The sequence below is a fragment of the uncultured Ruminococcus sp. genome, from assembly GCF_946415235.1.
Taxonomy (GTDB): domain Bacteria; phylum Bacillota; class Clostridia; order Oscillospirales; family Ruminococcaceae; genus Ruminococcus.
The window spans coordinates 1-57,671 of sequence record NZ_CAMKRR010000007.1 but is presented as its reverse complement, the minus strand read 5'-3'; the positions used below and the strand labels follow the sequence as shown (position 1 = coordinate 57,671).

Below are 57,671 nucleotides of genomic sequence, written 5' to 3'. Positions count from 1 at the left end.
TTCTTGCTCATTTTATGTTCCTCTTGTCAGAATTGGTAATAAAGGAATGGGGAAGTCGTGGCATCAACAAGTATGATGCTCGTTATGACAAGCAGCAGCGCGGAAACCACAGCAGCTGCCGAGGACATTGTCGCCTTTGCGGCAAAGCGTCTGTCCGTAATGTCTTTAATGCTTCGTATAAGCGGGAAGCAGCATATCACAGCCGCAGCTATAAGAAAGATATTGTTTACGAAGGATATCTTGTCCTGCACTGCGATAAAGCCATTTTTGCCGAAGCCGAAGGCGGTTTTGAAGAAAGTGCCAAGCTTCCCGAGGTCCTCAAAGTAAAAGATGGCAAAGCCTATTATTATAATAAACTTGCTGTAGATATGACGAATGAAAACGGGGATGACTTTCATCTTTTTCTTTCCGATAAGGAGCTCGATGAATATGAAAAGCCCGTAGTAAAGCCCCCATATTATGTAGTTCCAGTTTGCGCCGTGCCAGATACCGGTGCAGAGCCATACGAGGAAGAGCCCGCCGTATTTCCTGCGCTTTCCGAATATAGGTACATAAAGGAGATAATCGCGGAAAAATGTACCCAGTGAGATATGCCAGCGCTGCCAGAACTCCGTGATGTCCCTGCACATAAAGGGATGATCGAAGTTTTCATCAAAGTGGAAGCCGAATACTCTGCCGAGACCGATGGCTATATCGGAATATCCCGAAAAATCGAAATATATCTGCATCGCATAGGCTATTGCACCGTACCATGCACCAAGCATAGTCGAACCGCCTATGTTGCCGAGGAAGCTTTCGGCGATAAGGCTGAGCTGATCGGCAAGAAGTACCTTTTTTGCAAGACCGAGGGCGACACGGTTCAGACCGTATGAAACGTCGCTCATGCTGATGGTGCGTTCGTTTATTTCCTTTTCAATGGAGCTGTACCTTACGATAGGACCTGCGATGAGCTGGGGAAAGAGCGTGAGAAACAGCAGGAAATCCTTGAAGCTCCTCTGAGGCTTTACCTTTTCCCAGTGACAGTCGATAATGTAGGAGATAGTCTGGAAGGTATAAAAGCTTATACCTATGGGCAGCCGTATATCGGGTACAGGCAGCGAAGATGAAAAAAGGGCGTTGATATTTTCCAAGATAAAGCCGCTGTATTTGAATACGCCGAGCATGAGAAGGTCGTACACCACAGCGGTAATCGTCGCGGCAGTATCTCCGACCTTGCCCTGATATTTCCCTATGAAAAGAGCGGCTGTATAGTTCACCGCAGCTGTTGCAAGCATCAGGAAAATATAAACGGGCTCACCCCAGGCATAAAAAATCAGCGAGAAAATGATCAACACCGTATTTTTATGTTTAGTCCCTCTTGCCAGTGCATAGCACAACAGGCAGACAGGGAGGAATATATATATAAAGAATAGTCTCGAAAATACCATTTTGTTCTACCGCCTTGCTGCAATTGTTTGTATATATCTTTTTTACCGCGTAAAAGCAGTCGCAGCAATAAAAATCATATTAAATATATCTGTTTTTCTGATTTTTATATCAGCACATAAATATGCTATATTATCAATTATACAACAATATCCGAATAATTGCAATAGGAAAAGACACAGATTTTTATTTTTTCAAGTTTTTTATGAGGTATCGGGCTGAGAAAGTGTATGACAAAATATCCCCTTACCGAAAAAGGTAAGGGGACGATGCTTTTTTATATTGCTTCTTTTTCCTGCCATTCCCTGCGGAATTCCGTAGGCGTCATACCAAGTCCGTTCTTGAACTGTCTGTTGAAGTACGAAGCGTTCGGGTATCCGACAAGCTCGGCTATCTTATTTATTGAGTACTCGGGCATTTTGAGAAGCTCGGCAGCCTTGTCGAGACGGCTGTTGATTATATCCTTTGATATACTTATGCCGAAGGTCTCGGTGTAGAGATGCTGAAGCCTTGAACGGCTGAGCGATATTTCCGCAGCCATTTCGTCGATAGTCCATGTTTTTGACGGCCAGCGGTATATACTCTCACGTAGCCACAGGAGCTTTTCAACGTAAAGCCCCTCATGAACGGTGTTGAATCTTCTCAGGTCGGAAACGCTTTCGTTGAGTTTGCGGAGCAGCAGCCTGAAATAGAGGTCGATGGACTCGTCTCTGTTTTTGTTGGAGGAGTAGTATTCAAGGCTCATGCTCTGTATCATTGCCGACATCTGCGAGAGCTCCGCGGCAGGGACCACCTTGTTCAGCGGTATATTGAGCTCATTTATGAGCTGTATCTCATCGGCGGTAGGAATAAAGCTGATGCTGTCCTCAACGAAGCTAACGTCATCACTGCGGTAGCTGAAGGGCTGCTCGGGAGTGAGCAGTATAAAGGAATGTTCGGGTGAAGGTATTTCCTTGTCACCGATAGTAAATATCGTTTTTGCTTTCACAACGAGAAGAAGCCATAAACCTGCGCCGTCTCTGCGCTCAAAGCAGAAATTCCGCTCTCTTTTATGACCTGAAGCTATATTTTCGATCCTCATAAAACCGTCCTCCTGTTACTGCTTCTGTTTTTTACAGTAATATCCTCTATTGCTATTTTAACACTATAGTACAAAGGTGTCAAATCGGTGTTGGTAATATCATGACATTTCAAACAATTTAATGACATATTTATTATAGTATCATGATAAGCTGTCAGGAGCTTTCAGCACGATACTTCTATTCTTATTGACAATATTGCCTGTTTGTTGTATAATTAATACTTGATAAACATTATTTTTGAAAGAATGATGATAATGAAAAGAATTGTAACGATACAGGACATATCATGCTTCGGCAAATGCTCGCTGACCGTGGCTCTGCCTATTATTTCGGCTATGGGGATAGAGACAGCGGTGATACCAACTGCGGTGCTCTCGACACATACGGGCGAGGGCTTCAGGAACTATACCTTCCGCGACCTCACAAGCGATATCCCTGATATTGCCGCACACTGGAAAAGCATGGATCTGAAATTCGACGCTTTGTACACGGGTTACCTCGGGTCTCCCGAGCAGGTTGAGATAGTTTCCGATTTTTTCAATGATTTCGGCAGAGAGGACAATGTAATAATCGTCGATCCCGTACTCGGTGACGCAGGAAAGCTTTACGCGGGATTTACGGCAGATTTTGTGGAGAAAATGAAAAAGCTCTGTGCAAAGGCGGATTTTATCATCCCGAATATGACCGAGGTCTCGTTTCTGCTCGGTATCCCTTATACCGACACCTACGATGAAGCTTATGTCATGGACGCTTTACGCAGGCTTGCGGAGCTTGGCTGCAAGATACCCGTTATAACGGGTATCCATTATGACGACAGGAAACAGGGCGCAGCTGCTTATGACTCTGAAAAGGACGAGTTTTACTTCTCATTTGACAAAAATGTGAATTACCGCTTTCACGGAACGGGTGACATATTCAGCAGTGTATTTACGGGAGCCTGTGCTCTCGGAATGGATATACGTCAGTGCCTTGATATAGCTGTGAGGTTTACTCTTGACTGTATCGAAGCCACTGTCCCCGAACTCAGGGAAATGTGGTACGGAAGCTGCTTTGAGCTGTGTCTCGGCAAGCTCATCGGCTATGTAAAGGAGAAATAAAGGCTATGACAGGTCTTATAAAGATCACGGCTGTATTTATCAGGGCAAATGTGGATTCCGGGGAAGCTCTGAAAGCTGCCGATACACTTGCTGATCTGACAGATGGCAGAATATCTGCTGAAGATGCTGTTTCGATCATATCATCTTTGCTGAAAAGTCAGCTTGAAATAAGGGAATGTGTTCCGAATGAAGCAACAGCTTTTGCAGTCACTTCCATAAGGGAGCTCGGAAAAGCCCTGCATGAACGCGATCTCGGGCTTGCATATGATATCGCCGACATTTTGCAGGCTCTTCCCGAAAAGAAGTTTATCAGCGATAAAAGATCGGTCTCTGACTTCAATAAAGTTTATATAAAGCAGTTCAACAAAAAACACGGGATAAAGCTCCCGTTTATAGCGTGAAAGGGCAGCATGGAGCTGCTCTTTTTTATGCCATTTATTCCCTGTGATTACCTTGCGGCTGAGCGTCAATAATATCCTTGCAATAAAAAACGGAGGATATTTCATGGCATATAATAAAGTCGTTATCGCGGGGATAAATACATCTGAACTGGAAGTGCTCAGGGAAGAAGAAAAAATAGCATTATTAAAGGAAATACGCGCAACAGGGAGCAAGGCTGCCAGAGATAAGCTGATAAACGGCAACCTTCGGCTGGTCCTGAGCGTTATACAGCGGTTTACGGGCAGGGGAGAGGATATTGACGACCTTTTCCAGATAGGAGTCATCGGACTTATAAAGGCAATAAACAATTTTGACCTTTCAAAGGAGGTGCGCTTTTCCACATACTGCGTCCCCATGATAAGCGGCGAGCTGAGGCGTTATCTCCGTGACAACAGTCACGTAAAGGTGAGCCGTTCACTGCGTGACCTTGCCTATAAAGCCATACAGGCAAAGGAAAGGCTTACCATATCATTATGCCGTGAACCGAATACGGACGAGATAGCAAAGGAAATAAACGAAAAGCGCTCAGATGTTGTCATCGCACTTGAGAGCATAAGCGATCCGATCTCGTTGTATGAGCCTGTTTACTCCGACTCTGAGGATACGCTTTATATCATGGATCAGGTCAGCGATATGAACGACGTGGAAAGCCACATGGACGAGCTTGCCATACGCGATGCCATACGGGCGCTGGACGAACGTGAGAGGAACATTCTTTACCTACGCTTTTTCCGCGGAAAAACACAGATGGAAGTGGCAGGGGAGATAGGGATATCACAGGCACAGGTGTCGCGGCTCGAAAAGGGAGCGATAAAAAGGATAAAAAACAGTATTTGAAATATGATTTTTATTTACAAATTGTTAATACACCACGGATTATCAACTTTTCGTATATAAATTTTGTCGAAATATTGCCGCCCGTACTTGAAAAGTTCATACTTTGGTGATATAATGTTCTTATGTAGGGATTACTACAAATATTGCAGAAAGGGGGTCTCGCCATGGAGATACTGTTCTGGGCATTGGCAGTCATAGCTTTTGTTATCGCAGAGGTGCTTACGATACAGCTCGTATCAATATGGTTCGCAGCGGGCGCTTTTGTAACGCTGTTTGCGACATACTTCTTTGAGCTGTCGTGGATACAGCAGCTGGGAGTATTTATCGTTGCTTCTGCTGTATTCCTGGTAATGAGCCTGCCGCTCATAAGAAAGCGGAAGAAAAACAGGGCAGTTGCCACCAACGCCGATCTTGACGTCGGCAGACACGCCACGGTCATCGAAGAGATAAACTGTGACAAGGGTACAGGACGAGTCACTTTAAGCGGGGTAAACTGGAGTGCTGTTCCTGAAAACGAAAACGAGGTCATATCAGAGGGTACTGTCGTTATCGTGAAAAAGGTCATGGGTGCAAAATTACTTGTAGCACCCGAGAAATAGCTACATATCTGACAAATCATTTATTTTATCTGGAGGTACTTAAAAATGTTTAACAAATTAAGCTTGTTTATGGCAATGGATAATCCCGGTGTATTTATCGTATTTTTAGTAATAATCTTCCTGCTTTTCATCATTATCAGATGTTTCAGGATCGTTCCTCAGGCTCATGTTTTTGTTATCGAGCGTCTTGGTTCGTTCCATGCTGAATGGGAAACAGGACTTCATATCCTCGTTCCTTTCATCGACAGGATCGCCGGCAAGGTATCACTCAAGGAAAAGGTGGTAGACTTCAAGCCGCAGCCTGTTATCACAAAGGATAACGTAACCATGCAGATAGATACAGTAGTATTCTATCAGGTAACAGACGCAAAGCAGTACATCTACGGTGTTGAAAGACCTCTCGCAGCTATCGAGAACCTTTCAGCCACAACTCTCCGTAACATCATCGGTGAAATGGAACTCGATGCAACTCTTACTTCAAGAGACGTTATCAATACAAAGATCACTTCTATCCTCGATCAGGCTACAGACCGCTGGGGTATCAAGGTAAACCGCGTTGAGCTCAAGAACATTCTCCCGCCTCGTGAGATTCAGGACGCTATGGAGAAGCAGATGAAGGCTGAGCGTGAGCGCCGTGAGAAGATACTTCAGGCAGAGGGTGACAAGAAGTCACAGATCCTCGTTGCAGAAGGTGAGAAGGAGTCTCAGATACTCCGTGCACAGGCTAAGAAGGAAGCTCAGATCCTCGAAGCTGAGGCTGAGAAGCAGGCAATGGTACTCAAGGCTGACGCTGTAAGAGAGCAGAAGATACTTGAGGCTACCGGTGAAGCGAGAGCTATTGAAATGGTACAGGAGGCACTTGCCGAGAGTATCGTAAAGCTGAACAATGCTAATCCTAACGAGAGAGTTATACAGCTCAAATCTCTTGAGTCATTTGCAAAAGCTGCTGACGGAAAGGCAACAAAGATCATCATTCCCAGCGAGATACAGGGACTTGCAGGACTTGCAACAGGCCTCAAGGCTCTTGTCGAGAATGACGGACACAGCACAAAGTAATAAAGAATATCCATTGACCGAAACAGCCATAAAGGAGCGCACGTTCCTTTATGGCTGTTTTTTAATATATCCACCAGTGCGGTCTGCAGGAGGCTGTGAGTTTTTCGTATTCCGCTCTGTCAAAGCACCAGTTGCAGCTGAATAAACAATCAATATTCTCGTCCCTCTGATAGCAGGGATAGGTATAGTTTATATGTCTGCGGTAGAGCTCCTCAGACCAGTTTTCGGATATCCATTCGCGTCATTCATAGCTGTCAACTTCTAAAAGGGCTGCGTCTCTGTACTTTATCCAGTCCTCGTCCGAATAGGTGTCAACAAAGACTATACCGTGCTCTTTTTGCTCCTTCCTGTCCTCAACGGAGTGATTTACTCTGCCGATTCGTTTCCATAAGACGGTATTTTCAGTCTTTTCCGTATCTGCCACTATTACCGTACAGGTAAAATCCATGTCCTCGGGGCAGGAAAGTATAGGCAGGTTGAGCTTGTCTTTTTCGAGAAGAAAGCGCATGAACCGCGCGTCGCCGTCGTTTTCAAATTCTCCGTTCCAAGTTATGGCAAGATCGTCGGTAAGTTCCGTATCTGTTTCTTGCAGGTACTCATGGAGCAGCTTGTTATCTATGAGGAAAACCTCGTTTTTATAGCCCTTTGAAGTCATGATAGATGTAATTTCAAGAGTATTCATACTTTACCTCCTGTCGGTATATCTTAAAGCTATTATAGCTCCTGTAGGTGAAAAAGTAAATGCATAACCGTTTCGGAGGTGAAATAGTTTACAAAAAATTCATAATTCTCATGTCCAAAATCATATGTATCGTGCGTTATAATAAACAAATGAGGATAATATTGAAGGGAGTGATAGGGTGTCTGCATGGAAAAGGGCTACAGATGAAGAAATATCGGACGATAAAAGCAGTAATATATCTTTTGAAGAAATGTATGTGACGAACCGAAGACTAATGATGTATACGGCAATGAATATACTCAATAACTTTGCAGATGCCGAGGACTGTGTTTCGGAAGCTTTTTTGAAGGCAGTAAAAATATTTCCGAAAATTTCCGGGCTCGAGCGTCCAAAACTGACGTCTCTGCTCGTTATAATAGTCAGAAACGCAGCTCTTGACAGATACAGGAAAAATCAGAAGGTAACTGCCAGTGAATCTCCCGATGAGGAAGCAGGCGCCGTTCACTTTGACAGTTATCCTTTTGAGTCGGTCTACAGCGGCATTAAGCAGCTGAAGGACGAATACAGGGATATCCTGATACTTAAATATGTCTATGGATATTCCGTAGCAGAGATCGTTGAGATGCTTGGTATTTCGGCTGATAATGCATATAAGCGCATTCAGCGCGCAAAGGCTGAGCTTGGCAGAATACTTGAAGGAGAGGAGGTCGGTCATGAGTAAGGATATTCTGGACAAGGCTCTTGAAAAAGCGCTTACAGAGTCTTATGATGAGCTTATTGAAAGTGATATGCCCGATTATGATTTCTCCGACAGCTTTGAGGACAAAATGTCAGCTCTCATAAAAGAGCAGGACAGAGCTCCCGTGAAAAAGCGCAGCAGGATATTTGTGATAGCGTCTGCGGCAGCTGCAATAGCTGTCCTCAGCGTTTCTGTATCTGCACTGCACTATTTCAGGCCGAAGCTTAATGGCATTGACAGCGGAGATATCATTGAGGAAACAACAGACAACGGCTCGGATAATGCTCCGACCAATGAAAACGACGCAGAAAATATGGCAGCAACTGCAACAAATACCGCCAACGGAAATACAACCACGGCGAAATACACCAACACAACAAATACTAAAACTACAGGAACGTCCGCAGCTGAGGGCAAAAACTCATCATCAGGCAAGGGTAATGCGTTTCAAACGGCAACCATAGCCAGAAACGGTCAGGAGACCACTGAAACAACTACCATAGTTGTAGAAAGGAGTTTTAGTATGAATAAACTCGGACCTATGTCAGCATCATTATTGGTGCTTGCGAGCCTTAGCGCAGAAAATGTAAAGGCTGCCATTGATGAAATACCGTTAACCAAGGCTTCTGCATGGCAGTACATTGCATTTGAGGAAATGGACAAGGGAAATATCAGAACAGACATAAATATGGACGGCAAATTTGATATCATGGATTGCTTTGATATTATAGCCTATGAGTACGGATATGAGACCGACGAAGCTGTAGCCGCAAAGATAAAGGAAAACTATGACTTCAACGGTGACGGTCATATTTATGCTCCCGAACCCGAATGCCTGCTCGCGTACTATGTTGTAAACAATAAAATAACTCTTAAAGATGTTGATCCCGATACCTACAGTCAGTGGGACAAGATCGCCACAGATGAACAGGCGGAAAGCTTCGTATGGCTTGATCCTGTAGCTCCGAACAGTTCAAACGACATTGCAACTGATCGTACCAGTTTAATAGACCGTGACAATTATAATCGCTTTGCTACCTATGATTACAGGGAAATCCCCGGATATCAGCCTGAAAGATTTGACGAATATGAAGCGGATTTCAGAAATTATCTGAAAGGCAGAAAGCTTTCCGAAATATTTACGGGAAAACTGAAAGGCATGATGAAGGATAAAAAAGCAGGTTATTACGCATTCTGCGAGTTTATTGAAAACGGCACTGTCGATATGGATATAGATAAAAACGGTATAATAAGCATAAGAGATTATGAAAGGCTTATGAATCTGTATCCTGATGTTCCAGCGGGATTTAAGGAAGCTGCACATCAGATCGGCGGTATGTTCTATAACGATTATCCCCTTTGGTACTGCATTGAGCAGTCCGAGCTCCTGACAGATCAGGAGGAAATGCAGCATTACATTGACTGTATCAAGGGAAGGCTTCAGGGCTCGATTTACGTACAGATAAAGTATACATATGATCTGCTTCACCCTGCCGAGGCTGCTTTGACTTATAGTTTCCCTCTATTCGACATCGAATACGAAAACTATTACGATAAGCTTGCAAAAGGAGAAGCAAAGCTTCCCGATTCAAACGGGGACGGCGCGTTAGACGTTTATGATTACTGGAATGCACAGATCTTCATTCAGGGCCGCAAAAAAGGAGCAGTCATGGAGACCTCCATACTTCCCGATGAGATATGGAAGACCTTTATGAGGGATTTCGACATAAACGGCAACGGACTCAGCGGCGATGTACACGATATCGAGATCTATTACCTGTGCCTTGACGATTTTGCAACAGATGTGGAGACCTACAGGGAATGGGCTCATAACAACTTCATGCGTTTCAGGAATTACAAGCTTAAACTCATAGAGGAAAAGGGCGTAGACGACGGAACACTGGCAATGTATCAGAAGAAAAATCCTGCTGAGACCTTCGAGCGCGTCAACAGCGGCGATGTGAATAATGACGGCAGAACAGACGCTATAGATGCTTCAAAGGTACTGTCTTACTATGCTAAGCTCTCCACAGACGGCGAGGTCATTTTAAGTGCAAAGCAGATAAAGGCAGCGGATATAAACGGCGATGAAGTTGTAGATGCAGTTGACGCCTCAAATATCCTTGCGTACTATGCTCGCGTTTCAACGTCCTCAGAGGGAAAATAAGGGATAAAGATATAGATATACTGTAATAAATGTGCAGAACACAGAATTTTTCAACACCTACACTATAAAAGCAGAGAAGCTCCGCGATATGCGGAGCTTCTCTGCTTTTGCTGTTTTTTATGAAACGGGGTCGAATACGAGTTTGTCATTGCCGTTTATTTTGAGTCTGCCCTTTTCGCCGATACTCATATCATTTATCATGTCGGTGTTTAAAAGGCTTTCGGCATCGGTCTTGCGGACAAACAATTCATTGTTTTCTATAAAAAGAACGTAATCGTATTCCATTCTTTCCCAAAGAGCGTATTCCTTTTCATTTCGCAGGTCATAAACGATTATGTGTTCGTCGACCATGCCGCTGCCAAATGAAACTGTCATGCACAGCTCGGGAGAACCGTCGCCGTTAAGGTCTGTGAAATAGGCACTCCATAAAGGCATTCCGCCAAACGACGCAGCAACTGTTCCGTTCTTGTATATTGTAATGCCGTAGTCCATACCGACCCATGAAAACGTAGTATCGGGGAAAGCTGAAACCTTTATGCTTTCGTTTAAATTACGCATATCGTAATTTGAGAAAAAGAAATCATGCCAGCACCATACACTATGACCGCTTAGATCAATGTTTTCGGGAGCTTTCGCATTTGCCAGTATCGTATTTATGAACTGGTCAAGCTCCTTCATTGATGCGGATTCAGCTTTATATCCTTCTCCGTCGATAATAAAGTAACCTCCCTGTTTAACAAGGGTTGCACTGCTTCCGTTATGAGTGGTTATTTTTATCGTGCTGTAGTTTATGCTCATTGTCTGATAGGAATTGCTTTTCTCAATAAGCTCAACTTTCATGATAAGCGGTAGTATCTGCTTTATCTGGTCATATGTAAGCTTTTCGGCGGCGTTTTTGTTATAAATGGTATTTGACACCTCAAGGCTCTGTATACCGTCGGCAATAAGATCACTGCCGTATCTCAGCTTTGTTCCCAGTATCTGCGAAACAGGTTCAGGCTTCTGCTGAGCGTCAATGAAGCCGCTGACATCACCGTATCTGATATCTGTGCCGTTCTGAATATCTATACCGTTGATGCTTGGGTAGTCCGCTGTATTGATACCGCGGTACAGCATGATATAAGAAGGCTTCTGAGGCGGTACACCGCCTACACGGAGAGTATAGCCGCTGCCCTCTTCGATTCTGAATTCCCATATATAGATACCTGAGCCGACATCCTCATGGATATATCCCTCGAAGTCTGACCATGTGAGAGCGTCGCCCTTCTTTGCAAGCTCAATAATATCCTTTGTTGTAAGCAGTTTTTGTTTCTGATTTATTATAGAAGGGGCTGTTGTGGTCGTGGTGGTCCTGCTTGTTTTTGTTGTCTTTGAAACTGTGGTCTTCTTTGCGGTAGTGCCGTTTACGAGAACTGTAACGGTTTTGGCGTTTGTATCTGTTTCACGAACGCTGTTTGCGGCACTTGTTTTTTCGGTTACAGCGGTTTTATCGTCTGCTGATGCTGCGGAAGTTGCAGCAGCATCGGTCTTTGATGATGTTTTTGCAGTTATATAAGTACCTGTGACTTCTGTGGTTTCGGTCACAGTAGTTACCGTTGCCATTATCTGCGGATCATTGTCCTCGGGCAGCGGGGCGTGAGCTTTGAACTTAAGCATTGCCGCAACAGAGCCGCATATAATTATCAGGCAGAATACCGCGGCAAAAACAGGGTAAAATCTTGGAGCTCTGCGGACAGTCTCCGCCTCGAACACCTCGACCTGTTCGGCGTCTGTTCCCAAGCGCGAAATGCACTTGCGGTAAATGCGGTCGGCAGTCCTGCTGTCGGCAGCCTGCTTTTTATCTGCGATACGCTCGATCGTTTCATCATCGGCGTTATGCATTATATCTGAGATATTCCTTTTCATAATTATCCTCCTTTACAATGTGATATCCATATCCGCAAGAGCTGCTTTCAGCTTTTTCAGTGCCCTGTGCAGTCTGCTCCTAACGGTTATGGGATTCATTCCGAGTACCTTTGCTGTCTCGGCAGAGCTTCGGTCGTAGAAGTACTTCTGTATTATTATCGAGGAGTCGGGTTCGCCCAGCTCTTCTATCTTACGGAGCAGTATAGCGGATATGCTTGATCTTTCGGCTTGTGCTTCGAGATCAACGTCGGACGGCAGCTCGGGAGAGCCTTCGTCATTGAGCGGGACATTTTTCTTTGATGAAATAGAGCGCTTCATGTCTATCGCCCGACGCTTTGCGGAAGTTCCGATATATGCCTTGAGAGAGCCTGCATGGTCAGCGTTGTAGCTCAGAGCCACATCGCTGAGAACATCCGCCGTGCAGTCCTCGATATCGCTGCGGCTTGCCATACCGCGCAGAGTGTTGTACACAATGGTATATACGTAGCTCCAGTACTCGTCAAACAAGGCTTTAAAGCCGTCATTTTTCGATTTTTGCAGCATCAGCTTTATTTCGTGTTCACTCATTGTCCCACCCCCTTGTATAAAAAGCTTTGCGTATACGTTCTGCTTTCATTATACACATACGGAGCACATATGTAAAGCGTTGCACATCAAAAAGATGTAAAATGTAAAATAAATAAGTTATTGTTATCTCTTTTGCGTCATTAACAATTAGTTAAGTTTTATTTTAGAATTAATGTTGCTTTTAGACAAAAAGTGTGATATAATACAATATGAAATCATTGGATATTTTAATGTCTTAATGATAAGGAATAAGGAGTGAGATTTATGAAAGAGATCCGTAATGAGCATTTTTCGGGGGAAAGAGCTCTTTATCAGGCAGATGGACTCAATATCAGCGGTACTTCATTCGGCTACGGTGAATCTCCGCTTAAGCGCAGCAGCTACATAAAGCTTGCAGACAGTACTTTTTCGTCAAAGTTCCCGTTATGGCACAGCGAGATGATAAAGATGAAAAACTGCATGATGACAGAGGACGGCAGAGCGGCTGTATGGTACACAAAGGAGGTCAATGCAGATGATATCATCATCGAGGCTCCCAAGTGCTTCCGCCGCTGCAACCGTATAAGTCTGAGGAATGTAAGCTTTCCCAACGGCGACGAGGTATTGTGGAAATGCAATAATGTACGCATTGACAGAGTAAAGGTAAACGGCGATTATTTCGCCATGGACTGCGACGGCATGGAGATAAGCGGTCTTGAGCTTGCAGGTGCATACGCCTTCGACGGTGTCCGCAATGTTACGGTGCGCGATTCGGTCATAGACTGCCGTGACGCTTTCTGGAACAGCGAAAATGTAGTTATTTACAATTCGACTATAAAGGGCAAGTGCTTCGGCTGGAATTCAAAGAATATTTCCCTTATCAACTGCACTATCGAGAGCCGTGAGGGAATGTGCTATATAGATAATCTTATGATGAAGAACTGCAAGCTCCCGAATACTTCATTTGCATTTGAGTATTCCATGGTGAATGCGGAGATAATCGGAAATATCGACAGTATAAGAAATCCGAGGGGCGGTATAATAAAAGCTGATTCTATCGGAGTCGTGATACTTGAACAGGACAAGATAGACCCGTCGCGTACAACGATAATCTGTCACGACGAGCTTGTAAGAAGTCACATATAAGTCAAAAAGGCGTTCTTTATGAACGCCTTTTATGATATCCGAAAAGAAGACCTGCACTGTTAAGTGCAGGTCTTTGTTGCTTTTTTTATCCTGATATGTTATAATTACTTGGAAATGAGAGCAAGAGTATCTCTTGCGATGAGGAGCTCCTCATTTGTAGGAACGATCCATACCTCGATCTTTGAATCGGGAGTTGAGATCTTTGTGAGCTTGCCTCTGATAGTGCGGTTGAGAGCTTCGTCGATCTTGATTCCGAAGTAATCCATGTTCCGGCATACCTGCTCTCTTACTTCCCATGAGTTCTCGCCGATACCGCCTGTGAAGAGAACAGCATCTACACCGTTCATTGCAGCAGTGTATGCACCGATGTACTTCTGTATCTCATATGCGAGCATATCGGAAACGAGCTGAGCCTTCTTGTTGCCGTTGTTTGCAGCTTCCTGAATGTCTCTGTTATCAGAACCTACACCCGATACTCCGAGGAAGCCTGACTTCTTGTTCATGTACTCGCTCATCTGTGAAGGAGTAAATCCGTGCTTGTCAGCAACAAATGTAACAGCAGAAGGATCTACGGAACCTGTTCTTGTACCCATTACTACACCGTCGAGAGGTGTGAAGCCCATAGATGTGTCTACTGACTTGCCGCCGTCAACAGCTGTGATGGAAGAACCGTTTCCGAGGTGACATGAAACGATCTTGAGGTCCTTGACGTCCTTGCCCATTGCCTCTGCAAGAGCCTTGGATACGAATCTGTGAGATGTGCCGTGGAAGCCGTACTTTCTTACGTGGAGCTTCTCATAGTCCTCGTATGGGAGACCGAACATGAAAGCCTTGGGAGGCATTGTCTGGTGGAAAGCTGTATCGAATACAACTACCTGAGGTACATTTGCGGGGATTACGCTCTTGCAGGCTCTGAGAGCGAGGGCATGAGCGTGATTATGTACGGGAGCAAGCTCGCGGAGCTCGTCTATCTTATCAATAACTTCATCTGTAACGAGAACAGACTTGTCGAAAACGTCTGCGCCCTGTACTATTCTGTGACCAACAGCAGAAATAGCATCCATACTGTCAATAACCTTTGCGTCGCCCTTTGTAAGGCAGTCGACCAGCTTCATGAATGCTTCTGTGTGAGTCGGGAATGCACAGTCCTCATCAAGCTTTCTTCCGTCGGCAGTCTTGTGGCTGATATGTCCGTCGATACCGATACGGTCGCAGTTACCCTTTGCGATAACGCTTTCATCACTCATGTCGATGAGCTGATACTTCAGGGAAGAGCTTCCCGCATTAACAACTAAGATGATCATATATTAAAATTCCTTTCAAAAAATATTTTGCATATATTATTATATACTATTTTTGGAAAATTGCAAGTATTTTTTTTGAAAAGATGATAATACAGGGTAAAAAGCAGTATAAAAATGAGCATTTTATGCTTCGGATACAGCAAAAAATGAGGGCTCCGTTTAACAAAACGCCCAAAACGGATGAAAAATCCATAAATAATATGTAGAGGAAATAAAAAATAAGTTCAAATCATTGAAATTTGGCAGGAGAGGTAGTAAAATGAAAGTCAGCGGTATAGTTTGCGAATATAATCCCTTCCACAACGGACATCTTTACCATATACGCAGGACCCGTGAAAACGGAGCTACTCACGTAGCTGCGGTAATGAGCGGCAATTTTGTCCAGCGCGGTGATGTTGCGGTCATAGACAAGCTTGAAAGAGCCCGTCTTGCCGTCCGCTCGGGAGCAGACCTTGTGATAGAGCTTCCTGTTCAGTATTGTCTTGCTTCCGCCGAGAATTTTGCTTCGGGAGCGGTATATCTTCTCGATTCTCTCGGAGCTGTTGACGAGCTCTCCTTCGGCAGCGAGTGCGGCGACACGGAAAAACTGCTGAAAGCCATGGAAACAGTGGATAATGCTGCTTTAACTCACGCCGAAGAGATAAGGAGCATAATGGAAAAGGGCTATACCTATCCGCGGGCACTTAACTCCGTGGTGAACGGCTACGACGCAGAGGCAGCGGCGATAATCGCCGAGCCTAACAATACCCTTGCCGTGGAATATCTACGCGCATTGAAGAAGTTCGGTTCGCATATGAAGCCCTTTACGGTAAAGCGCATAAACGCTCCCCATGACTGCGGCGAGACCGAAAACGGCTTTGCAAGCGCTTCAAATATACGCGATATGATCGGCCGCGGAGCTCCTGTGGACGAGTTCATGACGCCTGAGTGGGCAGAAGCTGTGAAAACTGCCGTATCAAAGGGAGAGATCGCCTCACTGAACAGGCTCGAAAGAGTAATGCTGTATAAGCTGAGAAGCAGCACGATCGAGGAAATAGAGCAGATATGCGACGTAGGACAGGGGCTTGAGCACAGGATCTACGGCGCAAGGATGGCTGGCTCGATAGACGAGCTGCTTTTCACGGTCAAGACCAAGAGATACACAATGGCAAGAATAAGAAGGATAATGCTCGATCTTCTCATCGGCGTTACAAAGGAGGATATGAAGCAGCTCCCGCCTTATGGCAGGATACTTGCTTTCAATGAGAGGGGCAGGGAGGTGCTTGCCCGTGCAAAGGACAAGGCAAAGATACCCTTTGCATCGTCTATTGCAAAGCTTTCGCAGCTCAGCGATACTGCGGAGCGCTTTGCGGAGCTCGAGATAAGAGCTTCGGATATTTACGGCCTCGCACTTGAGACAGTTACCTCCGCCGAAAAGGATTACAGGGCAAAAATAATGATAGATATGGAATAAAAAACGGGAGTCTAAATGATAAAGGGAATAATTTTTGATCTTGACGGTACTTTGCTTGATTCCATGACTGTATGGAGCAGCATAGACCGCGAATTTCTCATAGAGAACGGAATAACCGACCCGCCCGCCGAGGTATCGGATGTGGTAAAGAAAATGACTGTTGACGAGTCGTCGCAGTACTTCATAGACAGGTTCGGGCTGAAATGCACAAAAGAGTACGTTATATGGCGCATAGAGGATATGGTCAGGGAGCGCTATGAGGAGCAGATACCTCTGAAGCCTCATGTAGAGGAGCTTCTTGACTACCTTGACAGCCGCGGTATACCCTACGGTATCGCTACTGCTACATACAAGAGGCTTGCGGAAGCAGCGCTGAAGCGCTGCGGGATATATGACCGTTTCCGCTTTCTGCTCACAGATGTGGAATATCCCGCAGGAAAGAATTTCCCCGATATTTTTCTCGGAGGTGCGGAGTACTTCGGAGCTGAGCCGCGTGAGGTGCTTGTGGTGGAGGATTCGCTTCACTGCATAGAAACGGCAAAGGAAGCGGGTTTTACGGTCTGCGGAGTCTACGACAGCGTGGCGGAAGCCGACAGGAGCAGTATTATAGCGCTTTCGGACTATTACGTGGATTCAATGGACGAGATAATGAACATAGTTTAAGGCGGCGAGGTTCGCCGCTGCTTTTTCGGGAGGAGCGGATAAATGAAAAAGGTTATGGTTGGAATGAGCGGCGGAGTTGACAGCTCCGTGGCAGCTATGCTGCTGCGTGACAGCGGCTATGAGGTCATGGGAGTAACTTTAAAGCTTTTTTCCGATGAGGATATATCCGAAGCAAAGAAGGAGGGCAAGACCTGCTGTGCGCTTTCCGATGTGGAGGACGCAAGGAGCGTTGCATACAGGCTCGGTTTTGAGCATCTTGTGTTCAATTTCAGGGATAACTTCCGTGAGCACGTAATGAAGCAGTTTGCGGACAGCTACCTCCGCGGCATGACGCCGAATCCGTGTATCGAGTGCAACCGCCATGTGAAATTCGATAAAATGCTCCGCAGAGCGCAGGAGCTGGGCTATGACTATATAGCTACGGGACATTATGCGGTGGTTGAGTATGATGAAAACAGGGGACGTTATCTGCTCAAGCGCTCAAAGGACCGCAGCAAGGATCAGACCTATGTGCTGTATGCGCTTACTCAGGAGCAGCTTGCACATACTCTTCTGCCTCTTGGCAAGCTTGAAAAAACTCAGGTAAGGGAGCTTGCCGAGTCCGCAGGTCTCGTAAATTCACAAAAGCCTGACAGTCAGGATATCTGCTTTGTCCCCGACGGTGACTACGCAGCCTTTATACGCAGATTTACAGGCTGTGATACGCCCTGCGGAAGCTTTGTGGATATGAACGGCAATGTGCTCGGTGAGCACAGGGGCATCATCAATTATACTATCGGTCAGCGAAAGGGACTCGGTATTGCTCTCGGACATCCTGCCTACGTGGTAAGAAAGGATATTGAGGCGAATACGGTCACTATCGGAGAAGAAGCCGACCTGTACACAAAAAGCCTAATTGCCGATGACTTCAACCTTATATCCGTGGAAAAGCTGGAATCGCCCATGCGTGTTACCGCAAAGACGCGCTACAGTCAGCAGGAGCAGCCTGCAGTCGTTTCATATATGGGAAATGGTGAGTACATGGTGGAATTTGACGAGCCGCAAAGGGCTGTCACAAGCGGGCAGGCGGTAGTTCTGTACGACGGTGATATCGTTGTGGGCGGAGGAACTATAAAATGACGAAAACAGCACTTCTTGTTATAGACGCGCAGGAGCTCATAACCACGGAAAAGCTGTATGCCTTTGACAGTTTTATCCCGAATGTCCGTACTCTCATAGCCGAAGCCCGAAAAAAAGGTGTTGAGGTCATATATGTCCGCCATGACGACGGAAAGGGTCAGTCCCTATCAAAGGGCAATACAGGCTTTGATATCTACAGCGGCTTTGCTCCCGAAGCTGGGGAGCGGTTTTTCGATAAGTTTGTGAACAGTCCCTTCCGTGACAGCGGATTGCTTGGATATCTTCATAAAAAAGGCGTGAAACGGCTAATAGTTACGGGCTTGCAGACGGATTACTGCATAGATGCAACAGTTAAGTGCGGTTTTGAGCATGGTTTTGAGATGATAGTTCCCGAATACTGCAACTCCACCTTTGATAATGAATTTATGACGGCGGAGCAGACCTGCCGCTACTATAACGAATTCATGTGGAAGAACAGGTATGCAAAGTGCGTAAAAATGGCAGAAGCCCTTGATATGATACATAACAGCGATGATATGCCAAAAATCAGCAGGGTTAATGAGCCACATATCAGAAGGGCTTCAGAAGAAGACGCTTCGAGAATCGCGGAGATACTTGTGTTTGCAAAAAGAATGAAGTATCGCTCGATATTTAATGACGACGCATATTCATTCGGTGAATTACAAGTGCTTCCTGTTGCTAAAAAGTACATTGAAAGCGGCTTTCTTAACAATATGTTCCTGTACGATGACGGTATTGTAAAAGGGCTTATCCGCATAGAGAAAGAAGAGATCCTCGAATTATATGTCGATCATTTCTTTCAGGGTCAGGGAGTCGGCTCGGAATTGATCAAATATGCCAAAGAAAACTATTCAGTCAATTATTTATGGACAATAGAAAAAAACACTGATGCTGTCCGCTTCTACGAAGCGCATGGTTTTCACCTTACAGATATAAAGAAATATGAAGAAGGAACTACAGAATACCTTGTAATGATGAAAAGATAAAGCGTTGAGATATCATGAGTGAAAAAATGGATATAAATGAATGTGCGGAAATGCTTGCCGAAAAGTTTCCCGACGGCAGAAAGATATATGACAGGCATATGGAAATGTACGGAAAAGTACTGCTGCACGTTCTGGCAGGAGATATGACAGACATCCCTTTTACGGTGCTGCTTAAATCAGATCAAAGCCCTGATGTGATAAGACTTTACTGCAGCGTGATCGAGGAAATGTGGCGGAAAGGCGACAAAGATGTTGTAAACGCCGTGGAAGTGACTGTGCTTGAATACCTTACAGATGACGGTGAAGTTTGGCAGAGATTCGGAAAATATATCTCCCATGACTTCAGATGTTACATAAACAATGAGTTCTTACCTGACAATCTGCTTTATCTGAATGTGGAAAAGCTAAAGGGAAAATAAAATGGAATACAAATATGAAAAGCTAACTGATAAAATTTACGTCTGCGCCAGCAGCGATCACCGCTTCGGCACGGACGCCTTCCTGCTGGCAGACTTCTCACAGTACCGTGCCAAGGACAAGGTCTGCGACCTCGGTACGGGCTGCGGTATAATACCTCTCATCATGCAGAAGAAAATGCCGCCGCAGATAACCTATGCCGTGGATATACAGGAGGGAGCTGTTGAGCAGCTCCGTCTCGGACTTGAAAGGAGCGAGACTTCAGGGGTAGTTCCTGTGTGCGCCGACCTTAAGGAGCTGTGGGATGGGGCGCCTCTCGGTCAGCTCGACCTTGTGACCTGCAATCCGCCGTATAAGGTGAACAATGCAGGCTTTCAGAGCATCATAACGGCTCAGAAGATAGCCCGCCACGAGATCATGTGCACCATAGATGACGTATGCGAGGCTGCTCGGAAGCTGCTGAAATTCGGCGGCAGACTATGTGTCTGCAACCGTCCCGAGCGTCTGAGCGACGTTGTATTTGCAATGAAAAGCCACGATATAGAGCCGAAAAGACTTCGTTTCGTATCGAAAAACGCCGATGAAGCTCCATGGCTGTTCCTTATCGAGGGAAAAAAGGGTTCAAAGCCGTTCATGAAGGTCGAGCCTCAGCTCTACATACGAAGCGGGGACGGTTTTTCGGAAGAGCTTCAGAAGATATACGACACAGGAAAGGAGCAGCTATGAGCGGAACATTTTACGTTATCGGAACACCCATAGGAAATCTTGATGATATAACGATAAGGCAGCTCGATACCCTTAAAGCTGTGGATTTTATCTGTGCTGAGGATACGAGAGTCACACTGAAGCTGCTAAATCGCTTTGAGATAAAAAAGCAGCTCATAAGTTTCCATGAGCATAGTTCAAAAGCCGATGCACAGCGCATAATCGACAGGCTTCTCGCAGGTGAGAGCTGCGGTATTGTTACCGACGCAGGTATGCCATGTATTTCCGACCCCGGTGAAGTCCTTGTAAAGCTCTGTGCCGAGAACAATATAGACATCAGGGTAGTTCCGGGACCCAGCGCCGTAGTTTCGGCAGCTGCAGTATCGGGGCTCAGTATCCGCCGCTTTACCTTTGAGGGATTTCTACCTGTGCTAAAAAAGGAGCGAGCGGAGCGCCTTGAAATGCTTCGTGACGAAACGGCGGCAATGATATTTTATGAAGCGCCCCACAAGCTGAAAACAACTCTGTCCGATCTTGCGGAGTTTTTCGGCGGAGATCGCAGGATATCGCTCTGCCGCGAGCTTACAAAGGTGCATGAGGAGGTCCTGAGACTGACTCTTGCGGAGGCTGTGGAGTATTATAATGATAACGAGCCGAAAGGGGAGTTCGTACTCGTGCTTGAGGGAGCCCGTGAGGGAAGCGGAGAAGAAATAACCATAGAGCAGGCTATGGAGCAGGTGAACAGGCTTATCGGAATGGGAGAAAAGCCAACGGAAGCCTGCAAAGCCGTGGCTAAGGAGACAGGTTTCAGAAAGAGCGAGCTTTACGCAAAACTACAGTGAAATAGCTGCCGTTTCGGTATACTTCTTTATATAAAATATGATAAAAATGTAAAAATTAGTGAAAAAGCTTGAAATAATAAATATTTTGTGGTATAATTATTAGCGTTATTATTATAATTGCAGAAAAAACTGCGATTATGTTCTGAAAGAAGCGTTTCACCAATACAATTTTACTAATATCCTGCCGCGAAAAAAGCGGCGAAAGAAGGTACTGTATGATTTGCGATCTGCACTGTCACACCACGCTTTCCGACGGCTCGCTTGGTATTGAGGATGTCATTGCTCAGGCGAAGCGAATGAACATTGATTGGCTTTCCATTACCGATCACGATACCATGGCATCTTTTTCAAGAGCCGATGTACTTGGCGACCGCGCAGGTATAAAGATACTTCACGGCGTTGAGCTCTCAGCGTGGGACAAGGAAAGAAACAGCAAGGTGCACATACTTTGCTATGCACCGTCAAAGCCCAACAGACTTGAAGGGCTTTGCCTTAAATCCTGCGAGATAAGGAAGGAATGCTCAAAGGAAATGATCGAAAAGGTCATGGCTAAATTCCCCATAACTCAGGAAAGTATCCTCAAGCGTACAACTGCTTCAAAGAGTATTTTCAAGCAGCATATCATGCGCGCGCTCATCGACTACGGTTATGCCCTTGAATTTTACGGAGAGCTTGACCGCGAGCTGTTCAACCCCAAAGACGGTTCATGCTATGTGGAAAGAGAGTATCCCGACGTTAATTTTGTCGTTGACCTTATACGTACTGCAAGAGGTGTCGCTGTTATGGCTCATCCCGCACAGTACGACAATCTTGAGCTCCTTGAGGAGCTTGCAAAGAACGGCAAGATCGACGGCGTCGAGATAGGACATTTTTCCGCTGATGAAAAATGCCGCAAGAAGCTTTCGGCAATAGCGAAAAAATACGATCTTATCGAAACGGGCGGCTCCGACTTCCACGGACTGTACAATAAGGTCCCCACACATCTCGGCAGCGAGACCACTACAAAGGAAAACCTTGACAGGATACTTAAGCTTGCTGCTGCAAGGAGCAAGGAAGCATAAATGGCAGCAAGATGTATCTCTGCCGCTGCATTTTTCTGTTTGTTCCTTGTTTTTCTTCTTCCCGTATCGAGACATATCATTAATTTGGGCAATTGCGCCGGAATGGCGGTATCAATGCTTACAGCGCTGATACTTCTGTTTTGGGACAGATTTTGCTCGCTTGTGGCAAGATGCTGGGAGAAGCCTCTCGGCAGGACAGCGCTTTGCATAACAGGTCTGTTTACAGCTGCGGCTGTTGTTGCTGCCGCAGTTATAAGCGTATTTATGATAAAAGCCGCAAATGACAGACCAAAGGACGAGAATACAACGGTGGTCGTACTCGGGTGTCAGGTAAGGAACGGAGCTCCGAGCCTTATGCTCGCACAGAGACTGAGAGCCGCATACGATTATCTTTCGGAGCATGAAAGCGTAAAGGCGGTCGTTTCGGGCGGCAAGGGAGAGGACGAGTCCATAAGCGAGGCTCAGTGCATGAAGGACTGGCTTGTTGAGAAAGGTATATCCCCCGACAGGATATTTATGGAGGACAAGTCTGTCAATACGGAGGAAAACCTTAGCTTTTCCAAGAAAATAATTGATGAGAACGGACTTCCGCAGCGGATCACCATAGTTACGGACGGATTTCACCAGCTCAGAGCAGATATGCTGGCGGAACGCACAGGAATAGAGTCGAATAATATATCGGCAAAGACAAGATGGTATCTGCTCCCCACATACTGGGTAAGGGAATGGTTCGGAGTATTGTATTATAAGCTTTTCTGATCGGGGGAGTTGGCTTTGGATTGGATCATAAGACATATCCCTAAGGAAATGTTTGTTGTTTCTCCGCGTTTTTCCGTATATAATAAACTGTTTGCCCGCCGCTTCAAAACAAAAAAGCAGGCGGAAGCATATATGACATCTTCGGGTTTTGACAGGTCGGCGTATATCGCCGAAGAGCTTCAGGTCGAGACAGATGATTTGAAACATAGCAATACCAAAAAAGAAAAGGAATGATTATTTTGAAAATCGGATTTTCAACACTTGCTTGTCCCGAGTGGTCGTGGACAGACATTTATTCAATGGCAAAGGATTTCAAATTCGACGGAATCGAGATCAGAGGACTCGGCAACGAGATATTCTCTGTCAAGGCTCAGCCTTTTACCGAGGCTCAGCTACCTGCCACTATTGCTAAGCTTCAGTCTCTGGGCCTTGAAATACCATGTCTGTCTTCGGGTGCCTGCCTTAAATTCAAGGACAAGTATCAGGAAGCAGAAAAAGAGATAACAGAGTACGCAAAGCTTGCAAGCAAGCTGGGCGTTTCTTACATAAGGATACTTGCCGATCTCAATCCCGATCCTCAGGATGAAGTTGACGATGAGTATATAGCGGAAGCTCTTAAAAAGCTCGTTCCCATCGCAGAGGAATACAATGTTACTCTCCTTGTTGAGACAAACGGCGTATACTCGGATACCGCTCGTCTTGCAAAGCTCCTTGACAATGTAAAGAGCCGCAAGGTGGCTGCTCTCTGGGATATGCATCATCCTTACCGCTATCACGGTGAAGCTCCCGAGACTACTGTTGCCAACCTCGGTGAGTATATAAAGTACATACAGGTAAAGGACAGCGTCATGCGTGAGGACGGTACGGTAGAATACCGCATCATGGGCACGGGAGATATCCCTGTAAAGGCTATGATAGAAGCCCTCGACACTATAAACTACAACGGCTATATCTCTCTTGAATGGGTAAAGCGCTGGGCAAGAGATCTCAGCGACGCAGGTATAGTTATACCGCAGTTTGCAGAGTATATGGCTCCTTACAAGAAGTCTCACAAGCATCCTCTTCAGACAAATATGAGAGGCGACGGACAGTATCCGTGGCCCAAGGAGCGTATCCTCAATTATACATTTCCCGATATCCTCGACCGTATATGCGAGCAGTTCCCCAATCAGTATGCTTTCCGCTATACAGAGCTTGATTATACAAGAACTTACCCCGAATTCCGCGATGATGTTGACAGCTTTGCGCGTTCACTGCTGGCAATGGGCGTGAAGAAGGGCGATCATGTTGCTATATGGGCTACAAATGTTCCCCAGTGGTACATTACTTTCTGGGCGACCACAAAGATAGGCGCTGTACTGGTTACCATGAACACCGAATACCGTATCCACGAGGCTGAGTATCTGCTGAGACAGTCCGATACTATGACCCTTGTAATGATAGACGGCATCAAGGATATAAAATATGTGGATATCATCAAGGAGCTCTGTCCCGAGCTTGATACCTGCGAACCGGGCAAGCTCGTTTCCGCAAGACTTCCTTATCTCAAGAATGTTATCACAGTCGATTCAAAGAACAGCGGCTGCTATACATGGGAAGAAGCTGTTGAGCTTTCAAAGAACGTTCCCTACAGTGAGGTGGAGCGCGTAAGAAAGACAATTGATATCCATGATGTGGCAAATATGCAGTACACCTCGGGAACTACAGGCTTCCCCAAGGGCGTAATGCTCACACATTACAATGTAGTCAACAACGGTAAGGCTATCGGCGACTGCATGGATCTTTCGACCGCAGACCGCATGATGATACAGGTGCCTATGTTCCACTGTTTCGGAATGGTGCTGGCAATGACCGCTTCCATGACGCATGGCACGACTATGTCACCTATAACACGCTTCTCTCCGAGAAAGGGACTTGCTTGTATCAATCAGGAGAAGATAACCTGCTTCCACGGCGTACCTACAATGTTTATTGCAATGCTGGGCCATAAGGATTTTGAAAATACGGATTTCTCGCATATGAGAACAGGTATCATGGCAGGCTCTCCGTGTCCCATAAAGACTATGGAGGAAGTTATCGAGAAGATGCACATGAGCGAGATATGCATAACCTACGGACAGACAGAGGCTTCACCTGCAACTACCATGAGCAAGACCACAGACTCTATCGAGCAGAGAGTCAATACTGTCGGCGGACCTATCTTCGGCGTAGAGTGCAAGATAGTTGATCCCGAGACAAATGAAGAGCTTCCCGATGATGTTGACGGCGAGTTTGTAGCAAGAGGCTACAACATCATGAAGGGCTATTATAAAATGCCCGAGGCTACGGCAGCTGCTATCGACAGCGAGGGCTGGCTCCATACGGGCGACCTCGCAAGACGCCGCTCCGAGGACGGATACTTCAAGATAACAGGCCGTATCAAGGATATGATAATCCGCGGCGGTGAGAATATCTACCCCAAGGAGATAGAGGACTTCCTTTATACATATCCCAAGGTAAAGGATGTACAGGTAATAGGCGTTCCCGATGAGGATTACGGCGAGGAGATAATGGCCTGCATCATTCTTCAGGACGGCGTTACCGCTACCGAAAAGGAGATAAGGGAATTCTGCCTTGCACGTATGGCTAAGCACAAGTGTCCGAGATATATTGACTTTGTTGACAGCTTCCCAATGAATGCGGCAGGAAAGATACTCAAATACAAGATGAGAGAACAGGCTGTTGAGAAGCTCAAGCTCCACAAGGCTGACAGCATAGTCACAGCGTAAGCTCAGAAGTAATATACTGATAACACATAGTACCCTTGGCTATCCGGTCAAGGGTACTTTTGCTTTACAAAAACAGCCTTATGTGGTATAATGATTGTATATTTGCTTCAACGGAAGAGATGGCAGCGAAGGGAGAGATAATATGGTAAACAGGGCATTAAAATTTACAGCTGCGGCTGTGTCATTTGTCATTGCGGCGGCTTCGGTACCGCTTCCAGCATTTGCGGAAGCTGTAAAAGGACTTGATTTTTATAAAGAAGGGCTCAAAGGAGCAGCGGTACAGTCACAGTCGTGTTCTTTTTCAATGCCTGTATTAAGATGCGTGGGCGGAGACGGTACGGAATTTGAACCAATGGCTGCATACGGAGCGGTTTGTCCGTCAGCGGTAAAGGGAACTCCCGAAAGTGCTTCTTTTCCCGAAAGCTTTGATATGAGAAAGGTCTTCGGTTCAACAGCAGTAAAGTCCCAGGGCTCATTCGGAAGCTGCTGGGCTCATGCGGCAATAGCCAGCGCAGAGACGAGCATATTGTCGGAAGTACCATATATCGACCTTTCAGAGCTCCATACAGCTTATTATCCGTATTACGGGTATGACCAGCTGTATTCCAAGTCAACTGATGTGGAGGAAGTCATGGCAGAGGGCGGAACTTCAAGGATGGTATCGAATATCTGGTCTCAGTGGATCGGACCTGTCAGCGAAAGCAGACTGCCATATTCGGACACAAAGTTTTTTGATAATATGTCTGAAGTTGATCATATGCAGCGACAGGCTGACTATCATATGAGAAATGCCTACAGCTTTGACTATGATGATGACAGAGAGAACTTCGACGATATAAACAGTATGATAAAGGGGTTCATATATAAAGGAAATGCTGTTGATGTTTCTTATATGTCAGACAAGAAGCGCAACTGGAACAAGGAATACAGCACCTCTAATTCAAAGAGAAAGCCGCGTTTTGCCAACCATGCAGTAACCATAGTCGGCTGGGACGATACTTTCTCCGCGGATAAATTCTGCAATTCCCCCGAGGGCGACGGCGCATGGCTGTGCAAGAACAGCTGGGGAACACTTGAAGGCGAGAACGGCTATATATGGATATCCTACTATGACAGGACCCTTGAGGATTTTGCCGTGTTCGAGCTTGACGACGCTGATGAACACGAAAAAATATATCAGTATGACAGTTTTATACCGATACAGACTCTGTCTGCTTATGATACTGCCGATGAACAGGGATCGTCATATATGGCGGATATATTCAAGGCTGAACGTGACGAGCAGATAAGCGCTGTGGGCACATACATATACAACGCAGGTACGGATTACGAAATAACTATATATACTGACCTTAAGGATGAAAGCGATCCGTCATCGGGCACAGCCTCGGAGGTAACAAAGGGAAGATGTGACTATACAGGATTTTTCACGCTTGACCTTGACAGACCTGTTATACTTGAAAAGAACGAGAAATTTTCGGTTGTCGTGAAGCTTTACTGTGAGGATTCACCATTTGTTCTGCCTGTAGAGAGCAGTCTCTACATAAGGGAGAGCGAAGATACATATTACGATATCAGTTCATATACAAGAGAGTCAAAGATAAAGGAATATACAGGCAGAAATGAAAGCTTTTTCAGCGTTGACGGCAGGGAATGGAATGACGTCGTGGATGAGGACGTGACTTTGGATGAGGACGAGAAACAGGCTCTGCTTGAGTCCTTTATCGAGCAGTTTTATGACGGACTCGAGGATACAGATACAGAGCTTCTCGAGAAAGCTGCCGAAAACGAAAAGAGCTACAGAGACACCTTTTCCAGGGGCGATGTAAAGATAAGACTGGGAAATCTTACTTTAAAGGCTTATACCGATCCTGTGGGCAAGGTGAGCTTTTCGCACCATGAGGGAGCTGTTTCCCTTGATGAAAAGATCGCTCTCTCATACGGCGGCAGCTCCGAAAATATACGCTGGTATAAAGACAGCGGCGAAGCCGAGGATTACAAGGAGCCGATCGCAATAAAAGAAAAAAACACTGTCAGCGCCATCTGTGACTGCGAGGGAGCGAAGAACTTTACACAGCGGACCTACTACCCGAAAACCGCTGAATTCAACTGGGTGGGATATATTCCCACAGCCTATAAAAACAACGGCATCCTTCGGTATGCGGAGAGGGAATCGGAAAAGGAGTTCAGCATCTATATCCCTACAAGCACTGAAAAGATCTCTCTTTGTCTCGGTACCGTATATGATGTCGAATATGACGGAAAAAAATACAGATCAGGAGAATGGATAGAGAGCGTGCCTGTACAGTTTGGTACAACTGATATCATTATGAAGCTCTCGGGGGAGAATGTGCTTGAAAATACGGTAACGCTGCACGTCAACAGATCGCTCATTGGCTTCGACGATGAAAAAGGCTCAATAAGCTCGTCGATTGCCGATAAGATCATCGCCCCCGACGGCAAGGAGCTTTCCGTGTCTGATAAAGTCATTGACTACGCAGGCATGGAGCTCACAGCCATAAAAAACGGAGTCGAGATCCCTGTTCAGGTACCCGAAAGGTATGACATTTCCAATATTTCCATAAATTTCAAAAGCGAAGCTATCGGTCCCATCGACGCGGAGGCTGCCGAAAGAGCTGAGCTCATGATAGAGCACGGACAGATAATGGAGCTGGTAAAGGCAAAGGGAAGACTGATATCGGGAGATACTGTAGACCCGAACACCTTCGGACTGTGCTATATCAATGTTATCCCCGGAGAGACCTTTACCCTTATAGTCAGAGGCGGCGACGGCAGGTTTGAAAGCGAGCCCGTCAGATTTGAGATACCCGAGGCTCCCGCGTTAAAGCCCGATATGTCGGATATACGTATGGAAAGCAAAGGGAAATATACATATGACGGCTTATATGAATGTGAGATAACCTATGAGGGATATGTTCCGCAGATGGCTATTGAAGCTCTTGCCGAGGACTATGGCTACAGTATAGAAGAATTCAGCGGGCTTTTAACTAAAAGGAACGGTATCACGGAGGAGCAGATCGGCAAGCTTATTGGTATGGAATACAAGCTCAGCAGGAACATAGACAGGTCAAAGGGCTGTTATATCCGTTATATTGCATCGGATTCCGCATTTGCTTCTCAGTCGCTGTATATACCGCCTGTAGAGCCTGATATCGGGGATGTGAATTCTGACGGATATGTCGATGCAGTTGACGCAGCAAAGGTACTGAAGCACTATGCGGCTGTTTCAACGGGGAAAGACGGCTATATTCCAAAGGAAATGCAGAAATACGCCGACGTTGACGAGAACGGACGCATAGATGCTGTTGATGCGGCGGCCATACTTGTCATCTACTCAAAAAGATCGGTTATCACATAACCAAAAACGTATGTTCGTTTTTATTGTCAAAAATTTACTGTATCAGGGACGTTCTTTTGTATCCGTTAGGCAATTGCTCTAAAAGAATGAGCAGTAATTTGTGTAATTAGTGTCTAAAATGCTTTTACCGATTTGTAACTTTTAAATTATACTGCTCGTATTTATGTAAGAACTGTCAAAAAGCAGTGTTGAAAGTATACAATGTGCTCAAAAAAGATTAAGGAACGATACAAAGGATTGACTTTGACCGCAAAATACGGTATATTTGTAACTGCAAGAGCAATTGTTGCACAGTCATACTCTGACATACTGAAATGACAAATGTGTCAAAACAGAATGAGCAGGAGGCTGTGACACAGGAGAAGCTTTCTCAGACTCTTTTGAGTACGGGTGGGGGACAACAGCCTGTGTATGAGCCGTGAGACAGACAACTCCGCAAGAGACTGCTCTGCATATAAAATAAAAATGAGACAATCGTCTCGGGTAAAGCTTCGGAGAACAGAAGCAGGGGGTATGCATAACGGCTGCGATCGTCGGCGGTGAGGACAATCATCGGACTGATAGTTACCGCGATGATACCGCAAAGGATTGTTAACGTTAATATTATACAAAAGTATAATATAGATATTTAAGGAGGAAAATTCTAATGAACACACTTAAGAGAACATTAGCATTAGCAGCTACAATCGCTATGGCTGCTGCATCACTCGCAAGCTGCGGTGACGATGCAAAGAACAATGACACAAAGGACACTCAGACAACAACTGCTGCTAAGGCAGACGACAACAACGACGGTGACAAGAAGTCTGACGAGAAGGTATTCACAGTTGCTGCTTGGAACCACGATGATGCACCTTACCTCATCGCTCAGTGGAAGGGCCTCAGCTTTGATACAATCGTTGGTGACCTTTCTGACGACAAGGTTGAAGGCGTACACTTCATCGACATGAGCTGCGGCGGCGGCGAAGCTGCTGAGAAGTACGATCAGATGTTCAACAACAACGAGGATCTCGACGTTTACTTCTGCGAGGCTGACTGGGCACTCAAGTTCGTTAACGATGATACAAGAACAATGGCTCTTGAGGATCTCGGAATCGACGATTCTGCTTTCCCGAACATCTACAGCTACACAGATGATATCGGTAAGGCTACAGAGGGTGCAAACGCAGGCAAGCGTGTAGGTGTTTCATGGCAGGCTGCTGCAGGCGGATTTGCTTACAGAGCTGACCTCGCTGAGCAGTACCTCGGTGTTAAGACACCTGATGAGATGCAGGCTAAGATCGGCAGCTGGGAAGACTTTATTGCTGCTGCACAGTCAATCTCTGAGCAGACAAACAAGGGCGTTGCTCTTGCTGATACACTCGGTGGTCTCTGGCAGGCATATGCTTGCGGACGTACAACACCTTGGGTTAAGGATAACAAGGTAGAGATCGACGATTCATGCAAGGACTTCGCTGATACAGCTAAGGCTCTCTGGGACTGCGGCGGTATCACAAAGAACACACAGTGGACAGACGAGTGGAAGGCTGCCGGTGTTACAGGAAACTGCATGGGTTACTTCGTTTCTACATGGGGCTTCGGTAACTTCTTCATGGATGCTGTTGGCGGCGTAGGCGGCGAGCAGTACGGCAAGTGGGCAGTATGCCAGGGACCTGTTCCTTACTACTGGGGCGGTACTTGGATGGTTGTTAACCCTGCTTCCGATAATAAGGAAGAGGCTAAGGCTCTTATCCTCTCAGCTACATCTGATGAGGCAGCTATGAAGGATTACGCTGTTAAGAAGCCTGAGTATGTAAACAACTCAAAGGTTATGGATGAGCTTATCGCAAGCGATACAGTATTCAATCAGGATATCTCAGGTATTTTTGTTGACAACCAGAACTACTTCAAGGCTCTTGCTGATAACGCTAAGAAGATCAACTTCAACGGCCTTATCACACCTTATGACTCAACACTCAAGGGCGCATTCCAGAACGCTGTTAAGGACAAGTACCTTGAGGGCGGCGCAACTTGGGAAGAAACTAAGGAAGAGTTCCTCGACAAGGCTGCTGAGGCTGCACCTGATCTCGACGTTGACTAATCATTGATTAATTAACAGTACAACATAATAAATATGCCTACGGAATACTCAGGTATTCCGTAGGTCTATATTTATTTATACTAATTCGAGAGGGTGTGTTTTATGTCATCTAACGCGCATAGACGTATAAAGTCTGTAAGCTACGCTAAGTATGGCTATTACTTTATTTTACCGTTTTTTCTTGTTTATTTCTTTTTCCAGTTATGGCCGCTCATAAATACCTTTCTTGTAAGCTTTCACGGCAACGGCAAGGATGTCGCTCAGTGGATAGGCTTACAGAATTATAAGGATATTCTTTTTGGCGGTGAGGGACGTAAAGTCCGTGTTATCCACGAGAGCTTCTTCAGGTGTCTCGGCAACACTTTCATTCTGTGGATAGGCAACTTTATACCACAGCTTGCTCTTTCGCTTTCGCTGGCTGTATGGTTTACGGAAGCTCAGTTAAAGATCCCCGGAAAGGGCTTCTTTAAGGTAGTAATGTATCTTCCGAATATCATTACTGCTGCTTCTGTAGCTGTTCTTTTCCTTCAGCTCTGCGGACAGTCGGAAACAAACCCGGGTGCAATAAACCTCCTGCTTTACAAGCTCGGTATCGTCAAGAGGGACGTTATCGGCGCAGGACTGTACAGCACTGTAAAGTTTGTTGAGGGCAAGTGGCAGTCACGTATCGTTATTATGTTTATTCAGACATGGATGTGGTTCGGTAATACGATGATCATGCTCATGTCAGGTATCCAGGGCATCAATCCTTCACTGTTCGAGGCTGCAAGCATCGACGGTGCAAGCTCGGGACAGGTGTTCAGAAAGATCACTCTGCCTCTTCTGACTCCTATCATGGCATATACACTTATCACTTCCATGATCGGCGGTCTCCAGATGTTCGATATCCCGTTCCTTTATAATAAGGACCTTAATGTAAGAGATCATATCAAGACGGTCGCCGTTATGATCTTCCAGTACTTCCATGCACAATCCAATGAGAACAAAATGGGTTATGCAGGTGCTGCTTCCGTACTTCTGTTCTTCGTAACTCTTGCGCTCGGACTTATCGCGTTCTATATGACACGAGACAAGGACGAGATCGCCAAGAAGAAAATGCGTAAGAAGGCTGCTAAAGAAGCCAGACAGGAAAACAGGCAGTTTGGAGGTATAAGATTATGAGCAATAATATGAAATCTGTCTACGGCAAGGCTAAGGACAGCTATGCACTCAAGATCAAGCTGAAGTCCACAATACTTTTTCTGTGGTTCCTTTTTCTGACGATAATCTGTTTGCTTCCTATTTATATACTTGTTATTAATGCCACACGTTCACATCAGGCTATTTCAACAGGTATCAGCTTTGTACCGAGTACATATCTGAAATCAAATCTTGATAAGGTGCTTAACGAGCCTGCTTTCAAGTTTGCTTTCAATATTTTCCATGGTTATAAGAACAGCTTGTTCATCACCTGCTGTTCCACATTCCTTACAGTATTCTTTTCAGCGCTTACTGCTTACGGAATACATGTTTACGATTTCAAACTCAAGGAAGTATCCTACACAGTGATTCTCCTTGTTATGATGGTGCCTATGCAGGTAACAGCTGCCGGTTTTGTAAAGTTTATGGCAGACCTTAAGCTTACAAATACATACTGGCCTTTGATAATCCCGTCTGTTGCAGCTCCTGCGGTAGTATACTTCATGAGGTCATACATGAAGTCATCATTCCCGCTGGATATCGTTGAAGCAGCGCGTATAGACGGATGCAGTGAGTTCAGGACTTTCTTATCTATTGCAATTCCTATGATGAAACCCGCTATAGCAGTTCAGGCTATATTCGCTTTCATCGCAAGCTGGAACAACTTCTATAATGCTAACATGATCCTTATCAATGTACCTCTTAAGAAGAAGACACTTCCTATGATGGTGGCTTCTCTTCAGTCATCTGATAAGTTCAGCGATTACGGAACGATCTATCTGGCGATCGCACTTTCTATTATTCCGATCATAATTGCATATGTAGCTCTTTCAAGATTTATCATTGCGGGTGTTGCACTCGGCGGTGTAAAGGAATGAGTTCGGAAAACAGCACACAATATGTGTGCTGTTTTTTTATGGGCGCTTCAGCGCCCTTTTTTGTTCTATCAAGGCTTTCACGGACATAATATTAAGTAAAGGAGTGATGAAAATGAATGACAGTACAAGCTATAAGACCGTACTGAGCTATCTGCCCGAAAAGATACGCGGACTTATGTCTGCTCTGCATGAGAGAGAGCTTAGTTGTCTTACAGAGATCAGGATGCGTGCAGGCGGACCTGTTTATATGGTTTATCCTGACAGGATAAGATTCCTGCAAAAGGACGGAAGTCTGTCTGAAAAATATACTGAAGAAGCTTATCTTGTCGGTACAGGAGCTGTAAAAGAAACAGTCGAAAGATTATGTCATTTTTCTGTCCACAGCTGTAAAAAGCAGCTCGAAGAGGGATATTTTATGCTCGAAAACGCAGTTAGAGTCGGAATTTCGGGAGTATATTCCTCTGCGGAAAGACCTGTGCTCTATGAATTTGCATCTCTGAATTTTCGTATCCCGAGATGTGTAAAAGGCTGTGCGGACGAGCTTTTTGCGGAAACTTTCGATCAAAACATCATTATCTGCGGCAGTGTAAATTCGGGAAAGACAACAGTTCTCAGAGAGCTTTGCAGATTAACGGGAAGCTGCCGAAAGACAGCATTGATAGACGAGAGGAACGAGGTAGCTGGTCTGTTCGGCGGTGAGCCGCAGAACGATATCGGAGCTATGACCGATCTGATAGTAAATCTCAGCCGTGCAGAAGGTATAATGTCCGCTGTCAGGACTTTATCTCCCGAGGTCATTTTCTGCGACGAGATATCCTCAACAGAAGACTCGGAAGCAATACTGAACGGTATCGGCTGCGGTGTCAGATTTGCAGTCACGGCTCACGGCGAAAACTATAATGACCTGATGAAAAGAAAAGACATTGCATTTCTTGTAAACAGCGGTCTGTTTGACTGTATCGCGTTTCTTGAGGGAGCTTCTGCACCCTCAGAGATCAGGGAAATAAAGAGGCTGAGAAATGTTCATTAGGGCGTTGGCAGTCATATCAATAATACTGTGCGGAGCTTTCTGCGGACTTAACAGCTCGGAAAATCTCAGAAAAAGAACTGAGATATGCCGTGAGATCGAAAAAATGCTTCGGATATGCGAGCTTTATATACGAGGCTGTGAGACCGATGTTTATGGAATAGCAGCAAAGCTCAGGGAGGCCGACCTTAATATGCTGACTTTTCTTGGTGAGCTTCCGCAAAGCTATGGAGAAAGCGCGGATTTCCATGATGAATGGCGTGGATCCGTATTGAAAAGCCGCGGATTTGCCGCGGAAGAGCGTGAGCTTATCATAGAGATAGGCTCTTCTCTCGGAACTACCGATACAGAGGGGCAGCTGAAGGCTTTGTCTTTCTATCGTGAAAGAGCAAAGGCTCTTTATGAACAGAGAAATGCGGAATATACTGCAAAGGGCAGGCTTTACAGAAGTCTCGGACTGCTTGCGGGGGTAACTGCTGCAATAATGGTGATTTGAGGATAGGAAATGAACATAGATCTGATTTTTAAGATAGCGGGTACAGGTATAATCGTAGCTGTCCTCAATCTTGTTCTGAAACGTGCGGAACGCGAAGAACAGGCAATGATGACAACACTTGCAGGGCTCATCGTTGTTCTGATAATCATTGTTGATGAGATAGGCGACCTGTTCGACAGAGTAAAAACTGTATTCGGGCTATGGTAGGAAATTGCTTAACAGTCGGAGCTTTCTGCGTCGGGGGAGCTTTGCTGTCGCTGCTGCTCAGGCAGTACTGCTCGGAGCATTCACTCCTTCTTTCGCTGGCAGTATGCTCTGTAATATTCACAGGAGCTGTGATAATGCTTGAATATCCTGTATCAGAGATAAGGGATATATTTTTAACGGCAGGCATCCCTGAAAGCTACATTTCATCAATGTTCAAGGCTCTTGCGATATGCTGCATCACGCATATATCAGGGGAGCTTTGCAGGGACAGCGGCGAAGCTGCCATGGGGGCGGCTGCCGAACTATGGGGACGGGCAGCGGTAGTTGTGATAAGTCTGCCGATAGTCAGAGGCTTTATCGGACTGATAGACAAGCTTATATAGGTGAGAAATGGAAAGGATAGCAAAAATATTATTTATAGCTTTGCTGGTATTCAGCTTCTGCGTCGAAACGAAGGTGTACGCACTTGATAGCAGCACAGAGGAAAGCTACAGCGAAGAACTTGACGAGGTACTGAGCGATTACGGTATAGGATTAAGCTCTGAGGAGATAAATGAAGCTACATTTGGCGGAATTGCGGAAAAAGTTGCTGAAAGATCGGGAGTCTCAAAAGAGAATGTTATCAGTATGCTTGGAACGCTGATGATCGTGACTGTCATTTCGGCTGTGCTTAAAAATACAGGCAAAGGGATACTGGATTCTTCCTCCGAGGTATACAGCGCCGTATGTACGATCACGGCTGCGTCGGTGATAGCACCTCCTGTTTTCAAAGCTTTTTCCTGTACTCTTGAAGCTGTTAAGCTCAGCGGCAGCTTCATTACGGCATTTATACCGGTATTCGCAGGAATAACGGCAGTTTCGGGCGGTATTGCTTCGGCAGGAGTTTATGATATTGCTGTGCTTGCAGCATCGGAGCTCATATTGCAGCTCTCGGGCAGCTTTCTTATGCCGCTGCTGTCGGCTTCTGCAATGCTTTCGGTCACGGGAAGCGTATTCACGGGTCAGGACCTGAGCGGTATAGTTCAGCTTATCAGGAAAACGGTAACATGGCTGCTTACAGCTTCAATGCTGCTTTTTACTGGATTTGTCACGCTGAAATGCACTTTGGCGGGAAAGGCAGACGGAGCGGCATCAAAAACGGTGCGTTTTATGATCTCGGGACTTGTTCCCGTGGTCGGCGGAGCTGTCAACGACGCATATTCCACAGTACGCAGCAGCCTTGATGTTATACGCGGTACTGTTGGGACAGCCGGTTGTTTTGCCATAATACTCATATTGCTTCCGCCTGTGGTACAGATAATGATATTCCGTCTTGTGATGTGGATAGGCTCTGCTTCTGCGGAGCTTCTTGGCGAGGGATCAATGTCAAAGCTGCTGAGATCATTTGACTCCGCTCTGTCAGTAGCTCAGAGCGTGCTTATATGCTACGGAGTGATGTTTATTCTGTGTACGGCAGTACTTATGAGGAATGGGGGGTGATGATACGGATGATCTTATTGAATCGGTAAGGAGCGTGTGCTATGTTTCCGCAGGGATATATCTTCTAAGGCTCATTACAGACGGTACAAGGCTGAAGGCTCAGGCTGCATTTATCCTTAAGCTTGTTTTCGCAGTTGTGTTTGCATCGGCTGTTATAAAGGGCTGCAGGGAATTCAGTCTCCCCGAGATCGGCGGATATGAGGTATCGGATTACAGCGCGGCAGCTGAAGTTTACCGAAACGAGGTAGCACATAAGGCGGCGGACAATATTTCTGATATCCTGTATTCACAGCTTAAGGCAGCAGGGATAGACATAAAAGAAATAAAGACAGAGGTTAATATTTCAGAGGACGGCAGCATAGATATTAGTAGAGTCATTATCAGTTCAGCAGATCCTGCGGCGGCTGAGGAGCTTATCCGCAAAAGTCTCGGACAGGAAACGGAGGTCATAAATGGAACTGATCGAAAAAGCTAAAGAGCTTGTAAAGAAAAGGAACTGGGCTGTATTTATGACCGTTTGCGGTATCGCGGGACTGCTTCTGATAATGATATCGGCGGTTCTGCCTGATAAGGCTGCGGAAGTAAATACCGAAAGAGATCTCACTCAGAAGCTGAGCGATGTGCAGGATTACTGCATGAGGACCGAAAAAAGCCTTGAGGATTTTCTCGGAAGGATAGACGGAGCAGGAGAGGTAAAGGCTTATATCACAGCAGAAAGCAGCGAACGATACGTATACGCCACTGAGGGCAGACGCAGCATTGCGGAAAATAAAACGGAGGAGGAAGAAAAATATGTTATGATAGGGAGCGGGAGCGAAAAAAAAGCTCTTATAGAATCCGTAAAGATCCCGAAAATAACGGGAGCAGTTATACTATGCAGCGGCGGTGACAGTGCAGCGGTCAGAGAAAAGCTGTACAGTGCCGTATCAGCGGCGCTTGATCTTCCGACTGCACATATTTATGTCACAAAACTCAGATAAAGGAGAATTATTATGAAAAAACCATCTATTATAATAGGAAAGAAACAGATAATCATGACTTGCCTGACGCTTATGCTTGCGGTAGCCGTATATATAAACTACGCAACAGCTCCCGAGCTTGGCAGGGAAAACGGTTCGGCAGTATTTCACGATAGAGCTGATGATGTGAAATACGGTGAGACAGAGTTCGTGAATGCGGAAGCCGAGCCGATGGCAGGAGATTATTTTGCTCAGGCAAGGCTCGACAAAATGAAAGACCGCGATGAAGCAGTGCAGACGCTTCAGACCATGATAGGCGGCGGTGATGTTACCAAGGACGAGGCAATTGTGAACGCTCTTGATGCGGTACAGGTATCAAAGCTAATCGAAAGCGAAGGAACTATCGAATCATTGATAAAAGCTCAGGGATTTCAGGACTGCGTAGCCTATCTTGACGGGGAAAACGCTAAGGTAGTCGTAAAGACGGAAGGGCTCGACAAGGCACAGGCAGCTTTCATAAAAGAGATAATTCTCGGCGAAACATCGGTCGCCGCAGAAAATATCAGAATTTTTGAGGTGAAATAGTTGAATTGAGAATAATTATTTGGTATAATATAATAGTAAGGGTGTATGCGATGTTTTGATTAAAAGATACACTCAAATATGTTCCGACGGAGGTCCGCTATGGAAGTTGAAGATATGAAGCCTCAGGTTTCAAGCAAGCTTAAAGTGTCAGAAGACGTTATAATCGCTATAGCCAGGATCGCAGCCCTTGATGTAAAGGGAGTTGCGGGACTTGGCGGAGAAGTTGGCAAGATGAGCAAGCTGAGAAAGAACGGTCCCATTAAAATAAGCATGATGGGCGATGTTGCGGCTGTTGATATGAGGATAATCATAAAGAGCGGCGAAAAGGCGTGCAATATAGCACAGGAAGTCCAGACAGCAGTAAAGGAGAACGTCCAGAATATGACAGGCGTTCCTGTAGCAAGAGTCAACGTAACAGTCAGCGGCGTTGTATTTGAATGATAAGACGATACATACCGTCCGACCTGAAAATGGCTGCCGAGGTATTCCGCGCAGCCTTTGCTGCTGAGCCGTGGAACGAGGAATGGTCCCTTGAGCTTGCCGAGACCAGAATAAAGGAGCTTATGTCAGCTCCGCAGTCCATAGGCTATGTGTCCGAGGAGAACGGCGTCATACAGGCTGTACTCTGCGGAAGAAAGCTCACATATCTCCACGGTGTGGAATACGTCATAGACGAGTTCTGCGTATCGCCTGATATCCAGCAAAGCGGCATTGGTACAGCTGTGCTTGACTATGCAAGGAAAGACCTTGCCTGTGAGAATATTGCTGCAATGGCACTTCTGACAGGCAGGGGCAAGCCGAGTGAAAGATTTTATATAAAAAACGGATTCAAAGGGATAGACGATATGATATTCATGTACTGTTTCTTTGAAAAAAAGGAGAGTATAAATGACCAGACGTGAAATAAGAGACAGCGCATTCAAGCTGGTTTTCGAGCAGCTTCTGCGCGATGATGATATAAATGAGCTGTATGAGATAGCTGAGGAGATAGACGAGATAACCGTGAACGATGAGGTCAAGAAAATCGTTGAAGGAACACTCGAACACGCCGAGGAGATTGACGGAATAATCTCAAAATACAGCAGATCAAGAAGTATATCGAGAATATCAAAGCTCAATCTTGCCATTCTCCGCATAGCTATGTTTGAGTCGCTCTATGATGACAACACTCCCATGAATGCGGCTATAAGCGAGGCGATAAAGCTTTCCATGATGTATACCTATCAGGAGGATACCGCCTTTATCAACGGCGTTCTCGGAGCTTTTTCAAGGGATTCTCAGAAGGAAGAAAAAGAAAATGCCTGAATTCCTCGGTATTGACACGAGTAACTATACTACTTCGGCGGCTGTTTATGTAAGTGAGGAAAACAAAGTATATCAGTGCAAAAAGCTCCTTCCTGTAAAAGAGGGAGAGCTCGGGCTTCGTCAGAGCGACGCGGTTTTTCATCACACGAAACAGCTCCCCGATATGATAGAGCAGCTTTTTGGTGAAAACAGCCTTGATATGCCAAAAGTCGTTACGGCTTCTGCAAGGCCCCGCAGCATTGACGGCTCATATATGCCGTGTTTTCTGTGCGGCGAAGGCTTTGCACGTTCATATGCGGCTGTGACGGGAGCAAGGCTTTACTCGACCTCTCATCAGGTGGGACATATCCTTGCAGCGCTGTATTCAGCTGACAGGCTTGAACTTGTGAAGGAGCGCTTCATAGCCTTTCATGTCAGCGGTGGGACTACCGACTGTCTGCTTTGCGAGCCTGATGCGGATAGCATTATGAAAATAACGGAGGTCGGAACTTCCCTTGACCTAAAGGCGGGACAGGCTGTTGACCGCACAGGCCTTATGCTTGGACTTCATTTCCCCTGCGGTGCAGAGCTTGAAAAGCTTGCGGTAAATGCAGATAGGAGCTTTAAGGTAAGACCTGTTCTGAAAGACGGCAGCTGCTGTCTTTCGGGAGTCGAGAATAAATGCGGTTTAATGCTTAAAAACGGTGAAAAGCCTGAGAATATCGCAAGGTATTGCCTTGATTTCATAGCAGAGACGATAATTGCCATGACAGCTCATGCAGAGGACAGGTTCGGCGAGCTGCCGCTCATTTTTGCAGGCGGAGTAATGTCGGACGTTATAATACGCGACAGTATTATTTCCCGTTTTCCGTCAGCAGGCTTTGCCGAGCCGCAGTATTCCTGCGACAACGCGGCAGGAGTGGCTATATACGGATATTTGAAGAGTACAGGAGAAAAAGGATGCCTGTAATTACAGTTACACAGATAAACAGATACATCGGTTCTATATTGAAAAATGACAGAAATATTCAGTGCGTAATGGTGCGCGGAGAGATATCCGATTATGTGAAGCATTTCCGCAGCGGCCATGTATATTTTACCCTTAAGGACAGTGAAAGCGCCCTTAAGGCGGTAATGTTCGCAGGCTCGGCTTCACGCCTGAAATTCGAGCCTGAGGACGGTATGTCCGTTATCGTATCGGGAAGTATAGGAGTTTACGAGCGTGACGGAGCTTATCAGCTCTACGTCAATGATATAATCCCCGAAGGAGCAGGTGCGGCAGGCGCTGCCCTTGAACAGCTGAAAAAGAAGCTTCGGAAAGAAGGAATATTCGATACTGCTCATAAAAGACCTATCCCTGCTATGCCAAAGAAGATAGGCGCGGTCACTTCGCTGAACGGAGCGGCGGTGCGCGATATCATAAATGTCCTTTCGCGTCGGTATCCGCTTGGCGAGGTATATGCGGTAAATGCGCTGGTGCAGGGGGAAGGCGCTGCGGAGTCGGTATGCAGGGGCATACTCAGGGCAGAAGCGGCAGGCTGTGACGTTATAATCGTGGGCAGAGGCGGAGGTTCAAGCGAGGACCTCAGTGTTTTCAATACCGAAAAGGTAGCTTATGCCATATATAACTGCAATGTGCCTGTTATATCTGCTGTTGGCCACGAGACAGATTTTACCATAGCGGATCTTGCAGCTGACCTCAGGGCTCCCACGCCTTCGGCAGCGGCAGAGCTTGCAGCTCCCGATGCAGCACTGCTCTATGAGAAGATATCTGTTCTGGAGCGTCGCTTGGAAAAAGCAGCATCATTGAGTTTTGACAAGGCAGCCGATCGGTTCACAGCGCTTAATGCAAGGCTTCTTTCTCAGTCGCCCGAAAAGCGACTCAAGCTTACGGATGAGCGGCTCTCAGCCCTCGAAAAGCGCAGTGAAACAGCGCTTTTAAGATATATGGACAGGCTTGAACACAGCCTTGCGGAAAAAGCAGCAAGACTTGACAGCCTGAGTCCGCTAAAAGTGCTTTCGCGCGGTTATTCCCTTGTATACAAGGGCGAAAAGCTGCTGAACTCTTCGGAGAGCATCAGTGCGGGCGACAGTATCAGGATAACATTCGGCAGCGGCGGTGCTGAAGCCGAGATCAAAGATAAATGGTGATAAAATGAAGGAAAAAGCTACATTTGAAGAAAACATGACCGAGCTCGGCAGGATTGTTTCGGAGCTTGAAAAAGGTGATATCCCTCTTGAAAAGGCAGTACAGCTGTACGGAGACGGAGTAAAGCTCACGGCGGCTTGCAGAAAACAGCTCGACAAGGCAAGGATAAAGATAACAGAGGACGGCGGAGAAACGGAAAATGAGTGATTTTAATGAAAAGTTCGGCGAATATATAAAGTTCACAGAGGATAACCTCAGAAGATACAATGCACATTCGGATACCATGAAGGCACAGAAAAATCTTATCGACGCAATGAATTATTCCCTTGAAGCAGGCGGAAAAAGGATACGACCCGTGCTTGTTTATGCCTTCTGCAGCGCTCTCGGCGGCGACTACAGGAAGGCCTGTGCGCCTGCGGCAGCTATTGAGATGATACATACATTTTCTCTCATACATGACGATCTTCCTGCAATGGACAATGATGACTTCCGCCGCGGAAAGCCGTCGTGCCATAAGGCTTTCGGAGAGGCTATGGCAATACTTGCGGGTGACGCACTGTCAGTTCTTCCCTTTGAGATAATTGCAAATGCTGACGAACTCAGCAGTGAGCAGAAAGTAAAAATGATCTCATGTCTTGCAAAGGCTGTGGGCAGGGAAGGAATGATAGGCGGTCAGGTCATCGACATGGAAAATGAGGAGCGCAGCGACGTTGATGAGGCTAATCTACGTAATATGTACAGGCATAAAACCGGACAGCTCATTGCTGTTTCATGTATGATGGGCTGCATATGTGCGGGAGCTGACGATGAAAAAATTCGTGCGGCAGCAGATTACGGCTTTAAGCTGGGACTTGCCTTCCAGATAATAGACGATATACTCGATGTTACGAGCACCACTGAGGAGCTCGGAAAGCCTGTGGGCAGTGACGAAGAGGAGAACAAGACCACTTTCGTAACTCTTTACGGAGTCGAAAAGGCACAGGAGATCGCAAATGCTGTAACGGACGAAGCACTGAGCTGTCTTAAGGTATTCGGAAATGACGGGTTCCTTACCGAGCTTACCGAGATGCTTCTGAAAAGAAAGAATTAAAATAAGGAGCTGCGGACGCTGTTCCGCATTCGTAAAAAATGAAGGACAATACAAGTATGAATGAAAAGGTCAGACTTGAGGAGCTTCAGCTCCCGCAGGACCTGAAAAAGCTTTCTCTCTCCCAGTGTTCCGTTCTCTGTAAGGAGATCCGAAATATACTTATCTCCACTGTGTCAAAGACAGGCGGACATCTTGCTTCAAATCTCGGTGTCGTAGAGCTTACAATGGCTCTGCACCGTAATTTCAATTCTCCCGAGGATAAGATAGTATGGGACGTGGGGCATCAGTCCTACACACATAAGATACTTACCGGCAGGCTTGAACAGTTTTCCACGCTTCGTCAGGAGGGCGGCATCTCAGGATTTCCAAAGCCCGAGGAATCACCTCATGATACGTTCATCAGCGGTCACAGCAGCACATCTGTTTCCGTAGCCTGCGGCATAGCCGAGGCAATGAAGCTCCAGGGCAAGGATAATTATGCAGTAGCTGTTATTGGCGACGGTGCAATGACGGGCGGTATGTTCTATGAAGCTATCAACAACTGCGGAAGAGATAAGAGCAGCAATCTTATAGTTATCCTTAACGATAATAATATGTCTATTTCCAAGAGCGTAGGTTCTCTTTCAAAGTATCTTACATCACTTAGAAATACAGAGAAGTACCTCAATACAAAGCGCGCCGTTGAGCGCGGACTTGGCAAGATCCCGCTTGTGGGAACAAGTGTTGCAAAGGGAATAAAGAATGTCAAGGACTCCGTAAAGTCAAACATTCTCGAGCAGAGCACCATGTTTGAGGATTTGGGATTTATTTACCTCGGACCCGTGAACGGACACAGCCTCTCCGAGCTCGAGGAAGTATTCCATATGGCGAAAACCTATCATCAGCCCGTATTTATCCATGTTAAGACCATAAAGGGCAAGGGCTACCGTCCTGCCGAGGAGAACCCAGGCGAATACCACGGTATCTCCAAATTTGATATTGCCACGGGAAATCCCGAGGTCGCTGCTGCTGACAGCTTTTCTACTGTTTTCGGCAAGGAGCTCGTAAAGCTTGCCGACAAAAATGAAAAGATATGCGCCATTACAGCGGCTATGAAGTACGGTACAGGTCTGCAGTTCTTCCATTTCAAGTACCCAGACAGGTTCTTTGATGTCGGTATTGCCGAGCAGCACGCAGTTACCTTTGCGGGCGGACTTGCATCAATGGGGATGATACCTGTTTTTGCTGTATATTCCACTTTTTTGCAGCGTTCATACGATCAGCTCGTTCATGATGTGGCTATAGGAAAGCTCCACGTTGTCCTCGGAGTTGACCGTGCAGGCATTGTGGGCGAGGACGGTGAAACTCATCAGGGACTGCTCGACGTTCCTATGCTGACGTCCATACCGAACACTGTAGTTTATTCGCCCTCATGCTATATGGAACTGAAAATGTGCATGAGAAAGGCCATAAATGAAGATAAAGGACTTGCTGCCGTGCGATATCCCCGCGGCGCGGAAAAGGTGGAATTCGATCAGTCCGATATCACCGAGGACTGGCTTTTCAAGCAGGTCTGCGGCAGCGAAACTCTTATTATCACATACGGCAGGCTTTATAATAATGCTTTCAAGGCTCAGAAAAAGCTTATGAAAGAGGGCATAAACTGCGATATACTCAAGCTTACAAGGATACACCCCCTCGACAGTGAGCTTGGCGAGAAGATCATACAGTACAAGCGTATCGTCTTTTTTGAAGAGTCTATGGGTGAAGGAAGCATTTCCGAAAAGGTGGGCGATATGCTTTCTGAGCTTGGATACTGCGGAGATTACAGCAGAGTGACTGCGGACGGATTTGTAAAGCAGGCCTCCGTAAGGTCATGTCTTGAAAAGCTTGGATTGACAAGCGGTAAAATGGTATCATATATTATGGACAGGAGCAGGAACGATGCCGAGGCTTGACAGCGAGCTCGTAGCAAGAGGGCTTGCAAGAAGCCGTGAACGTGCCAAGGAAATGATAAATTCAGGCAGTATATCGGTCAACGGCAGAACGGCAAAAAAGCCCTCCGACGAGGTAACGGCGACGGATGAGATAGTTTCCTGTGAACAGGATGTATTTGTGGGCAGGGGCGCTCTGAAACTGGAAAAGGCAGCGGAGGAATTCGGACTCGATCTCAGCGGTAAGGTATGCCTTGATATAGGTGCTTCAACAGGCGGCTTTACCGATCTGATGCTCCAGCGCGGAGCTGAGAGGGTATATGCTGTTGATGTCGGTCACGGACAGCTTGCGGAAAAGCTGCGGAGCGATCCCCGTGTCGTTAATATGGAGGGGACTGATATCCGGGAGCTCACTGCGGAGGATACCGGTGGAAAGGCTGATTTTATCTCGGTGGACGTTTCATTCATATCTCTCACAAAGATACTGCCGAAGGTCTATGAGCTCCTTGCGGAGGGCGCATCGGCAGCAGTGCTGATAAAACCGCAGTTTGAAGCGGGCCGGAGCGATGTGGGCAAGCGCGGCATAGTAAAGGACAGAAAAGTGCATCTGCGTGTGCTTACAGAGATAGACAGCTTTGCACGGTCAATAGGTTTTGTGACGGAAAAATACACATATTCACCCGTGCGCGGCGGCAGCGGCAATATTGAATACCTTGTGAAGCTGCGTAAAACAGCGGGAGAGTCTGTGATACATGATTTTAAGGAGCTTGTTGACAGCTCATTCAGTAAACTTTAAGGAGTGCGTTTATGAAGGCAGCATTGTACCCTAATTTTCAGAAGCCCAATGCGCTCAGCTGCGCCCGTGAAGCCTGCGATGTGCTTGCGGATTGCGGGATAGAGGTAACGGTAAGCGAGATATTCAGGAATGATTTTGCGGATAAGCCTCATATAAAGTTCGAGGATATCAAGGAATCGGCAAAAACAGCGGACGTAGTCCTTGCCATAGGCGGCGACGGAACTATCCTGCGCTGTGCAAAGCTTCTTATCGGCAGTGATACAAAGCTGCTCGGAATAAATACGGGAACTCTCGGTTTTATGGCAGGACTTGAAGCCGACCAGCTTGACAAGCTCAGCCTGCTGACTACGGGAGAGTTCGAAATATCCCAGCGTATGACACTTGATGTGGTATATCACAGTGAGGAGGGCGATATAACGGCTGCGGTACTTAATGAAGTATCCGCCCGCTCGGGAAGCTTCCGCATATGTGATTTTGAAGTATACTCCGATGATTACCTTGTGGGAAGATACAGAGCCGACGGAGTGCTTTTCAGTACGCCCTCGGGGTCTACGGCATATGCCCTGTCGGCAGGCGGCCCTGTTATAGAGCCCGACCTTGAATGTATCGAGATGACGCTGATATGCCCCCATTCACTGTTTTCAAGGGCGACGCTCTTTTCTCCGGGAAGAAAGCTTCGTCTGGCTGATACAACAGTCCGTGATGACAGTATGGTCATAAATGTTGACGGAGAGCATTTCATAAGTCTGAGAAAAGGCGACAGTATAGAGATATGCCGCGGAAAGAACGATATAAACTTTATAGATATCATCGGCAATTCCTTCCACGAGTCTCTATGCAAGAAAATGTGCAAGCCAATAAAGTAAGGAGTGCGGTCCAATAATGAAAAATCGCAGACACGAAGCAATACTTGAAATAATAACCGAACAGCCTGTTGCTACTCAGGAACTCCTTATCAAGCTGCTTGCGGAAAAGGGCATCAAGACTACGCAGGCAACCCTTTCGCGTGATATACAGCAGCTCTCGCTTGTAAAGCAGAGGGACGAGCACGGAGTCTACCGCTATTCACTTCCTGCAGCGGCAGTAGCTGAGAAGTCACTGTTTGAAGAAGCTGTCGTTTCGGTGGACTATGCAATGAACACCATAGTACTGAAATGCCGTGCAGGCATGGCTCAGGGTACCTGCGCCGCCATAGACTCTGTCGAGCATGAGGGCATAGTGGGTACTATAGCAGGTGATGATACGATATTCATACTTGTCCGCAGTGAAGCAGACGCAAAGAAGCTCTCAAAGAAATTCCGCAGCGAGCTTTTTCCGAGGAGGTAACAGCTCAGAATGTTAAAGGAAATATACATACGCAATCTTGCTGTTATAAGGGAAGCGGTCATACCTTTCAATGAAAAACTCAATATATTCACAGGTGAGACAGGTGCGGGAAAATCCATACTTATCAATGGTATAAACGCAGTTCTCGGACAGCGCTGCACAAAGGACATAGTACGTACGGGCTGTGACAAGGCAGAGATAACGGCTCTGTTTACAGAGCTTTCCCATGAAGTCTGCGAAAAGCTTGATGAACTCGGCATCTCCCATGACGGAGGAGAAATAACCGTCACAAGGGAGATAAGCGCTGACGGCGGAAGTGTTTCACGCATCAATCAGAGGACGGCTCCCGTTTCGCTTCTGAAGGAAATAGGCGGGATGCTTATAAATATCCACGGACAGCATGATAATCAGATATTGCTTGACAGTGAGAAGCATTTGCAGATACTTGATGATTTCGGCGGTGACGACAGGCTTCTGAACGAATACAGAATTAGCTTCCGTGAGCTTCAGCAGACTGCACGGAGACTGGGAGAGCTCAAAAAGCTGGAGCAGTCCCGCGTGGAGAGAAGTGTTTATCTTAACGGTATCATAGACGACATCGGTGAGCTCGAGCTGCGCGAGGGCGAGGACGAAGAGCTTGAAAAGGAATATGAAGCTGCAAAGAACTCCGAAAAGGCCATAATTGCCATAAAAAATGCAGTGAATGCCATTACGGGCGAGGAAGCCGCAAATGATATGATAGTTTCCGCAGAAACGGAGATAGCAGGGTATACCGAACAGAATTCACAGCTGAATGCTGTTTACGAGAGGCTTTCTGCGGCTGAGATAGAGCTTTCAGACATAGCCTCCGAGCTTGAAGCTCTTGCCGACAAGGTAGAGCTGGACGGACAGCGCCTTGAATACCTCGCCGCCCGTCTTAACGGTATCAATAAGCTCAAGCGCAAATACGCGGCAGATTGCAGCGGACTTATAAAGCTTTATGATGATGCCTGCCGTGAGATAATACAGTTTGAGAGCTCGGACAGTGAGATAAAGGAGCTTGCGGCAAAGCGCGAGGAGCTCCTTCACAAGGTCACAGAGCAGGCAAAGGCGCTTTACGAGTATCGTGAAAAGGTGGCAGAGCGCTTTACCGAGCGCGTTACCGCCGAGCTGGAATTCCTGAATATGGAGGGCGTAATAATAGAAGTACGCCATGAAAAGGGGAAACTGACCGTAAACGGAATGGATTCCGCAGAATTCCTTATTTCCGCCAACAAAGGAGAAGAGCCGAAGCCAATATCAAAGATCGCGTCGGGAGGCGAGCTATCAAGGATAATGCTTGCGCTCAAAAGCGTAATAGCTGACAAGGACTCTATACCTACCATGATATTTGACGAGATAGATACGGGAGTCAGCGGAAAAGCTGCTCAGAAGATCGGTATAAAGCTGCGTGAGATAGGAAAAGTGCGTCAGGTGATATGCGTTACTCATCTCTCACAGATAGCCGTTATGGCGGACAATCATCTGCTTATTGAAAAGCATATCGTTGATGACCGCACCGAGACACACATTATGCAGCTCGGCATGGACGGAAGAGTTTCCGAGATAGCGCGTATCATGGGCGGTGACGATCCAAGCGCACTCATGCTTGACAACGCCCGTGCGGAGATAGAAAAGGCAGCCGTGCTGTAATGGAGGCATTGATTTGAAGATATACATGACCAGACATGGTCAGACAGAATATAACAAGAAGGAGATCATTCTCGGAACGACGGACGTTCTCCTTGACGGTACAGGTGAGATGCAGGCAGAGGAGCTTGCAAAAAAGGTGGCTGATATAGGAAATATCGACATAATGATCGTATCTCCCATGAAGCGCACCATGCAGACAGCAGGCATAGTTGTGGAAAAATGCGGTATCGAGCTTGTTGCCGATGAAAGGCTCAGAGAGTGGGATTACGGCGGTTTTGAAGGGAAGTCCCGTTTCACTGAGGGCTTTGCGGAAAACAAAGTGAATTTCGGCGTCAGAATGGGGAAAAACGGTGAATCGCTGCTTCAGCTCGCACACAGAGTTTATTCGGCGCTTGACGATATTATTGAAAAGTATCATGACAAAACGGTGCTTATAGTGACTCACGGCGGAGTCTGCCGTGTTATAGAGACATATTTCAATGATATGACAACAGAAAGCTTTTCAAACTGGTTTATGGACAACTGCGGACTTATTGAATACGATACCGACTGACAGGAGGGGATATCATGAGAATAGGCGTTGACTATTATCCCGAACAATGGGACAGATCCATGTGGCAGGCAGATTCTGATCTGATGGCAAAAACAGGAGTAAAGCTCGTAAGGCTCGGGGAGTTTTCATGGTCTCGCCTCGAACCTCGTGACGGACAGTTCGATTTTCAGTGGCTCGATGAAGCCATAAGCACTTTTTCGCGCCATGCTATCGGCATTGTTCTCTGTATTCCCACAAACTGTCCTCCGCTATGGATGTATGAGACCTATCCCGATATCATACAAGCGGGACCTGACGGTGAGCGCATACAGACAGGCATAAGGGGACACAGATGTATAAATGCACCCATGTTCCTTTACTATGCAAAGCGCATAACAGAGGAAATGGCAAGGCGTTATGCCAATAATCCCGCTATTGCCGCATGGCAGATCGACAATGAGATAGAAGCCTATCCCTGTACCTGTGAAGCCTGCCGCGGACAGTTCAGAGACTGGCTCATAGATAAGCATGACACTCTTGAGAATATCAACGCTGCCTTCGGAAACAGTGTATGGAGCGGCGAGTACAGCGATATTTCACAGATAAAGCCTCCGACTGCTTATCCGAAGAACTGGCAGAATCCTGCACTATGCCTTGAATTCGGCAGGTTTGCTTCGGATTCGGCAGCCAAATTCGTAAACGATATGTCTCAGATAATAAAGCGTGAAAATCCGAGGGCTAAGGTCACCGCAAATATATGCTTCAGCGCAAATCAGCCCGATTTTTATAGACTTTTTGAATGTCTGGACTTTGCTTCCTTCGACAATTATCCGCCGATAATCATTCCCGAAGAGGGCAGAAAAACGTCCTCCAATGCCTTTGAGCTTGATATGATACGCGGTTTCAAGCAGAAGAATTTCTGGATAATGGAGCAGCTCAGCGGTGCAACGGGAAGCTGGACATATATGTCTCCGACTCCGAGACCGGGTCAGATAAAGGGTTATGCTATGCAGGCTATGGCTCACGGAGCTGATACCGTCATGTTCTTCCGCTGGAGGACTGCCAATAAGGGGGCTGAGATGTTCTGGCACGGACTCATAGATCACAGCAATGTCCCGTCACGCAGATTCACGGAGTTTGCCGACCTTTGCCGAACTGCCCAGAAGCTGAGCGTTATAGAGACAACGGAGCTCGTATCAGAGGTAGCTGTGCTGTATTCCCCCGATTCTCACCTTGCATTCGGGATACAGCCTCAGACCGAAGGCTTTGACTATATCAGCCAGCTTAAAAGCTTCCATGCTGCCTTTGCACGCTGCGGAGTAAATGTTGATGTTATCCATCCCACAGCAGATCTTACAAAGTACAAAGCCGTGATCGCTCCCGCTATGTATATTTACGAAAAAGATGCGGCTGAAAATATCTATCGCTACGTAATAAAGGGCGGAACTGTGGTCATGACTGCTCGAAGCGGCGTTAAGGATCAGTTCAACAACTGTATATTGGAGCCGCTGCCAACGGTCTACAGGGAGATCATCGGAGCCGAGGTAAAGGAGTACGACCCCATCGGCAGCCACGAACAGACTATAAAGGACTTTGCGGGAAATAAATTCAAATGCAGACAGTGGTGCGATATACTTGAACTCACTACAGCCCGTGCCTATGCCGAATACGCAGACAGCTTCTACAGCGGCAGTCCTGCGGTAAGCATGAACCGCTATTGCAGCGGAGTTGCCTATTATATCGGAACTGTGTGCGATCAGGAGTTTTACGAAAGCTTTGCGGGAAATATCATGAAGCAGACAGGTATCCCACGTCTTAAGGATCTTCCGAGGGGAGTAGAGGTCACTACCCGCACAAACGGACTTGACGATTATGTTTTCTTCTTCAATAATTCCGACAAGGAAGCCGATATCGTGCTTCCGAAAGCAATGTACAGCATAATAGACGGCGGCGACAGGGAAAAGTTCACACTAAAGCCGTATGACATGGAAATTGTCAGAAAGTAGGTATAAATGAGGATAGTTTTACAGCGCGTGACTTCCGCAAGCGTTAAAGTTGACGGTGAAGTCGTTGGAAGCATCGGAACAGGCTTTCTGCTCCTTTTCGGAGTCGGACACGAGGACACGGAGGAGGACTGCCGCAGACTGGCGGACAAAATATCGGGACTCAGGATCTTTTCCGATGAAAACGATAAGATAAATCTTGATCTTGATGCTGTGGGAGGTTCACTGCTTGTAGTGCCGCAGTTCACGCTGTATGCTGACTGCCGCAAGGGAAACCGTCCTAACTTCATACAGGCTGCAAAGCCTGAGAAAGCCAATGAGCTTTACGAGTATTTTGTCGGTTATCTCCGCAGCAAGGGCAGGCACGTTGAAACAGGCTCGTTCGGTGCGGATATGAAGGTAGAGCTTCTCAATGACGGTCCTTTTACAGTCATACTTGAATAAAACAGCAGGTCTGAGTATTTCTCAGACCTGTTTTGCTGTGTGGAAATAAAAGTGTATAAATCAAATATTACCGTCAAAACTTCATATGAGGTGATGATATGGTAAGGAAACGCGGCGAAAACGGCGTTATTATACTGACAGCACTGTTTTTTGCGGTGTTTGTAATACTTATTTTCAGATATTACAGCATAGCGTGGCAGCAGAAATATGTTTCGACAGCTCAGCTTGAGCATACATTCACTATAGAGGTCGGGAGGACACAGGGGACGATATACGACCGTGATCTGAGACCTGTCATAAACGCTGAGACAGAATTTCGTGCAGTTGCTGTACCTTCACTGCTTGACTGTGAAAAGACAGCTGAGTATGCACTTGACAGGGATAGCTTTTATAAGGAATTCGATAAGGGAAAGCCATTCGTATTCGAGTGCAGTGACAAAGCGCTCGAATCCGACGGACTGACTATCTTTGAAGTTCCCGTCCGCTATTCGGAGGAGCAGAGGGCACAGCATATAGTAGGATACCTTTCCGAGGAAAGAGGAGCTGACGGCATAGAGTATGCTTATGATTCCATACTGAGAAACAATTTTCCCGTAAACAGCGTTTCGTATGATACAGACGGCTTCGGGCGCATATTGAAAGGCAGCAGGAAAGAAGTAATTCGTACAAAATCATATAAAAGCGGAGTCGTGCTTACTATAGACAATGATATACAGGATATATGCGAAAAATGCGGAAGCGGTATAGAGACTGGAGCAATCGTCTGCGCTGATATAAGGAATGGAGATATCCTTGCAATGGCAAGCTTTCCCGACTATGATCCCGAAAATATCGAGGAAGCGCTGAAGGACGAAATGAGCCCGCTGATAAACCGTGCTCTTTATTCATACAGTGTAGGTTCGGTTTTCAAGCTTGTAACAGCAGCTGCTGCTCTTGAACAGGGAGCGGGAGGCCATATGTATGACTGCTGCGGGAACATTGACGTTGAAGGAAGAGTTTTCAACTGCCATAAGCTTGACGGTCATGGTCTGCAGGATATGCCGCAGGCTATGACGAACTCCTGCAATACCTATTTCATAGATCTTGCGCGTTGTCTCGATATTAAGGAGTACAGGCGCATGGCGGCGTATATCGGCTTTGGGAAGGAAGTTCATCTCTGCTCGGGTATAATAGGCTCGGGCGGAGTGCTTCCCAGTGAAAAAGAGCTTTCAGTACCTGCCGAGCTTGCTAATTTCTCATTCGGGCAGGGAAAGGTCACGGCAACACCGCTCCAGATCACTCAGCTGACCTGTGCTGTGGCGAACAAGGGTAAAATGCCGATACTCAGGCTGATAAAAGGACTTACCCCCGACGGGGAGAAGCCTGTTGTTGAAAAGAGTCCGCTGATATCCGAGGTAATGAGCGAGAAAACTGCTGAAAAGATATGCGGTATGATGGTGCTTGCTGTAAGCGAGAACAAGAATTCAAAAGCGAAGAGCCGCCTTGTGAGCATTGGCGCAAAGACCTCAACAGCTCAGACGGGGCATTACAGCGATAACGGAGAGGAGCTTTGCCATGCGTGGATAACCGGCTTTTTCCCTGAGAACGATCCAAAATATGCGGTCACGGTCCTTATTGAGAACGGCGGATACGGAAATGATGCGGCAGCTCCCGTGTTCAGAGAGATTGCAGAAAAAATAACGGTTCTCGGCAAAAAGAGAGATAATTCCGAAAAAACTGAACGCATATAGACAAAAATAAAAATTTATGCTACAATATATCTATCTTGCGAGCGGGGTGAAAAGGATGAAAAATATTACTGTAGGAATAACTGCACACGTGGATTCTGGAAAGACCACACTTGCCGAAGCGATACTGTATAAAACCGGAGCTATACGCAGCCTCGGAAGAGTTGATAACGGTAATTCGGCACTTGATACCGATTCTATAGAGCGTGAACGGGGAATAACCATTTTTGCTTCACAGGCTGAATTCACAGTGGGCGATGTCCGTTTCACTTTGCTCGATACTCCGGGACACGTTGATTTTTCATCCGAGACCGAGAGGACTATGTGCGTGCTGGACTACGCCATACTTGTTATCAGCGGAACGGACGGAGTCCAGAGCCATACCCATACATTATGGAAGCTTTTGCAGAAGTATGAAGTCCCTGTTTTTATTTTCGTGAATAAAATGGATCTGATAGGCGCAGATAAAAGCTCGATTATCGGTAAGCTCCAAAGCAGATTATCGCCGAACTGCGTGGATTTTTCGGGAGATATAAACGATATCGCCGAAAATTCGGCTTCATGCTCGGAAGCTCTGATGGAAAAGTTCCTTTCCGATGAAGTGTTAAGCTCCGAGGATATTGCGAAAGCTGTAAGAAACAGGGAGATATTCCCTTGCTTTTTCGGTTCCGCGCTCAAAACAGAGGGCGTAGAAGAGTTTATCTCCGTTCTGTGCGAATATACCTCCGAACCGCAGCGAGGAGACAAATTCGGAGCAAAGGTCTATAAAATATCCTATGACTCCAAGGGGACCCGTCTTACTCATATGAAGATCATGGGCGGACAGCTCAATATGCGTGATGAGCTGTCGTATATCGACACTGACGGAAACGAAAAAAACGAAAAGATAAGCTCGATAAGGTTCTATACAGGCGAAAAGTTCAGAAATGCGGAAACTTCATATGCAGGGGAGGTCTGTGCTGTAACAGGTCTTTCGGATACCTTTGCGGGGCAGGGAATAGGATATATAAAAAATTCTGACAGAGCTTATATAGAGCCTGTCATGACATACCGTGCGATGATCCCCGATGAGAAGAACGTCTATGATGCTCTGAAGGATATGCGACGTCTTGAGGACGAGGATCCGCAGCTCCATATAGTATGGAACGAGCAGAACAGGGAAATACATATTCAGCTTATGGGAGCTGTACAGCTTGAAGTGCTTACAAGGAAAATAGACGAAAAGTTCGGATATCATGTGGAGTTCAGCGACGGAGCGGTCGCTTACAGGGAGACGATACGTTTTCCTGTGGAGGGCGTCGGACACTATGAACCCCTGCGGCATTATGCTGAAGCTCATATCCTGCTCGAACCGCTTCCTGTTGGCAGCGGACTGGTATATGATACGGTATGCTCCGAGGATAAGCTTGACAGGAACTGGCAGAGGCTTATCCTGACACATCTGGCAGAGAAAACGCATATCGGCGTTCTGACAGGCTCGCCAATAACCGATATGAAGCTGACTCTTGTGGCGGGAAAGGCACATCTCAAGCACACTGAGGGCGGTGATTTCAGACAGGCGACCTATCGTGCTGTAAGGCAGGGGCTGAGAACTGCGGAATCAGTGCTTCTTGAGCCTTATTATGAATATGAGCTTGAAGTCCCTTCCGAAAATGTGGGACGGGCACTTGCCGATCTGCAATATATGTCGGCAGAGTTCGGAAATCCCGAGACTGTTGGGGGAATGTCTGTCATAAAAGGGACTGCACCTGTTTCCGAGCTCAATAATTATCAGAAGGAAGTTATCGCGTATACCCGCGGCAGGGGACATATCTCACTGAATACCTGCGGCTACAGGGAGTGCCATAATGCTGAAAAGGTAATAGCGGAAACGGGCTACGACTGTGACAGTGATATCGAGAACAGCGCAGATTCCATATTCTGTTCTCACGGTGCAGGCTACAATGTCAAGTGGAACGAAGTATACGAGCATATGCACCTTCCGTTTGCGGCTCGGAATGATGAAAGTGATGATGATGCGGAGCAAAAGGCTATTAAAGTATCAAAATACATTGAAAAAGCTGTGAGTGACGAGGAGCTTATGGCTATCTTCGAGATGACATATGGGAAAATAAACCGTGAGTCTAACCGTGCATTCAAAAAGACAAAGGCTGTGAACATAGAGGACAAAAATATAAGACTTCCGAAATATGAAGGACCTGATTATCTCATTGTTGACGGCTACAATATCATTTTCTCATGGGATGATCTGAAAAAGATAGCCGAAGATAATCTTGACGCCGCAAGGGGAGAGCTCATCCACAGGATGTGCAACTATCAGGGCTATGCAGGCTGTGAGCTCATACTCGTATTTGACGCATATAAGGTCAAGGGCAGGCACCGTGATGTTGAGAAGTACTGCAATATAAACATAGTCTATACTAAGGAATCCGAAACTGCTGATACATATATAGAAAGAGTGACTCATACTCTTTCAAAAAATCACAGAGTGCGTGTTGCCACCTCAGACGGCGTTGAGCAGATGATAATCCTCGGAAACGGAGCAATGAGGATATCGGCTTCGGAATTCAGAAAAAGGTGGCTGGCGGCAGAGACCGCAATTAAAGAGTATATCGACTCTATGAAATAGCAAAAAAAGACTTGCATAACGCAGGTCTTTTTGTTTTATCTTTGCTGTAATTTGTTTAATATAAAAAATAAATATAAAATTTGGAAAAATACTGGAAATTTCAATTTCAATATGATATAATTAGTTTTGATTGGATTTTTTGCAGGACTGCAGCGATCCATGTTCCCTTTGCGGGAAACAATGTATATTTTATCTGCTATGCAGATTTATTTTTTGAGGAGGCTTGTACATGAAAAAAGTGCAACTGACAGAAACCGTTTTGCGTGACGCCAATCAGTCGCTGATGGCTACACGTCTTCCGTATTCGGATTATGAGGGTATCCTCTCCGATATGGACAAGGCAGGCTACTACTCCATTGAATGCTGGGGCGGAGCTACATTCGATTCATGCCTGCGTTACCTTGGCGAAGATCCATGGGAGAGACTTCGCAATCTCAGAAAGAATCTTCCGAACAGCAGACTTCAGATGCTTCTCAGAGGTCAGAACCTTCTGGGATATAAGCATTACCATGACGATGTAGTTGAGAAGTTCATCGAGCTCTCAATAAAGAACGGTATCGACGTGATCCGTATTTTCGACGCTCTCAATGATTTCAGGAATATTGAGACAGCTCTTAACGCTACCAAGAAGTACGCAACGGAAAAGACCATCGCTTCGGGATGTATATCTTATACACAGAGCCCGGTACATACAGTTGAAAAGTACATCGAGATGTGCAAGGAGCTCAAGACTATGGGCTTTGATACTATCTGTCTCAAAGATATGGCAGGTACTATGTCTCCTTATGAAGCAGAACACCTTATCAAGGGCATCAAGGATGCTATCGGAGATATGACCCTCATTCTCCATACTCACTGTACAACAGGCATGGCGTATATGACTCTCACAAAGGCTATAGAGTCAGGCATCGACGTTATCGACTGCGCTACATCATGCTTCTCGGGCGGTACTTCACAGCCTTCAACAGAGACTATGTACTATGCACTCAGTCAGTATGGCATAGACAGCGGTCTTAACGAAGAGATAATCAATAAGGTAAACGATTACTTCAAGCCTATCAAGCAGAAGTACATCGACAACGGACAGCTCAATCCGAAGAGCCTTGCTACAGACGCTCAGGCACTTGTATACAAAGTTCCCGGCGGTATGCTTTCAAATATGATCGCAAATCTGACTGATATGCACGCAATGGACAAATTTGACGCTGCTCTTGCAGAGATACCGAAGGTAAGAGCCGATATGGGCTATCCTCCGCTTGTTACACCTCTTTCGCAGATGGTCGGCAATCAGGCTGTAACAAATGTTCTCGTCGGCGAAAGATACAAGAATATCTCCAAGGAGATAAAGAACTACATCAAGGGCGAGTACGGCAATCCTCCCGCACCTATTGCACAGGAGCTCGTTGAAAAGGTTCTCGGAGACAGCGAGGCAGTAGACTGCCGTATCGAGGATCAGAAGCGCACAGGAGAGGAATTCACGGCAGCAAGAGAAGCACTCGGCGACCTCTGCCGCAGTGAAGAGGATGTAATGAGCTACATCTGCTATCCCGACCAGACTCTTAAATTCCTCAAAGAGCGCAAAGCCAAGGAAGAAAACGAAGCTGTTTATACTATCGAGGCAATGTAAGGAGGAAGAATTATGTTTGATAATGCTGTTCTTTCTGCCGCTGCCGAAGGAGTAAAGGATATGACTATCGGCGACGCTGCAATAACGGCTGTTTTCGGTTATGCCGTAGTTTTTGCGGGACTTGTCTGCCTTATGATAGTTCTTTACTGCACAGGCGCTTACTTCAAGTCGAAAAATGCCAAGGAAGAAGCCGCAAAGAAGGCGGCTGCCGAAGTAAAGGCTGCACCTGCTGCTGCCGAAGTAAAGGCAGAGCTTCCTCTTGCACCGGGCTCGGCAGGTCATGTAAAGCTCTTTGACGTTCCTGACAAGGAAGCTGCAATGATAATGGCTATAGTAGCCGACAAAATGCAGAAGCCGCTCAATGAGCTGCACTTTATTTCCATTAAGGAGG

General features: G+C 46.3%; 57 protein-coding genes and 1 pseudogene (1 of these 58 running past the window's edge). 51 read left to right on the top strand and 7 right to left on the bottom strand.

The features are described 5' to 3' along the window. The 3 genes from Q0R37_RS03460 to Q0R37_RS03450 form a co-directional block, all read right to left on the bottom strand. Nucleotides 1-11, bottom strand: partial view of a DHHW family protein gene (locus tag Q0R37_RS03460; RefSeq protein WP_294751243.1) — the 5' end (the start) only. 1,453 nt of this gene lie to the left of the window's left edge; 11 of the gene's 1,464 nt are visible here — the first part of the coding sequence; its start codon is at nt 9-11; the stop codon falls past the left edge of the window. A 15-nt stretch (nt 12-26) separates the two neighbouring features. Beyond that, nucleotides 27-1,274 (bottom strand): MBOAT family O-acyltransferase, encoded by a 1,248-nt coding sequence (locus tag Q0R37_RS03455; protein WP_294751240.1) that lies wholly within the window; start codon nt 1,272-1,274, stop codon nt 27-29. Between the two features lie 428 nt (nt 1,275-1,702). Then, on the bottom strand, nt 1,703-2,506 hold the full coding sequence (locus Q0R37_RS03450) for an AraC family transcriptional regulator (RefSeq protein WP_294751237.1): 804 nt from the start codon (nt 2,504-2,506) through the stop codon (nt 1,703-1,705). A 255-nt stretch (nt 2,507-2,761) separates the two neighbouring features. Between Q0R37_RS03450 and Q0R37_RS03445 the strand changes: the two genes are divergently transcribed. The 5 genes from Q0R37_RS03445 (at nt 2,762) to Q0R37_RS03425 (ending at nt 6,537) form a co-directional block, all read left to right on the top strand. Next, on the top strand, nt 2,762-3,604 hold the full coding sequence (locus Q0R37_RS03445) for a pyridoxamine kinase (protein ID WP_294751234.1): 843 nt from the start codon (nt 2,762-2,764) through the stop codon (nt 3,602-3,604). Between the two features lie 5 nt (nt 3,605-3,609). Further along, nucleotides 3,610-4,005 (top strand): hypothetical protein, encoded by a 396-nt coding sequence (locus tag Q0R37_RS03440; RefSeq protein WP_294751231.1) that lies wholly within the window; start codon nt 3,610-3,612, stop codon nt 4,003-4,005. A gap of 103 nt (nt 4,006-4,108) precedes the next feature. Next, complete coding sequence (gene sigG, locus Q0R37_RS03435) at nt 4,109-4,882, top strand: RNA polymerase sporulation sigma factor SigG (protein ID WP_294751228.1); 774 nt, start codon at nt 4,109-4,111, stop codon at nt 4,880-4,882. Nucleotides 4,883-5,046: 164 nt separating this feature from the next. Further along, nucleotides 5,047-5,481 carry an NfeD family protein gene (locus Q0R37_RS03430; protein WP_294751225.1) on the top strand — a complete coding sequence of 145 codons (435 nt, stop codon included), beginning with the start codon at nt 5,047-5,049 and terminating at the stop codon, nt 5,479-5,481. A 45-nt stretch (nt 5,482-5,526) separates the two neighbouring features. After that, the gene (locus tag Q0R37_RS03425; protein ID WP_294751222.1) at nt 5,527-6,537 is read left to right on the top strand and encodes an SPFH domain-containing protein; all 1,011 of its coding nucleotides are present in this window, start codon (nt 5,527-5,529) and stop codon (nt 6,535-6,537) included. Nucleotides 6,538-6,778: 241 nt separating this feature from the next. Here the strand turns inward: Q0R37_RS03425 and Q0R37_RS03420 are convergent, their stop codons facing one another. Further along, complete coding sequence (locus Q0R37_RS03420) at nt 6,779-7,219, bottom strand: hypothetical protein (RefSeq protein ID WP_294751220.1); 441 nt, start codon at nt 7,217-7,219, stop codon at nt 6,779-6,781. Between the two features lie 178 nt (nt 7,220-7,397). Here Q0R37_RS03420 and Q0R37_RS03415 point away from each other — a divergent pair, with 178 nt between their 5' ends. Continuing rightward, nucleotides 7,398-7,940, top strand: a complete 543-nt coding sequence (locus tag Q0R37_RS03415) for a sigma-70 family RNA polymerase sigma factor (protein WP_294751216.1) — start codon at nt 7,398-7,400, stop codon at nt 7,938-7,940. Further along, nucleotides 7,933-10,125 (top strand): dockerin type I domain-containing protein, encoded by a 2,193-nt coding sequence (locus tag Q0R37_RS03410; RefSeq protein WP_294751213.1) that lies wholly within the window; start codon nt 7,933-7,935, stop codon nt 10,123-10,125. Before Q0R37_RS03415 ends, Q0R37_RS03410 begins: the two co-directional genes overlap by 8 nt. Before the next feature lie 117 nt (nt 10,126-10,242). Here the strand turns inward: Q0R37_RS03410 and Q0R37_RS03405 are convergent, their stop codons facing one another. Further along, nucleotides 10,243-12,030 carry a hypothetical protein gene (locus Q0R37_RS03405; RefSeq protein ID WP_294751210.1) on the bottom strand — a complete coding sequence of 596 codons (1,788 nt, stop codon included), beginning with the start codon at nt 12,028-12,030 and terminating at the stop codon, nt 10,243-10,245. A 12-nt stretch (nt 12,031-12,042) separates the two neighbouring features. After that, entirely contained in the window at nt 12,043-12,597 is a 555-nt protein-coding gene (locus tag Q0R37_RS03400) for a sigma-70 family RNA polymerase sigma factor (protein ID WP_294751207.1), read from the bottom strand. Nucleotides 12,598-12,861: 264 nt separating this feature from the next. Here Q0R37_RS03400 and Q0R37_RS03395 point away from each other — a divergent pair, with 264 nt between their 5' ends. Continuing rightward, entirely contained in the window at nt 12,862-13,722 is an 861-nt protein-coding gene (locus tag Q0R37_RS03395) for a DUF3737 family protein (RefSeq protein WP_294751205.1), read from the top strand. A 104-nt stretch (nt 13,723-13,826) separates the two neighbouring features. On the opposite strand, the gene Q0R37_RS03390 is transcribed toward Q0R37_RS03395, so the two are convergent. Continuing rightward, a complete protein-coding gene (locus Q0R37_RS03390) occupies nt 13,827-15,026 on the bottom strand; it encodes an acetate kinase (RefSeq protein WP_294751202.1) in 1,200 nt (399 codons plus the stop codon). 259 nt (nt 15,027-15,285) lie between these two features. Between Q0R37_RS03390 and Q0R37_RS03385 the strand changes: the two genes are divergently transcribed. The 43 genes and pseudogenes from Q0R37_RS03385 to Q0R37_RS03175 form a co-directional block, all read left to right on the top strand. Next, nucleotides 15,286-16,479: a nucleotidyltransferase gene (locus Q0R37_RS03385; protein WP_294751199.1), complete on the top strand. Its 1,194-nt coding sequence runs from the start codon at nt 15,286-15,288 to the stop codon at nt 16,477-16,479. 15 nt (nt 16,480-16,494) lie between these two features. Beyond that, nucleotides 16,495-17,142 (top strand): HAD family phosphatase, encoded by a 648-nt coding sequence (locus Q0R37_RS03380; RefSeq protein ID WP_294751196.1) that lies wholly within the window; start codon nt 16,495-16,497, stop codon nt 17,140-17,142. Nucleotides 17,143-17,184: 42 nt separating this feature from the next. Further along, nucleotides 17,185-18,261, top strand: coding sequence for a tRNA 2-thiouridine(34) synthase MnmA (gene mnmA / locus Q0R37_RS03375; protein ID WP_294751194.1), 1,077 nt, complete (start codon nt 17,185-17,187; stop codon nt 18,259-18,261). Beyond that, nucleotides 18,258-18,782 (top strand): annotated as a pseudogene (locus Q0R37_RS03370) (cysteine hydrolase family protein); the annotation flags it as partial. The gene mnmA and the pseudogene Q0R37_RS03370, both read left to right, overlap by 4 nt. Then, nucleotides 18,759-19,268, top strand: a complete 510-nt coding sequence (locus tag Q0R37_RS03365) for a GNAT family N-acetyltransferase (RefSeq protein WP_366517394.1) — start codon at nt 18,759-18,761, stop codon at nt 19,266-19,268. The pseudogene Q0R37_RS03370 and the gene Q0R37_RS03365, both read left to right, overlap by 24 nt. Nucleotides 19,269-19,294: 26 nt before the next feature. Next, nucleotides 19,295-19,687, top strand: a complete 393-nt coding sequence (locus Q0R37_RS03360; RefSeq protein ID WP_294751192.1) for a hypothetical protein — start codon at nt 19,295-19,297, stop codon at nt 19,685-19,687. Between the two features lies 1 nt (nt 19,688). After that, the gene (locus Q0R37_RS03355) at nt 19,689-20,411 is read left to right on the top strand and encodes a methyltransferase (RefSeq protein ID WP_294751189.1); all 723 of its coding nucleotides are present in this window, start codon (nt 19,689-19,691) and stop codon (nt 20,409-20,411) included. Continuing rightward, entirely contained in the window at nt 20,408-21,232 is an 825-nt protein-coding gene (gene rsmI, locus Q0R37_RS03350) for a 16S rRNA (cytidine(1402)-2'-O)-methyltransferase (protein ID WP_294751188.1), read from the top strand. The genes Q0R37_RS03355 and rsmI overlap by 4 nt, the downstream gene beginning before the upstream one ends. 215 nt (nt 21,233-21,447) lie before the next feature. Then, nucleotides 21,448-22,293 carry a PHP domain-containing protein gene (locus Q0R37_RS03345; protein WP_294751186.1) on the top strand — a complete coding sequence of 282 codons (846 nt, stop codon included), beginning with the start codon at nt 21,448-21,450 and terminating at the stop codon, nt 22,291-22,293. Next, a complete protein-coding gene (locus Q0R37_RS03340; protein ID WP_294751184.1) occupies nt 22,294-23,052 on the top strand; it encodes a YdcF family protein in 759 nt (252 codons plus the stop codon). It abuts the gene before it with no gap. Nucleotides 23,053-23,067: 15 nt separating this feature from the next. Next, nucleotides 23,068-23,286, top strand: a complete 219-nt coding sequence (locus Q0R37_RS03335) for a hypothetical protein (protein WP_294751182.1) — start codon at nt 23,068-23,070, stop codon at nt 23,284-23,286. A 5-nt stretch (nt 23,287-23,291) separates the two neighbouring features. Then, a complete protein-coding gene (locus Q0R37_RS03330) occupies nt 23,292-25,820 on the top strand; it encodes an AMP-binding protein (RefSeq protein ID WP_294751179.1) in 2,529 nt (842 codons plus the stop codon). A gap of 142 nt (nt 25,821-25,962) precedes the next feature. Then, a complete protein-coding gene (locus Q0R37_RS03325; protein WP_294751175.1) occupies nt 25,963-29,199 on the top strand; it encodes a lectin like domain-containing protein in 3,237 nt (1,078 codons plus the stop codon). Nucleotides 29,200-29,845: 646 nt separating this feature from the next. Next, nucleotides 29,846-31,279, top strand: coding sequence for an ABC transporter substrate-binding protein (locus tag Q0R37_RS03320; RefSeq protein ID WP_294751172.1), 1,434 nt, complete (start codon nt 29,846-29,848; stop codon nt 31,277-31,279). Between the two features lie 102 nt (nt 31,280-31,381). After that, nucleotides 31,382-32,440, top strand: coding sequence for a sugar ABC transporter permease (locus Q0R37_RS03315; protein ID WP_294751170.1), 1,059 nt, complete (start codon nt 31,382-31,384; stop codon nt 32,438-32,440). Then, entirely contained in the window at nt 32,437-33,336 is a 900-nt protein-coding gene (locus Q0R37_RS03310) for a carbohydrate ABC transporter permease (RefSeq protein ID WP_294751167.1), read from the top strand. Before Q0R37_RS03315 ends, Q0R37_RS03310 begins: the two co-directional genes overlap by 4 nt. A gap of 112 nt (nt 33,337-33,448) precedes the next feature. After that, nucleotides 33,449-34,366: a hypothetical protein gene (locus Q0R37_RS03305; protein ID WP_294751164.1), complete on the top strand. Its 918-nt coding sequence runs from the start codon at nt 33,449-33,451 to the stop codon at nt 34,364-34,366. Next, the gene (locus Q0R37_RS03300; protein ID WP_294751161.1) at nt 34,356-34,859 is read left to right on the top strand and encodes a stage III sporulation protein AB; all 504 of its coding nucleotides are present in this window, start codon (nt 34,356-34,358) and stop codon (nt 34,857-34,859) included. The genes Q0R37_RS03305 and Q0R37_RS03300 overlap by 11 nt, the downstream gene beginning before the upstream one ends. 9 nt (nt 34,860-34,868) lie before the next feature. Then, nucleotides 34,869-35,066: a stage III sporulation protein AC gene (spoIIIAC, locus tag Q0R37_RS03295; protein WP_294751158.1), complete on the top strand. Its 198-nt coding sequence runs from the start codon at nt 34,869-34,871 to the stop codon at nt 35,064-35,066. A gap of 41 nt (nt 35,067-35,107) precedes the next feature. Beyond that, the gene (locus Q0R37_RS03290; RefSeq protein ID WP_294751155.1) at nt 35,108-35,449 is read left to right on the top strand and encodes a SpoIIIAC/SpoIIIAD family protein; all 342 of its coding nucleotides are present in this window, start codon (nt 35,108-35,110) and stop codon (nt 35,447-35,449) included. Nucleotides 35,450-35,456: 7 nt separating this feature from the next. After that, a complete protein-coding gene (locus tag Q0R37_RS03285) occupies nt 35,457-36,545 on the top strand; it encodes a hypothetical protein (protein ID WP_294751152.1) in 1,089 nt (362 codons plus the stop codon). Next, complete coding sequence (locus Q0R37_RS03280) at nt 36,535-37,020, top strand: hypothetical protein (protein WP_294751149.1); 486 nt, start codon at nt 36,535-36,537, stop codon at nt 37,018-37,020. Before Q0R37_RS03285 ends, Q0R37_RS03280 begins: the two co-directional genes overlap by 11 nt. Beyond that, nucleotides 36,998-37,525, top strand: a complete 528-nt coding sequence (locus Q0R37_RS03275) for a hypothetical protein (protein ID WP_294751147.1) — start codon at nt 36,998-37,000, stop codon at nt 37,523-37,525. Before Q0R37_RS03280 ends, Q0R37_RS03275 begins: the two co-directional genes overlap by 23 nt. 12 nt (nt 37,526-37,537) lie before the next feature. Further along, on the top strand, nt 37,538-38,089 hold the full coding sequence (locus Q0R37_RS03270) for a SpoIIIAH-like family protein (RefSeq protein WP_294751145.1): 552 nt from the start codon (nt 37,538-37,540) through the stop codon (nt 38,087-38,089). Nucleotides 38,090-38,188: 99 nt separating this feature from the next. Next, a complete protein-coding gene (locus tag Q0R37_RS03265; protein ID WP_294751142.1) occupies nt 38,189-38,530 on the top strand; it encodes an Asp23/Gls24 family envelope stress response protein in 342 nt (113 codons plus the stop codon). Continuing rightward, a complete protein-coding gene (locus tag Q0R37_RS03260) occupies nt 38,527-38,991 on the top strand; it encodes a GNAT family N-acetyltransferase (protein ID WP_294751138.1) in 465 nt (154 codons plus the stop codon). Before Q0R37_RS03265 ends, Q0R37_RS03260 begins: the two co-directional genes overlap by 4 nt. Then, entirely contained in the window at nt 38,978-39,394 is a 417-nt protein-coding gene (gene nusB / locus Q0R37_RS03255; protein WP_294751136.1) for a transcription antitermination factor NusB, read from the top strand. Before Q0R37_RS03260 ends, nusB begins: the two co-directional genes overlap by 14 nt. Beyond that, nucleotides 39,387-40,343, top strand: coding sequence for a peptidase M22 (locus Q0R37_RS03250; protein WP_294751132.1), 957 nt, complete (start codon nt 39,387-39,389; stop codon nt 40,341-40,343). Before nusB ends, Q0R37_RS03250 begins: the two co-directional genes overlap by 8 nt. Next, nucleotides 40,334-41,524 (top strand): exodeoxyribonuclease VII large subunit, encoded by a 1,191-nt coding sequence (xseA, locus tag Q0R37_RS03245; protein WP_294751129.1) that lies wholly within the window; start codon nt 40,334-40,336, stop codon nt 41,522-41,524. Before Q0R37_RS03250 ends, xseA begins: the two co-directional genes overlap by 10 nt. A gap of 4 nt (nt 41,525-41,528) precedes the next feature. Continuing rightward, nucleotides 41,529-41,729 carry an exodeoxyribonuclease VII small subunit gene (gene xseB, locus Q0R37_RS03240; protein ID WP_294751126.1) on the top strand — a complete coding sequence of 67 codons (201 nt, stop codon included), beginning with the start codon at nt 41,529-41,531 and terminating at the stop codon, nt 41,727-41,729. Continuing rightward, nucleotides 41,722-42,612 carry a polyprenyl synthetase family protein gene (locus Q0R37_RS03235; RefSeq protein WP_294751123.1) on the top strand — a complete coding sequence of 297 codons (891 nt, stop codon included), beginning with the start codon at nt 41,722-41,724 and terminating at the stop codon, nt 42,610-42,612. Before xseB ends, Q0R37_RS03235 begins: the two co-directional genes overlap by 8 nt. A 56-nt stretch (nt 42,613-42,668) precedes the next feature. Then, nucleotides 42,669-44,549 (top strand): 1-deoxy-D-xylulose-5-phosphate synthase, encoded by a 1,881-nt coding sequence (dxs, locus tag Q0R37_RS03230; protein ID WP_366517393.1) that lies wholly within the window; start codon nt 42,669-42,671, stop codon nt 44,547-44,549. Beyond that, nucleotides 44,536-45,321 (top strand): TlyA family RNA methyltransferase, encoded by a 786-nt coding sequence (locus tag Q0R37_RS03225; protein WP_294751116.1) that lies wholly within the window; start codon nt 44,536-44,538, stop codon nt 45,319-45,321. The genes dxs and Q0R37_RS03225 overlap by 14 nt, the downstream gene beginning before the upstream one ends. A gap of 11 nt (nt 45,322-45,332) precedes the next feature. Further along, entirely contained in the window at nt 45,333-46,187 is an 855-nt protein-coding gene (locus tag Q0R37_RS03220) for an NAD(+)/NADH kinase (RefSeq protein WP_294751113.1), read from the top strand. Between the two features lie 16 nt (nt 46,188-46,203). Further along, the gene (gene argR, locus Q0R37_RS03215; RefSeq protein WP_294751110.1) at nt 46,204-46,647 is read left to right on the top strand and encodes an arginine repressor; all 444 of its coding nucleotides are present in this window, start codon (nt 46,204-46,206) and stop codon (nt 46,645-46,647) included. A 9-nt stretch (nt 46,648-46,656) separates the two neighbouring features. Beyond that, nucleotides 46,657-48,318 carry a DNA repair protein RecN gene (gene recN / locus Q0R37_RS03210; protein WP_294751107.1) on the top strand — a complete coding sequence of 554 codons (1,662 nt, stop codon included), beginning with the start codon at nt 46,657-46,659 and terminating at the stop codon, nt 48,316-48,318. Between the two features lie 13 nt (nt 48,319-48,331). Continuing rightward, nucleotides 48,332-48,871, top strand: coding sequence for a histidine phosphatase family protein (locus Q0R37_RS03205; RefSeq protein ID WP_294751105.1), 540 nt, complete (start codon nt 48,332-48,334; stop codon nt 48,869-48,871). Nucleotides 48,872-48,885: 14 nt separating this feature from the next. After that, nucleotides 48,886-50,856: a beta-galactosidase gene (locus Q0R37_RS03200; protein WP_294751102.1), complete on the top strand. Its 1,971-nt coding sequence runs from the start codon at nt 48,886-48,888 to the stop codon at nt 50,854-50,856. A 6-nt stretch (nt 50,857-50,862) separates the two neighbouring features. Next, nucleotides 50,863-51,297 (top strand): D-aminoacyl-tRNA deacylase, encoded by a 435-nt coding sequence (dtd, locus tag Q0R37_RS03195; RefSeq protein WP_294751099.1) that lies wholly within the window; start codon nt 50,863-50,865, stop codon nt 51,295-51,297. 98 nt (nt 51,298-51,395) lie between these two features. Beyond that, entirely contained in the window at nt 51,396-53,027 is a 1,632-nt protein-coding gene (locus tag Q0R37_RS03190; protein WP_294751096.1) for a penicillin-binding protein 2, read from the top strand. Between the two features lie 55 nt (nt 53,028-53,082). Beyond that, nucleotides 53,083-55,653: a TetM/TetW/TetO/TetS family tetracycline resistance ribosomal protection protein gene (locus tag Q0R37_RS03185; RefSeq protein WP_294751092.1), complete on the top strand. Its 2,571-nt coding sequence runs from the start codon at nt 53,083-53,085 to the stop codon at nt 55,651-55,653. Between the two features lie 229 nt (nt 55,654-55,882). Next, nucleotides 55,883-57,280, top strand: coding sequence for a pyruvate carboxylase subunit B (locus Q0R37_RS03180; RefSeq protein ID WP_294751089.1), 1,398 nt, complete (start codon nt 55,883-55,885; stop codon nt 57,278-57,280). Between the two features lie 12 nt (nt 57,281-57,292). Beyond that, the coding region (locus tag Q0R37_RS03175) for an OadG family transporter subunit (RefSeq protein ID WP_294751086.1) at nt 57,293-57,671 on the top strand (379 nt) is incomplete at its 3' end.

Coding starts and splice junctions, on each gene's coding strand:
- Q0R37_RS03345 (WP_294751186.1), top strand. CDS start 21,448: ATGATTTGCGATCTGCACTGTCACACCACGCTTTCCGACGGCTCGCTT.
- Q0R37_RS03310 (WP_294751167.1), top strand. CDS start 32,437: ATGAGCAATAATATGAAATCTGTCTACGGCAAGGCTAAGGACAGCTAT.
- Q0R37_RS03200 (WP_294751102.1), top strand. CDS start 48,886: ATGAGAATAGGCGTTGACTATTATCCCGAACAATGGGACAGATCCATG.
- Q0R37_RS03190 (WP_294751096.1), top strand. CDS start 51,396: ATGGTAAGGAAACGCGGCGAAAACGGCGTTATTATACTGACAGCACTG.
- dxs (WP_366517393.1), top strand. CDS start 42,669: ATGAATGAAAAGGTCAGACTTGAGGAGCTTCAGCTCCCGCAGGACCTG.
- nusB (WP_294751136.1), top strand. CDS start 38,978: ATGACCAGACGTGAAATAAGAGACAGCGCATTCAAGCTGGTTTTCGAG.
- Q0R37_RS03275 (WP_294751147.1), top strand. CDS start 36,998: ATGGAACTGATCGAAAAAGCTAAAGAGCTTGTAAAGAAAAGGAACTGG.
- Q0R37_RS03430 (WP_294751225.1), top strand. CDS start 5,047: ATGGAGATACTGTTCTGGGCATTGGCAGTCATAGCTTTTGTTATCGCA.
- Q0R37_RS03225 (WP_294751116.1), top strand. CDS start 44,536: ATGCCGAGGCTTGACAGCGAGCTCGTAGCAAGAGGGCTTGCAAGAAGC.
- Q0R37_RS03445 (WP_294751234.1), top strand. CDS start 2,762: ATGAAAAGAATTGTAACGATACAGGACATATCATGCTTCGGCAAATGC.
- Q0R37_RS03285 (WP_294751152.1), top strand. CDS start 35,457: ATGGAAAGGATAGCAAAAATATTATTTATAGCTTTGCTGGTATTCAGC.
- Q0R37_RS03390 (WP_294751202.1), bottom strand. CDS start 15,026: ATGATCATCTTAGTTGTTAATGCGGGAAGCTCTTCCCTGAAGTATCAG.
- Q0R37_RS03305 (WP_294751164.1), top strand. CDS start 33,449: ATGAATGACAGTACAAGCTATAAGACCGTACTGAGCTATCTGCCCGAA.
- Q0R37_RS03180 (WP_294751089.1), top strand. CDS start 55,883: ATGAAAAAAGTGCAACTGACAGAAACCGTTTTGCGTGACGCCAATCAG.
- Q0R37_RS03400 (WP_294751207.1), bottom strand. CDS start 12,597: ATGAGTGAACACGAAATAAAGCTGATGCTGCAAAAATCGAAAAATGAC.
- Q0R37_RS03365 (WP_366517394.1), top strand. CDS start 18,759: ATGGCAGAAGCCCTTGATATGATACATAACAGCGATGATATGCCAAAA.
- Q0R37_RS03300 (WP_294751161.1), top strand. CDS start 34,356: ATGTTCATTAGGGCGTTGGCAGTCATATCAATAATACTGTGCGGAGCT.
- xseA (WP_294751129.1), top strand. CDS start 40,334: ATGCCTGTAATTACAGTTACACAGATAAACAGATACATCGGTTCTATA.
- Q0R37_RS03380 (WP_294751196.1), top strand. CDS start 16,495: ATGATAAAGGGAATAATTTTTGATCTTGACGGTACTTTGCTTGATTCC.
- Q0R37_RS03420 (WP_294751220.1), bottom strand. CDS start 7,219: ATGAATACTCTTGAAATTACATCTATCATGACTTCAAAGGGCTATAAA.
- Q0R37_RS03450 (WP_294751237.1), bottom strand. CDS start 2,506: ATGAGGATCGAAAATATAGCTTCAGGTCATAAAAGAGAGCGGAATTTC.
- Q0R37_RS03405 (WP_294751210.1), bottom strand. CDS start 12,030: ATGAAAAGGAATATCTCAGATATAATGCATAACGCCGATGATGAAACG.
- mnmA (WP_294751194.1), top strand. CDS start 17,185: ATGAAAAAGGTTATGGTTGGAATGAGCGGCGGAGTTGACAGCTCCGTG.
- Q0R37_RS03385 (WP_294751199.1), top strand. CDS start 15,286: ATGAAAGTCAGCGGTATAGTTTGCGAATATAATCCCTTCCACAACGGA.
- Q0R37_RS03440 (WP_294751231.1), top strand. CDS start 3,610: ATGACAGGTCTTATAAAGATCACGGCTGTATTTATCAGGGCAAATGTG.
- Q0R37_RS03260 (WP_294751138.1), top strand. CDS start 38,527: ATGATAAGACGATACATACCGTCCGACCTGAAAATGGCTGCCGAGGTA.
- Q0R37_RS03220 (WP_294751113.1), top strand. CDS start 45,333: ATGAAGGCAGCATTGTACCCTAATTTTCAGAAGCCCAATGCGCTCAGC.
- Q0R37_RS03250 (WP_294751132.1), top strand. CDS start 39,387: ATGCCTGAATTCCTCGGTATTGACACGAGTAACTATACTACTTCGGCG.
- Q0R37_RS03265 (WP_294751142.1), top strand. CDS start 38,189: ATGGAAGTTGAAGATATGAAGCCTCAGGTTTCAAGCAAGCTTAAAGTG.
- spoIIIAC (WP_294751158.1), top strand. CDS start 34,869: ATGAACATAGATCTGATTTTTAAGATAGCGGGTACAGGTATAATCGTA.
- Q0R37_RS03270 (WP_294751145.1), top strand. CDS start 37,538: ATGAAAAAACCATCTATTATAATAGGAAAGAAACAGATAATCATGACT.
- Q0R37_RS03320 (WP_294751172.1), top strand. CDS start 29,846: ATGAACACACTTAAGAGAACATTAGCATTAGCAGCTACAATCGCTATG.
- Q0R37_RS03280 (WP_294751149.1), top strand. CDS start 36,535: ATGGGGGGTGATGATACGGATGATCTTATTGAATCGGTAAGGAGCGTG.
- Q0R37_RS03410 (WP_294751213.1), top strand. CDS start 7,933: ATGAGTAAGGATATTCTGGACAAGGCTCTTGAAAAAGCGCTTACAGAG.
- Q0R37_RS03425 (WP_294751222.1), top strand. CDS start 5,527: ATGTTTAACAAATTAAGCTTGTTTATGGCAATGGATAATCCCGGTGTA.
- Q0R37_RS03235 (WP_294751123.1), top strand. CDS start 41,722: ATGAGTGATTTTAATGAAAAGTTCGGCGAATATATAAAGTTCACAGAG.
- Q0R37_RS03315 (WP_294751170.1), top strand. CDS start 31,382: ATGTCATCTAACGCGCATAGACGTATAAAGTCTGTAAGCTACGCTAAG.
- dtd (WP_294751099.1), top strand. CDS start 50,863: ATGAGGATAGTTTTACAGCGCGTGACTTCCGCAAGCGTTAAAGTTGAC.
- Q0R37_RS03325 (WP_294751175.1), top strand. CDS start 25,963: ATGGTAAACAGGGCATTAAAATTTACAGCTGCGGCTGTGTCATTTGTC.
- Q0R37_RS03355 (WP_294751189.1), top strand. CDS start 19,689: ATGGAATACAAATATGAAAAGCTAACTGATAAAATTTACGTCTGCGCC.
- recN (WP_294751107.1), top strand. CDS start 46,657: ATGTTAAAGGAAATATACATACGCAATCTTGCTGTTATAAGGGAAGCG.
- Q0R37_RS03340 (WP_294751184.1), top strand. CDS start 22,294: ATGGCAGCAAGATGTATCTCTGCCGCTGCATTTTTCTGTTTGTTCCTT.
- xseB (WP_294751126.1), top strand. CDS start 41,529: ATGAAGGAAAAAGCTACATTTGAAGAAAACATGACCGAGCTCGGCAGG.
- argR (WP_294751110.1), top strand. CDS start 46,204: ATGAAAAATCGCAGACACGAAGCAATACTTGAAATAATAACCGAACAG.
- sigG (WP_294751228.1), top strand. CDS start 4,109: ATGGCATATAATAAAGTCGTTATCGCGGGGATAAATACATCTGAACTG.
- rsmI (WP_294751188.1), top strand. CDS start 20,408: ATGAGCGGAACATTTTACGTTATCGGAACACCCATAGGAAATCTTGAT.
- Q0R37_RS03455 (WP_294751240.1), bottom strand. CDS start 1,274: ATGCTTGCAACAGCTGCGGTGAACTATACAGCCGCTCTTTTCATAGGG.
- Q0R37_RS03395 (WP_294751205.1), top strand. CDS start 12,862: ATGAAAGAGATCCGTAATGAGCATTTTTCGGGGGAAAGAGCTCTTTAT.
- Q0R37_RS03360 (WP_294751192.1), top strand. CDS start 19,295: ATGGATATAAATGAATGTGCGGAAATGCTTGCCGAAAAGTTTCCCGAC.
- Q0R37_RS03185 (WP_294751092.1), top strand. CDS start 53,083: ATGAAAAATATTACTGTAGGAATAACTGCACACGTGGATTCTGGAAAG.